This window comes from Myxococcus faecalis, assembly GCF_050039385.1.
Lineage (GTDB): Bacteria > Myxococcota > Myxococcia > Myxococcales > Myxococcaceae > Myxococcus > Myxococcus fulvus.
Map to the genome: position 1 here is coordinate 2,757,152 of NZ_CP144336.1, position 57,230 is coordinate 2,814,381.

General features: G+C 70.1%; 45 protein-coding genes (1 of these 45 cut by a window edge). 24 read left to right on the plus strand and 21 right to left on the minus strand.

Translation table 11 applies throughout. From position 1 onward, the window contains the following. Window positions 1–96: 96 nt before the first annotated feature. The 8 genes from VZQ01_RS10785 to VZQ01_RS10820 all read left to right on the plus strand — a co-directional run bounded on the left by VZQ01_RS10785 (window position 97) and on the right by VZQ01_RS10820 (window position 10,093). Complete coding sequence (locus tag VZQ01_RS10785; protein WP_426747781.1) at window positions 97–1,464, plus strand: TolC family protein; 1,368 nt, start codon at window positions 97–99, stop codon at window positions 1,462–1,464. Between the two features lie 28 nt (window positions 1,465–1,492). Continuing rightward, the gene (locus VZQ01_RS10790; RefSeq protein WP_426747782.1) at window positions 1,493–2,584 is read left to right on the plus strand and encodes an efflux RND transporter periplasmic adaptor subunit; all 1,092 of its coding nucleotides are present in this window, start codon (window positions 1,493–1,495) and stop codon (window positions 2,582–2,584) included. Between the two features lies 1 nt (window position 2,585). Next, on the plus strand, window positions 2,586–5,726 hold the full coding sequence (locus tag VZQ01_RS10795; RefSeq protein WP_426747783.1) for an efflux RND transporter permease subunit: 3,141 nt from the start codon (window positions 2,586–2,588) through the stop codon (window positions 5,724–5,726). A 379-nt stretch (window positions 5,727–6,105) separates the two neighbouring features. Continuing rightward, window positions 6,106–6,660, plus strand: coding sequence for a peroxiredoxin (locus VZQ01_RS10800; RefSeq protein ID WP_141324803.1), 555 nt, complete (start codon window positions 6,106–6,108; stop codon window positions 6,658–6,660). A 6-nt stretch (window positions 6,661–6,666) separates the two neighbouring features. After that, entirely contained in the window at window positions 6,667–7,191 is a 525-nt protein-coding gene (locus tag VZQ01_RS10805) for a carboxymuconolactone decarboxylase family protein (protein ID WP_223747840.1), read from the plus strand. A 129-nt stretch (window positions 7,192–7,320) separates the two neighbouring features. Further along, window positions 7,321–7,797 (plus strand): DNA starvation/stationary phase protection protein Dps, encoded by a 477-nt coding sequence (gene dps / locus VZQ01_RS10810; RefSeq protein ID WP_046711706.1) that lies wholly within the window; start codon window positions 7,321–7,323, stop codon window positions 7,795–7,797. A gap of 179 nt (window positions 7,798–7,976) precedes the next feature. Beyond that, complete coding sequence (locus tag VZQ01_RS10815) at window positions 7,977–8,783, plus strand: hypothetical protein (protein WP_223747839.1); 807 nt, start codon at window positions 7,977–7,979, stop codon at window positions 8,781–8,783. A gap of 47 nt (window positions 8,784–8,830) precedes the next feature. Continuing rightward, on the plus strand, window positions 8,831–10,093 hold the full coding sequence (locus tag VZQ01_RS10820) for a pyridoxal phosphate-dependent aminotransferase (protein ID WP_223747838.1): 1,263 nt from the start codon (window positions 8,831–8,833) through the stop codon (window positions 10,091–10,093). Between the two features lie 71 nt (window positions 10,094–10,164). On the opposite strand, the gene VZQ01_RS10825 is transcribed toward VZQ01_RS10820, so the two are convergent. Then, complete coding sequence (locus VZQ01_RS10825) at window positions 10,165–10,569, minus strand: hypothetical protein (RefSeq protein WP_223784495.1); 405 nt, start codon at window positions 10,567–10,569, stop codon at window positions 10,165–10,167. 295 nt (window positions 10,570–10,864) lie between these two features. Between VZQ01_RS10825 and VZQ01_RS10830 the strand changes: the two genes are divergently transcribed. The 3 genes from VZQ01_RS10830 (at window position 10,865) to VZQ01_RS10840 (ending at window position 13,986) form a co-directional block, all read left to right on the plus strand. Continuing rightward, window positions 10,865–12,181, plus strand: coding sequence for an MFS transporter (locus tag VZQ01_RS10830; RefSeq protein WP_426747784.1), 1,317 nt, complete (start codon window positions 10,865–10,867; stop codon window positions 12,179–12,181). 93 nt (window positions 12,182–12,274) lie between these two features. Further along, window positions 12,275–13,051 (plus strand): hypothetical protein, encoded by a 777-nt coding sequence (locus VZQ01_RS10835; RefSeq protein WP_267697558.1) that lies wholly within the window; start codon window positions 12,275–12,277, stop codon window positions 13,049–13,051. A gap of 155 nt (window positions 13,052–13,206) precedes the next feature. Next, window positions 13,207–13,986, plus strand: coding sequence for a hypothetical protein (locus tag VZQ01_RS10840; protein WP_426747785.1), 780 nt, complete (start codon window positions 13,207–13,209; stop codon window positions 13,984–13,986). 3 nt (window positions 13,987–13,989) lie between these two features. Here VZQ01_RS10840 and VZQ01_RS10845 read toward each other — a convergent pair whose 3' ends face one another. The 6 genes from VZQ01_RS10845 to VZQ01_RS10870 all read right to left on the minus strand — a co-directional run bounded on the left by VZQ01_RS10845 (window position 13,990) and on the right by VZQ01_RS10870 (window position 20,740). Then, complete coding sequence (locus VZQ01_RS10845; RefSeq protein ID WP_426747786.1) at window positions 13,990–16,182, minus strand: hypothetical protein; 2,193 nt, start codon at window positions 16,180–16,182, stop codon at window positions 13,990–13,992. 94 nt (window positions 16,183–16,276) lie between these two features. Further along, entirely contained in the window at window positions 16,277–16,669 is a 393-nt protein-coding gene (locus tag VZQ01_RS10850; protein ID WP_141329323.1) for a hypothetical protein, read from the minus strand. A gap of 17 nt (window positions 16,670–16,686) precedes the next feature. Then, a complete protein-coding gene (locus VZQ01_RS10855) occupies window positions 16,687–17,835 on the minus strand; it encodes a zinc-dependent alcohol dehydrogenase (protein ID WP_223747831.1) in 1,149 nt (382 codons plus the stop codon). 112 nt (window positions 17,836–17,947) lie between these two features. Next, window positions 17,948–18,619, minus strand: coding sequence for a DNA-3-methyladenine glycosylase family protein (locus tag VZQ01_RS10860; RefSeq protein WP_223747830.1), 672 nt, complete (start codon window positions 18,617–18,619; stop codon window positions 17,948–17,950). Between the two features lie 54 nt (window positions 18,620–18,673). Next, window positions 18,674–19,162, minus strand: coding sequence for a hemerythrin domain-containing protein (locus tag VZQ01_RS10865; RefSeq protein WP_223747829.1), 489 nt, complete (start codon window positions 19,160–19,162; stop codon window positions 18,674–18,676). A gap of 66 nt (window positions 19,163–19,228) precedes the next feature. Next, on the minus strand, window positions 19,229–20,740 hold the full coding sequence (locus VZQ01_RS10870; protein ID WP_426747787.1) for an FAD-dependent oxidoreductase: 1,512 nt from the start codon (window positions 20,738–20,740) through the stop codon (window positions 19,229–19,231). Between the two features lie 443 nt (window positions 20,741–21,183). Between VZQ01_RS10870 and VZQ01_RS10875 the strand changes: the two genes are divergently transcribed. The 3 genes from VZQ01_RS10875 to VZQ01_RS10885 all read left to right on the plus strand — a co-directional run bounded on the left by VZQ01_RS10875 (window position 21,184) and on the right by VZQ01_RS10885 (window position 25,129). Continuing rightward, window positions 21,184–23,298 carry a PAS domain-containing sensor histidine kinase gene (locus VZQ01_RS10875; protein WP_370640353.1) on the plus strand — a complete coding sequence of 705 codons (2,115 nt, stop codon included), beginning with the start codon at window positions 21,184–21,186 and terminating at the stop codon, window positions 23,296–23,298. After that, on the plus strand, window positions 23,295–23,705 hold the full coding sequence (locus VZQ01_RS10880; RefSeq protein ID WP_046711692.1) for a response regulator: 411 nt from the start codon (window positions 23,295–23,297) through the stop codon (window positions 23,703–23,705). Before VZQ01_RS10875 ends, VZQ01_RS10880 begins: the two co-directional genes overlap by 4 nt. 611 nt (window positions 23,706–24,316) lie before the next feature. Then, window positions 24,317–25,129 carry a GvpL/GvpF family gas vesicle protein gene (locus VZQ01_RS10885; protein WP_426747788.1) on the plus strand — a complete coding sequence of 271 codons (813 nt, stop codon included), beginning with the start codon at window positions 24,317–24,319 and terminating at the stop codon, window positions 25,127–25,129. On the opposite strand, the gene VZQ01_RS10890 is transcribed toward VZQ01_RS10885, so the two are convergent. Genes VZQ01_RS10890 through VZQ01_RS10910 form a run of 5 tightly spaced genes read right to left on the minus strand, consistent with a single transcriptional unit; the run spans window position 25,112 to window position 31,190 of the window. Next, window positions 25,112–26,206 (minus strand): hypothetical protein, encoded by a 1,095-nt coding sequence (locus VZQ01_RS10890; RefSeq protein WP_426747790.1) that lies wholly within the window; start codon window positions 26,204–26,206, stop codon window positions 25,112–25,114. The two genes, VZQ01_RS10885 and VZQ01_RS10890, sit on opposite strands and share 18 nt — an antisense overlap. Further along, a complete protein-coding gene (locus VZQ01_RS10895; protein WP_223747825.1) occupies window positions 26,203–28,074 on the minus strand; it encodes a motility-associated ABC transporter substrate-binding family protein in 1,872 nt (623 codons plus the stop codon). The genes VZQ01_RS10890 and VZQ01_RS10895 overlap by 4 nt, the downstream gene beginning before the upstream one ends. Beyond that, on the minus strand, window positions 28,071–28,793 hold the full coding sequence (locus VZQ01_RS10900; protein WP_141329342.1) for an ABC transporter permease: 723 nt from the start codon (window positions 28,791–28,793) through the stop codon (window positions 28,071–28,073). Before VZQ01_RS10900 ends, VZQ01_RS10895 begins: the two co-directional genes overlap by 4 nt. Beyond that, window positions 28,790–29,719: an ABC transporter ATP-binding protein gene (locus VZQ01_RS10905; protein WP_141329344.1), complete on the minus strand. Its 930-nt coding sequence runs from the start codon at window positions 29,717–29,719 to the stop codon at window positions 28,790–28,792. Before VZQ01_RS10905 ends, VZQ01_RS10900 begins: the two co-directional genes overlap by 4 nt. A gap of 52 nt (window positions 29,720–29,771) precedes the next feature. Beyond that, window positions 29,772–31,190, minus strand: coding sequence for a TIGR01777 family oxidoreductase (locus VZQ01_RS10910; RefSeq protein WP_267697569.1), 1,419 nt, complete (start codon window positions 31,188–31,190; stop codon window positions 29,772–29,774). Window positions 31,191–31,221: 31 nt separating this feature from the next. Here VZQ01_RS10910 and VZQ01_RS10915 point away from each other — a divergent pair, with 31 nt between their 5' ends. The 3 genes from VZQ01_RS10915 to VZQ01_RS10925 all read left to right on the plus strand — a co-directional run bounded on the left by VZQ01_RS10915 (window position 31,222) and on the right by VZQ01_RS10925 (window position 34,621). Next, window positions 31,222–32,193, plus strand: coding sequence for an L-threonylcarbamoyladenylate synthase (locus VZQ01_RS10915; RefSeq protein ID WP_426747791.1), 972 nt, complete (start codon window positions 31,222–31,224; stop codon window positions 32,191–32,193). 635 nt (window positions 32,194–32,828) lie between these two features. Further along, window positions 32,829–33,416, plus strand: coding sequence for a hypothetical protein (locus tag VZQ01_RS10920; RefSeq protein ID WP_223784488.1), 588 nt, complete (start codon window positions 32,829–32,831; stop codon window positions 33,414–33,416). 182 nt (window positions 33,417–33,598) lie between these two features. Further along, window positions 33,599–34,621 carry a hypothetical protein gene (locus VZQ01_RS10925; RefSeq protein WP_426747792.1) on the plus strand — a complete coding sequence of 341 codons (1,023 nt, stop codon included), beginning with the start codon at window positions 33,599–33,601 and terminating at the stop codon, window positions 34,619–34,621. Here VZQ01_RS10925 and hemH read toward each other — a convergent pair. The 6 genes from hemH to VZQ01_RS10955 all read right to left on the minus strand — a co-directional run bounded on the left by hemH (window position 34,569) and on the right by VZQ01_RS10955 (window position 42,920). Then, the gene (gene hemH / locus VZQ01_RS10930; RefSeq protein ID WP_223747820.1) at window positions 34,569–35,660 is read right to left on the minus strand and encodes a ferrochelatase; all 1,092 of its coding nucleotides are present in this window, start codon (window positions 35,658–35,660) and stop codon (window positions 34,569–34,571) included. The two genes, VZQ01_RS10925 and hemH, sit on opposite strands and share 53 nt — an antisense overlap. Beyond that, window positions 35,660–36,046 carry a Co2+/Mg2+ efflux facilitator ApaG/CorD gene (gene apaG, locus VZQ01_RS10935; RefSeq protein ID WP_223747819.1) on the minus strand — a complete coding sequence of 129 codons (387 nt, stop codon included), beginning with the start codon at window positions 36,044–36,046 and terminating at the stop codon, window positions 35,660–35,662. Before apaG ends, hemH begins: the two co-directional genes overlap by 1 nt. Window positions 36,047–36,113: 67 nt before the next feature. Beyond that, window positions 36,114–37,064, minus strand: a complete 951-nt coding sequence (locus tag VZQ01_RS10940) for a TerC family protein (RefSeq protein ID WP_223747818.1) — start codon at window positions 37,062–37,064, stop codon at window positions 36,114–36,116. A gap of 123 nt (window positions 37,065–37,187) precedes the next feature. After that, complete coding sequence (glgX, locus tag VZQ01_RS10945) at window positions 37,188–39,326, minus strand: glycogen debranching protein GlgX (protein WP_223747817.1); 2,139 nt, start codon at window positions 39,324–39,326, stop codon at window positions 37,188–37,190. Next, window positions 39,323–42,424, minus strand: a complete 3,102-nt coding sequence (gene treY, locus VZQ01_RS10950; protein WP_426747793.1) for a malto-oligosyltrehalose synthase — start codon at window positions 42,422–42,424, stop codon at window positions 39,323–39,325. Before treY ends, glgX begins: the two co-directional genes overlap by 4 nt. A gap of 178 nt (window positions 42,425–42,602) precedes the next feature. Further along, window positions 42,603–42,920: an SWIB/MDM2 domain-containing protein gene (locus VZQ01_RS10955; protein WP_223747815.1), complete on the minus strand. Its 318-nt coding sequence runs from the start codon at window positions 42,918–42,920 to the stop codon at window positions 42,603–42,605. 398 nt (window positions 42,921–43,318) lie between these two features. On the opposite strand from VZQ01_RS10955, the gene VZQ01_RS10960 reads away from it, so the two are divergent. The 5 genes from VZQ01_RS10960 (at window position 43,319) to VZQ01_RS10980 (ending at window position 52,129) form a co-directional block, all read left to right on the plus strand. Beyond that, complete coding sequence (locus tag VZQ01_RS10960; protein WP_223748024.1) at window positions 43,319–44,299, plus strand: NAD-dependent epimerase/dehydratase family protein; 981 nt, start codon at window positions 43,319–43,321, stop codon at window positions 44,297–44,299. 91 nt (window positions 44,300–44,390) lie between these two features. Then, entirely contained in the window at window positions 44,391–45,056 is a 666-nt protein-coding gene (locus VZQ01_RS10965) for an HAD family hydrolase (RefSeq protein WP_046711679.1), read from the plus strand. 13 nt (window positions 45,057–45,069) lie between these two features. Beyond that, entirely contained in the window at window positions 45,070–46,680 is a 1,611-nt protein-coding gene (gene larAH / locus VZQ01_RS10970) for an NPN-dependent hydroxyacid isomerase, LarAH14/15/16 family (protein WP_223747814.1), read from the plus strand. A gap of 8 nt (window positions 46,681–46,688) precedes the next feature. Then, window positions 46,689–51,104 (plus strand): AMP-binding protein, encoded by a 4,416-nt coding sequence (locus tag VZQ01_RS10975; RefSeq protein ID WP_267697574.1) that lies wholly within the window; start codon window positions 46,689–46,691, stop codon window positions 51,102–51,104. After that, entirely contained in the window at window positions 51,101–52,129 is a 1,029-nt protein-coding gene (locus VZQ01_RS10980; protein ID WP_223747812.1) for an NAD-dependent epimerase/dehydratase family protein, read from the plus strand. The genes VZQ01_RS10975 and VZQ01_RS10980 overlap by 4 nt, the downstream gene beginning before the upstream one ends. A gap of 357 nt (window positions 52,130–52,486) precedes the next feature. Here VZQ01_RS10980 and VZQ01_RS10985 read toward each other — a convergent pair whose 3' ends face one another. From VZQ01_RS10985 to VZQ01_RS10995, 3 genes are all read right to left on the minus strand, one after another. Further along, a complete protein-coding gene (locus tag VZQ01_RS10985; RefSeq protein ID WP_223784484.1) occupies window positions 52,487–54,031 on the minus strand; it encodes an MFS transporter in 1,545 nt (514 codons plus the stop codon). Between the two features lie 206 nt (window positions 54,032–54,237). Continuing rightward, the gene (locus VZQ01_RS10990) at window positions 54,238–54,393 is read right to left on the minus strand and encodes a hypothetical protein (protein ID WP_194869235.1); all 156 of its coding nucleotides are present in this window, start codon (window positions 54,391–54,393) and stop codon (window positions 54,238–54,240) included. Window positions 54,394–54,395: 2 nt separating this feature from the next. Further along, the gene (locus VZQ01_RS10995; RefSeq protein WP_046711675.1) at window positions 54,396–55,277 is read right to left on the minus strand and encodes a GGDEF domain-containing protein; all 882 of its coding nucleotides are present in this window, start codon (window positions 55,275–55,277) and stop codon (window positions 54,396–54,398) included. 226 nt (window positions 55,278–55,503) lie between these two features. On the opposite strand from VZQ01_RS10995, the gene glgC reads away from it, so the two are divergent. Next, window positions 55,504–56,733, plus strand: coding sequence for a glucose-1-phosphate adenylyltransferase (gene glgC, locus VZQ01_RS11000; protein ID WP_223747810.1), 1,230 nt, complete (start codon window positions 55,504–55,506; stop codon window positions 56,731–56,733). A 7-nt stretch (window positions 56,734–56,740) separates the two neighbouring features. Then, a protein-coding gene (locus VZQ01_RS11005; RefSeq protein WP_223747809.1) for a GNAT family N-acetyltransferase crosses the window boundary here: on the plus strand, window positions 56,741–57,230 show its 5' portion. Its footprint extends 44 nt past the window's final position; only the first 490 of its 534 coding nucleotides appear in the window; it begins with the start codon at window positions 56,741–56,743; its stop codon lies off the right edge, out of view.

Genomic DNA, 57,230 nt, shown 5'->3' on the forward strand with positions numbered 1-57,230 from the left:
CAAGCGGCGCGCTGTCCTTCTCCTCGCCGTCGGTCTGGCGTCATGTGCGACCGAGGATGACGGCGCCCCCCAGACGGCCGTGGGCGGCACGCCATCGTGAGTCACCACTCACGGGGCGTTCGTCGACTGGCGCTCGCCCTCGTCCTCGTCGCCGTTCCGACACACGCCGAGCCGCTGCCTCCGCTCAAGGTCGAGGACGCGATGCTCAGCCCCGTCCCTCCCGCACCCCGGCTCGTGAGGAGCTGGGGTGAGGCGCTCGCGCTCGTCCGGGAACGGTCCACGGATTTGCGCGGCGCCGAAGCGGGCGTGGAGCGCGCGAGCGGCCGCTGGCGACAGGCGCTCTCGGCGCTGCTGCCCCAGGCACGCACCCAGGTGGCGGTGGCCCAGGACCTCCTCAATCCCTCCCTGGCCCCAGGTGTTCTTCCCGGGGCGGCAGGGGACGACCGCACCGCCACCCAGCCCGCGCTCACGCTCACGACCACGCTGACCCAGTCGCTCGTCGACCCGGGCGCGTGGCGAGGCCTGTCCTCCGCGCGAGAAGCCGAGGCCGGCGCGGTGGCCACGCTCCAGGACCTCCGCCGTCGCCTCGTCCTCGGGCTCGCGCAGGCCCTCGTGGCCACGGTCGCCGCCGAACGCGCGGCCGAGATGAACCGTGTCGGCCTGCTGCGCGCCCTGGAGCGCGCCGCCCTCACGCAGCGCGCCTTCGAGCTGGGCGCGGGCAACCAACTGGACGTGGTGCGCGTCCAGCAGGACGTGGCGGTGGCGCGCGGCGCGCTCGTCGCGGGGGACGAGCAACTGCGACGGACTCGCGAGGCGCTGGGACTCGCGCTCGGCTTCGGAGAGTCGATAGGCGTCGACCCATCCTTCGACCTGCACGGGCTGGTGGATGACACCCGGCGGGACTGCGTCGCGCTGGAGAACCTGGACGCGCGGGCGGACCTCGTGGCGGCGCGGACGCAGGTGGCCGCGGCTCGTGACAGTCGGAGACAAGCGGTCGCGGGATATCTCCCCACCCTCGGTGTCAGCAGCACGCTCCTCGGCCTCACCACGGAGCCGGGCTTCGGCCGCTTCGCGACGTGGAGCGTCTCCGCCGTGCTCTCCCTGCCACTCTGGGAGGGTGGCCTGCGAGAAGGACTCGTGCGCGAGCGCGCGGGCCTGGAGAAACAGGCGGAGGCCCAACTGGAGGACACCCGCCGCGACGTCGCGGTGGAGATGGCACGCGCACGTCGGAGCGTGGAGGTGGCCGAGTCCCTGGTGAAGACGGCGGTGGCGTCACGTGACCTCGCCGAGCGCACCGACCAGCTCACCCGCCGCGCGTTCGAGGTGGGCCGAGGCAGCAGCCTGGAGCTGGTGCAGAGCGGCACGGCCCTGCGAGAGGCCGAGCTGAACCTGGTGCTGCGTGAGTTCCAGCGCGTCCAGGCCCACCTGGATGCCTTCCTCACGGAGGCCCGATGCAACGGATGAAGCCCCTGGTGCACCCCTGGAGACTCGGATGAAGCGGCTGTGGAGTGTGGCGTTGTGGGTGGTGTTGGGGTGCTCGGGGAAGAAGGCGGCTCCAGCCGCGCCCGAGCCTCGGGAAATCGACGTGGTCACCGTGGCCCCTCGCGAAGTGCGCGACACAGGGGAGTACCTGGGCAGCCTGCTGTCGCGACAGAGCGTCACGGTGCTCCCCCGGGTGGACGGCTACGTGCGCCGCATCCACGTGCGCCCGGGCCAGCACGTGGAGTCAGGTGCACCGCTCCTCGAGGTCGACTCCCGCGTGGAGACCGCCGCGCTCGACGGTGCGCAGGCGCAGCTCAGCTCCGCGCGGGTCGACCTGGAGCTGGCTCGCCGCACGCTGACCCGCACCCAGGCGCTGCGTCAGGAGGGGCTCGCCAGCGCGCAGGAACTGGAGAGCACCCAGGCCCGCGTCGAGGCCGCCCAGGCCACCGAGCGCGCGGCCTCGGCCCAGGTCGCCCAGCGCCAGGTGCAGCTCCAGTTCCACGTCATCCGCGCGCCCTTCGCCGGCACCGTCGACGACGTGCTCGCCCGTGAAGGCGACTTCGTCACCGCCTCCACCCCGCTCACCCGCGTCGCCCAGGCCGAAATCCTCGAGGTGAGCGTGTCCGTGCCATCTCATCGCGCCCGCTCGCTGAAGCCCGACACGGTGATGGAGGTGCTCGACGCGAAAGGCGAGGTGCTGCTCACCAGCCCCCTCTTCTTCGTCGCGCCCCAGGCCGACCCTCGCACCCAGCTGGTCGAGGTGAAGGCCGCGTTCCAGAACACCCAGGGCCTGCGCCCCAGTGAGCTGGTGCGAGCGCGCCTCGTCTATTCCGTGCGCGACGCGCTCCAGATTCCCGCGCTCGCGGTAGTGCGTCAGAGCGGCCAGCCCTTCGCCCTCGTGGTGCGCGAGAAGGACGGCGCCACCGTGGTGGAGCGCCGGCCCATCACCCTCGGCGCGCTCGGCGAGCGCAGCTACGTCGTGGAGCAGGGCCTGGAGACAGGCGAGCGCGTGGCCGTCTCGTTCCTGCAGGCCCTGCGCGACGGCGCGCCCGTGAAGGTGAAGGCCTCGCTGCACACCGCCACGCGGATGAACGGACGCTGACATGTTCATCGACTTCTTCATCCGCCGGCCCGTCTTCGCCATCGTCTGCTCCATCCTGCTGACGCTGGTGGGCCTCATCGCCATCCCCACCCTGCCCGTCGCGCAGTACCCGGACCTGGCGCCGCCCCAGGTCACCGTGTCCGCCACCTACGTGGGCGCCAGCGCGGAGGTCGTCGAGAGCGCCGTCACCATCCCCCTGGAGCAGGAGCTCAACGGGGTGGAGGGAATGCGCTACATCTCCTCCACCAGCGGCAACGACGGCACCAGCAACGTCACCATCACCTTCGAGGCCACGCGCGACATCGAGGTCGCCGCCGTGGACGTGCAGAACCGCGTCAGCCGCGCCGCCGCGCGACTGCCCGCCCAGGTGAACCAGACGGGCATCGTGGTCAACAAGGCCTCCAGCCAGATCCTCCTCTCCGTCGCGCTCTACAGCCCGGATGACCGCTACGACGCGAAGTTCCTCTCCAACTACGCGGATGTGAATCTCAAGGACGCCATCAAGCGCGTGCGCGGCGTGGGCGACGTGCGCATCTTCGGCGAGCGCAAGTTCTCCATGCGCGTGTGGCTGGACCCCACCGAGCTCGCCCGCCGCAAGCTCACGCCCCTGGACGTGACGCGCGCCCTCCAGGAGCAGAACCTCCAGGTGGCCGCGGGACAGGTGGGCCAACCCCCGTCCGAGGAGGACCAGCCCTACCAGCTCGCGGTGCGCGCCCGCGGCCGCCTCATCGAGCCGGAGGAGTTCGGCGACATCGTCCTCATGCGGGACGAAAGCGGCAGGGCCGTGCGCATGAAGGACGTGGCCCGCGTGGAGCTGGGCGCGGAGAACTACGGCACCCTCTTGCGCTTCAGCGGCAAGCAGGCCGTGGGCATCGCCACCTTCCAGCTCCCCACCGCCAACGCGCTCGAGGTGCGTGACGCCGTCCTCGCCGAGCTGCAACGCCTGTCCGCCCAGTTCCCTCCGGGCATGGAGTACCAGACGGGCACCGACACCACGCTCGCGGTGCGCGCCACCCTGCGCGAGGTGGTCCGCACGCTGGTGGAGGCCATCGTCCTGGTCGTCCTGGTCATCTTCCTGTTCCTCCACGGCTGGCGCAGCGTCCTCATCACCGCGCTCACCCTCCCCGTCTCCCTCGTCGGCACCTTCGCCTTCGTGAAGCTGCTCGACTTCTCCATCAACACGCTCACCCTCTTCGGCCTCACCCTGGCCACGGGCCTCGTCGTGGACGACGCCATCGTCGTCATCGAGAACATCGAGCGGCTGATGCTGGAGCGGAAGCTGACCGCCGCCGAGGCCGCGCGCGAGGGCATGAAGGAGGTGTCCGGCGCCGTCATCGCCATCTCCATCGTGCTGGTGGCGGTGTTCCTCCCGGTGGCCCTCTTCCCCGGCACCACCGGCGCCATCTACCGCCAGTTCGCGCTCACCATCGCCGCGTCCGTGGCCCTCTCCACCTTCTGCGCCCTCACCCTCACCCCCGCGCTCGCCGCGCGCATGCTGTCCCACCACACCGGGGACAAGTGGGTCTTCTTCCGTCAGGTGGACCGCGTGCTCGACCAGACGCGCCTCCTGTACGGCCGAGGACTGCGCCGGCTCCTCGCGCACCCGGCCCTCATCCTCGGCGCCTTCCTCCTGTGCGTCGTCGCCACGGCCGCGCTGGTCGTCGTCACGCCCACGGGCTTCATCCCCGACGAGGACCAGGGCTACCTGCTGGTCACCGTGCAGGGCCCCGAGGGCACGTCCCTCTCCCAGACGCAGAAGGTCATGGCCGAGGTGGAGCAGGTGCTGCTCGCCCAGCCGGAGGTGCGCGCCATCTTCGCCAACGGCGGCATGTCCCCGCAGGGCACCGGCTCCAACCTGGCCAACATCTTCGTCCCCCTGAAGCCCTGGGACGAGCGGACCGGAAAGGACCAGAGCGTGGCCGCGCTCGTCGAGCGGCTGCGCGCCCCCTTGAGCCGCATCGGCGGCGCGCGCGTGGTGCCCTTCCAGCCGCCCGCCATCCGGGGCGTCGGTGCCGTGGGCGGCTTCCAGTTCGTCGTCGAGGACACCGCGGGCGTAAGCTCCCTGGACCAGCTCGCCTCCGCCGCGCGGCAGCTCATGGCCCAGGGCAACGAGGACGGCCGGCTGCGCGGCGTCTTCACCGGCTTCAACGCGGACACGCCGCTGCTCGACGTGGAGGTGGACCGCCAGCTCGCCAAGGCCGTGGGCGTGCCCATCGACCAGATCTTCAGCACGCTCCAGGTCTACATGGGCAGCCAGTACATCAACGACTTCAACTACGCGAACCGCGCGTACCGCGTCTACGTGCAGGCCGAGCAGCAGTTCCGCGACAGCCCCGCGGACATCGCCGCCTTCTACGTGCGCAGCGACACCGGCGACATGATTCCGCTCGAGTCCCTGGTGAAGGTCCAGCCCACCATCTCCGCGCAGCTCATCCGCCACCACAACCTGTTCCGCGCCGTGGAGCTGAGCGGCCAGGCCGCGCCCGGCGTCTCCTCGGGCCAGGCCATGGAGGCCATGGAGGAGCTCGCCGCCCGGCACCTGCCCCAGGGCATGAGCGCCGAATGGACAGGCATCAGCCTGGAGCAGAAAGAGAGCGGCGGCCAATCCCTGCTCATCTTCGGCCTGGGCCTGCTCTTCGTCTTCCTGGTCCTCGCCGCCCAGTACGAGAGCTTCAGCCTGCCCCTCGTCATCATCCTCTCGGTGCCGCTCGCCATCCTCGGCGCGCTCGGCCTGCAGCTCTTGCGCGGCCAGGCCAACGACGTGTTCTGCCAGCTGGGGCTGGTGATGCTCGTGGGGCTCGCCAGCAAGAACGCCATCCTCATCGTCGAGTTCGCCGAGCAGCTGCGCGCCCAGGGCCGGAGCATCACCGACGCCGTGGTGGAGGCCGCCGAGGTCCGCCTGCGCCCCATCCTCATGACGTCCACCGCCTTCCTGCTCGGCGTGGTGCCCATGATGACCGCGTCGGGCGCGGGCGCGGGCTCACGCAACTCGCTGGGGACGGCCGTGTTCGGCGGCATGCTCGTCTCCACGGTGGTGAACCTCGTGTTCATCCCCGGCCTCTACGTGCTGGTGCAGAAGCTGCGCGGCGAGGCCAAGCTGGCCGCCCCCGACGCACGCGTTGTCGCCACGCCCTCGCACTGAGGAACGAAGGCCCTGTCACCGGCCCGGGCACCCACATGTCGGGGCCCGGGCCTTTTCAGTTGGCGGCCCATCAATCGGGCGTCTGCCCGCCTGTACCGCGTGCAACCTCGCGAGAGTTCTCGTATTTTCCGCCGGCTCTCCAGCCGTGATGGAGGGCACTCCACCGGCCCGGCTGTTCATCCACCGAAATTGCAGTGGCGAGTGCCACCGACATTTCGTTATTCACCGCCCCGGCGGCAGTGACTCGCAGGGGATGGAAGCCAAGTCCCCGGAATCATTGCAGTGGATGGGCTGGCACGAAGACTGCTGTAGCAGTGCGCAAGAAGACACCTTCCCAGGGGCCATCCCCGGCCCCCCAAACCCAAGGAGCAGTAACGACATGCTGACCGTTGGCGACAAGATCCCGAGCTTCAAGGTCAAGGCCACCGTGAGCCTGGAGAAGGGCAAGGAGTTCCAGGAGATCACGAACGAGACGTACAAGGGCAAGTGGCTGGTGCTGTTTGCCTGGCCGAAGGACTTCACGTTCATCTGCCCCACGGAGATCGCGGAGTTCGGCAAGAAGAACAAGGACTTCCAGGACCGTGACGCGCAGGTGCTGGGCCTGAGCACCGACAGCGAGTTCGTGCACCACGCGTGGCGCACGCACCACCCGGACCTGAAGAACCTGCCCTTCCCGATGCTGGCAGACCTGAAGCACGAGCTGTGCAACGCGCTGGGCATCCTCCACAAGGAGGAGGGCGTGGCGCTGCGCGCGACGTTCATCGCGGACCCCGAGGGCATCATCCGCCACGTGACGGTGAACGACCTGTCCGTGGGCCGCAACGTCTCCGAGACCGTGCGCACGCTGGACGCGCTCCAGACGGACGAGCTGTGCCCCTGCAACTGGAGCAAGGGCGAGGAGACCCTCACCCAGAAGCTGGCGAAGGCGGGGTAAAGCATCATGGCCTCACTCGAAGTCGTCCGCGCGGAACTCACGGACGCCCACAAGGACACCCGCCTCAACCTCCAGGCCGTCCTGGAAGGCGGCAGCCTCACCCCGGAGCAGCGCTGGGGCGTGGCCGTCGCGTGCGCCTTCGCCGCTCGGAATGAGCGGCTGAAGGAGGCGATGTTGAACGAGGCGCGGAAGGCACTCACGAACGCCGAGCCCGTCATCGAGGATGCGCGCGCCGCCGCCTCGCTGATGGCGATGAACAACGTCTACTACCGCTTCCGGCACATGATCGGGAAGGAGTCCTACTCGACCAAGCGGGCCGGTTTGCGGATGAACAGGCTGGCGCAGGTGCTGACCAACAAGGTGGACTTCGAGCTGGTCTGCCTCGCGGTGAGCGCCATCAACGGCTGCGAGATGTGCATGCAGTCCCACGAGAAGGTCGTCCTCGAGGGCGGCCTGTCGGAGGACCAGGTGCACGACGCGGTCCGCGTCGCGTCGGTCATCCACGCCGCGGCGGTGGGTCTGGAGTCGTAAGGCTTCCAGCCGCGAGTCACTGACGTGATGAGAGGCGCCCTCCGGTGGAGACACCGGGGGGCGCTTCCTTTTCCGGCGCCGCGCATCCAACGGGCGTCCAGAACGAACGAGCACGAAAGGAAAGCCATCATGTACCGCAGCCCCAGCCCCCTTCCCGAGAAGACCCGCGCCTCCGTCGTCGAATCCCTCAACGCCCGACTGGCGGACGGCCTGGACCTGCATTCGCAGATCAAGGTGGCCCACTGGAACATCAAGGGCCCGCAGTTCGCGGCGCTGCACCCGCTGTTCGAGACCTTCGCGGTGAGCCTGGCCAATCACAACGACTCCATCGCGGAGCGCGCGGTGACGCTGGGTGGCAAGGCCTACGGCACCACCCGCCACGTGGGCAAGGCGAGCCGCCTGCCGGAGTACCCGCAGGAGACCACCAAGGATTTGGAGCACGTGAAGCTCCTGGCCGAGCGCATCGAGGTGTACCTGGACGGCCTGCGTGAGAGCCGCAAGCTGTTCGTCGAGGTGGACGACGCGGACTCCGAGGACCTGGCCACCGGCATCATCGTGGAGTTCGAGAAGCACGCCTGGTTCCTGCGCGCGTCGCTGGAGAGCTGAGACAGCCCTGTCACGTGCGGCGCGTGTGCCCGGAGTGTGCACCGCGCTTCACGCCCCTCGCGGGGGGAGGATTCGGCCTTCCCCTGTCCTTCCGCGAGGTTGCCTCCAGGCACAGCGGTTGCTCTCCCAGGGTGCACCCCGCCCGCGAAGGCGCGGATGGGATACCTTGGAGCAGCGCCATGCGAAGCCTCCTCTCTTTGTCCGTCGTCGTCGCCCTGCTGTCCGGCTGTGGTGGTGAGCCTCCGGAGGAGCTGGTCCAATCCGCGAAGGCGAAGGTGGAGCGCGCCGCCGCGGTGGGGCACCTGACGCGCGGGGCGCTCGAGGTGCTGGGGCTGATGCCGGTGTATACGTGCGGCGAGCCGCGCCGCGGCTTCCTCGACGTCGCCACGGTGGACCTGTCCCAGCGGCTCGCGTGCGCCACCACCACGGTGGAGTCGCTCGACGCGGTGACGGACGGCGTGGTGGTGACGTTCAGCGGCCCCGACTGTCAGGTCCACGGCCTGGGCCTCTCCGGGCGCGTGTTCTTCAAGTACCGCGGCGGCGAGGACCGGATGGAGGTGGAGGCGGACCTGCGCCAGCTGCGCGTGGAGGGCGTGGTGCTGCCCGCCGAGGTGGGCTACGGCACCTGTGGCGATTTGACGAGCGTCTGGGTGAAGGCCGAGGGCGACATCCCCGGGCGCGAGGGCCACACCCTGCGGATGGACGCGAAGGTGACGAAGCGTCCGGGCATGCCGCTTCTGGGCGGCTCGTCGCTGCTGCTCGACGGCACGGGCGAGCTGAGCGGCCCCGACGGCGTGGACAAGCTCACCCTCACCACCCTGCATTACGAGGTGGGTGAGTATCTGCCCAAGGAAGGCATGGCTGTCCTGGAGACGGCGGATGGCCACCACGTGGAGGCGAGCTTCAAGCCGGTGCTGTGGCGGGTGGGCAAGGTGGAGCTGACGGTGGATGACCACTCGCCGGTGACGGTGCCCATCGTCCGGTAGCGCCGGGCCACGCGCGCGGCGCCGGTTTTCCGCTAGGGTGTGGCGCCGTGAGCGACGACGTCACGATTCCCGCCTTCCGCTCCGTGCCGCGCACGGGCGTCATCTACGTCACCGCCGAGGCCACGCGCCGAGGCTACCGTTCCAGCGACCCGGACTGGTGCAACCTGGGCCAGGGGCAGCCGGAGACGGGGGATTTGCCCGGGGCCCCCGCGCGGCTGGGCTCGGTGAACATCGACGTGGCGGACATGGAGTACGCGCCCGTCGCGGGGCTGTGGGACGTGAGGGAGGCCATCGCCGGCCTCTACAACCGCCTCTACCGCAAGGGCATGCCCGGCCAGTACAGCGCGGAGAACGTCTGTCTTTCGGGCGGCGGGCGCGCGGCGCTGACGCGGGCGGCGGCGAGCCTGGGTTCCATCAACCTGGGCCACTTCCTGCCGGACTACACGGCGTACGAAGAGCTGCTGGACGTCTTCAAGGCCTTCACCGCCATCCCCATCCTGCTGGAGGGCGAGCGCGGCTACGCCTTCACGCACGAGGACCTGCGGCGAGAGGTGCAGGGGCGCGGCCTGTCCGCCCTGCTCTTCTCCAACCCGTGCAACCCCACCGGCAAGCTGGTGCAGGGGGACGAGCTGGCCCGGTGGGTGGGCGTGGCGCGCGAGCTGGAGTGCACGCTGCTCATCGACGAGTTCTACTCGCACTACGTCTGGACGGGCCGCCCCGGGCACCTGCCGGTGGAGAGCGCCGCGCGCTACGTGGAGGACGTGAACCGGGACCCCATCGTCCTGTTCGACGGCTTCACCAAGAACTGGCGCTACCCGGGCTGGCGCATGACGTGGACGGTGGGGCCCAAGCAGGTGATTGAAGCCGTCTCCAGCGCGGGCAGCTTCCTGGACGGCGGTGGCAGCCGGCCCCTGCAGCGCGCCGCGATTCCGCTCCTCCAGGAGGAGCCGGTCGTCGCGGAGACGATGGCCATCCACAACACGTTCCGGGAGAAGCGGGACAGGTTCCACTCGCGCCTGGAGCGGCTGGGCATCCGCACGGACCGCGCGCCGGACGGGACGTTCTATGTCTGGGGCAACGTGTCCGGCCTGCCCGCGCCGCTCAACGACGGCATGGGCTTCTTCCGCGCCGCGCTGGAGGAGAAGATCATCACCGTGCCCGGTGAGTTCTTCGACGTGAACCCCGGCAAGCGCCGCGCGCGCCCCTCGCGCTTCCGCAGCTACGTGCGCCTGTCCTTCGGCCCGTCGATGGAGGTCCTGGAGAAGGCCCTCACGCGGCTGGAGGCGATGGTGCTCAAGCACAGCCGCTGAAGACAGACGGCCACCTTCCGGAGCGCGCTTTTCCGCGGCGACTCCGGAAGGCAATCCCAGACGAAGACGGCCTAGAGGGCCTTCTCCAGCAGGTTCACGATGCGCTGACGGCGCTCGTGCGTGTAGTTCTCGATGTTGCTGAAGTTGTGCCGGTACGACAGCGTCTTGTTCTCGAAGCGGTAGAAGATGCGGTCGTCCGGCTCGATGCCGCTGATGAAGTACTTCTTGAAGCCGTCCCGGATGGCCTGCTTGGAGAAGTCATCCACGCCGATGTCCTGGAGCGCCAGCACCAGCGGCTCGAAGTAGATGGCGTCGATGCCCTTCTCGAAGAGGTGCGCCAGGCCCTCGGCGCCGAGCGTGTCCCACTCGACCTCGATTTCGACGGGCGCGCCAACGAGTTCGTTCAGCGTCTGCTGCCACTTCGGGAAGACGTTCTGCTTGTACTGCGCGATGGCTCTTCTCTCGGGCAAACCCATGACTGCCCCCTCTGAGGTGGAATCCCAGTGTGCTGATGGGAGGCGCGTCACGATTCTATGGAGGCCCTAACCTGTCAAACACCCCGGGTCCCGAGAAAACGAGACACGTGGTTGTTGGCACTCAGCGCGAGGCGGGCGGCTCGGCGCCGGGTTCCGGGACGACCCGGCGAGCCGGGGCGGGTGCCGGGTTTCCAGGAGACCGTCCAGCGATTGAGGCGGGGCCCCCGCGCGCACGCCAGGCGCCCAAGCGAGCCCGCGCGGCGCGTTTCAGGAGGCCCTATGCTCGGCGGTGTCCATGAGACTCCCCGCCTCCCGGCTCGCACTGCTCGGCGTCCTCTACTTCGTGCAGGGACTGCCCTTCGGCTTCCAGGCCACCGCGCTGCCCGTCTATCTGCGCGGGCAGGGGGTGTCGCTCACCGCGCTGGGCTTCGCGGGGGTGCTCGCGCTGCCCTGGGGACTCAAGGTGCTCTGGGCGCCGCTGGTGGACCGCTACTCCTCGGCGCGCATCGGACGACGCAAGTCGTGGATCCTCCCCATGCAGGCGGGCCTGACGCTCACGTGCGTGGCGGCGGGGATGCTGGTGTCGGAAGGCGGCTCGCTGAAGGTGCTGCTCGGGCTCATCCTGGTGATGAACCTCTTCGCCGCGACCCAGGACATCGCCGTGGACGGGCTCGCGGTGGACCTGCTGCGCCCCGAGGAGCTGGGCCTGGGCAACACCGTACAGGTCGTGGGCTACAAGCTGGGGATGCTCACCGGCGGCGGGCTGCTCGTCTGGGCCAGCAAGTACCTGGGCTGGCCGGGCCTGTTCCACGGCATGGCCCTGCTGTGCGCCATCGCGCTCGGGGTGACGCTCCTGTCTCGCGAGGCGCCTCCGCGTGAGCGCGACGCCGAGCCCACCGCGCCGAAGACCGAGAGCTGGCGACAGTGGTTCGCGGTGTTCCTCACGACGGTGCGTCAGCCGGGCATCGGCTGGGTGCTGCTCTTCATCGGCACGTACAAGTTCGGCGAGACGATGGCGGACGTGCTCTACAAGCCCTTCCTCGTCGACGCGGGCATCCCCGCCTGGCAGATAGGCCAGTGGGTGGGGACGTGGGGCAACGCCGCGTCCATCCTCGGCTCCGTGACAGGTGGCGTGCTCGCCACGCGCATGCCCATCCTCGGAGCCCTGTCGCTCACCGCGTCGCTGCGCGTGCTCCCGCTCATGGGGCGCTGGTGGCTGGCCACCCACGGCGTCAGCGACGCGGGCGTCATCGGCGTGACGCTCGCGGAGGAGCTCGTCGGCGGCGCGCTCACCACCGTGATGTTCGCGTTCATGATGTCGCGCGTGGACCGGCGCATCGGCGCGTCGCACTACACGCTGATGGCCAGCATCGAGGTCTGGGGCAAGGCCCCCGCCGCGCCTCTCGCGGGCTGGTTGGCGGACCCCCTGCACGGGCTCGCGTTGGGCTATGGCCCCGTGTTCCTGCTCGGCGCCGGACTGTCCGTCGCGTTCCTCGCGCTGCTGATTCCCATCCGTCATCTCCAGGCGCGTTTCGTCACGGATGTGTCACACGAAAACAGCGCCCCACAGCCTCGAGACGAGAGCCCTCCCGTGGAAACAGGCACACGCTGAGCACATCGCGAGACGTGTCAGTCGCGGGTGCTAAGTGCGTACGCGCTGTCCCCCATTCATCGTGGGCGCGCTCGCTCACGAGAGGTGCAACGTATGCTCTCTTCTTCGATGAAGTCCCTGTTGGGTGGTGTCGTCCTGGCCGCCACCCCTGCCCTCGCTGACAGCACCACGACGATTCCCGCGTTCGCGGCCGACATCGCCGCCGCCCGCCTCGCCACGAGCCCGGGTGGCACCACCGTCATCCGCTCCGAGATGCGCGGTGCCGTCGACCGTTTCCTCCACGACGACAGCAAGGTCGACGCCGTCGAGCGTGCGTACCTGGCCGACCGCATCGCCGACCTGACGTTCAAGCAGGGCGTGACGGCCACCGCGATGAAGTACCTCATCGACACCCACGAGCTGAATGACGGCCTGACCTGGTACTCGCCGCTGTGGCTCGACGTCCTCCCGCAGACGCCGGCCGACTACTTCGGCGCCACCGGGCCCCTCACCACCTCCACGGACATCAAGGAGGGCAACATCCCCGCCGGGATGGGCGTCGCCAACCAGCGGACGCTCACCTACAAGGCCAACGCGGCCTGGGGGCTCCAGGGCGTGTCATACTTCAAGCCCATCACCGTGCAGGAGCTGCTCGCCATGCTGAAGGAGCAGGTCATCAACGGCACGCCCAACTCCGATGAGGTGGACGGCGCGCTGGCGTTCATCACGCAGGTCTCCCGCAACAGCAACCGGCTCTACACCACGGGCTGGTCCTGCCAGACGTACTGCGGCGGTGGCGGCCCCGGCGACGCGGGCGGCTTCTTCATCGCCGCGGTGAGCACGGAGCGCAACTTCGTGCGCATGGTGCGCGTGACGACCTGGTCCGACTAGTTCTCCATCGGCGCACCTGCGCCACGGAGAGACACGCGGGAGGGACGCTGCCTCCCGCGTGGGTCCATCGGAGTCACACTCCTCGTGTGCGTGTTGAATACGCGCGCGTCGTCCCCTTGCATCGTGGACGTGAGAGTCCGCGAGAGGAGCAACGCGTGTTCTCTTCGTCACTGAAGTCGCTGCTGGGTGGTGCCGCGCTGCTGGCCGCCGCTCCCGCGTTCGCGGACAGCACCACCACGATTCCCCTCTTCGAGGCGGACATCGCCGCCGCCCGTCTCGCCACGAGCCCGGGAGGTGTCACCGTCATCCGCACCGAGATGCGCGGCGCCGTCAGCCGCTTCTTCCAGGATGACAGCAAGATTGACGCGGCCGAGCGCACCTACCTGGCCGACCGCATCGCCGACCCGCCCTTCAACGTGGGCGTGACGGCCACCGCGATGAAGTACCTCATCGACACCCACGAGCTGAACGACGGCGCGACCACGCATGCGCCGCTGTGGCTCGACGTCCTCCCGCAGACCCCGGCGGACTACTTCGGCGCCACCGGGCCGCTGACGGTCTCCACGGAGATCATGGAGGGCTACATCCCCAACGGCCAGGGCGTCGCCAACCAGGCCACGCTCAACTACAAGGCCGGCGCGGCCTTCCGCCATGGGTATCCGCGCAACTTCCACCCCATCACCGTCCAGGAGCTGCTCGCCGAGCTGACGTCGCAGACGGACAACGGCCAGCCCAACTCCGACGAGGTGGATGGCGCGCTGGCGTTCATCACGCAGATCTCCCGCAACAGCAACCGGCGCTACTCCGCGAGCTGGTACTGCCGGACGTACTGCGGCGGTGGTGGTCCTGGCGACACGGCGGGCGACTACATCGCCGCGGTGAGCACGGACCGCCGCTTCGTGCGCATGGTGCGAGTGACGACCTGGTCGGAGTAGTCCTCAGCCGGCGCGCATGCGCCACTCGAGGCCCGCGGGAGGAAAGGTGCCTCCCGCGTGGGTCCACTCGAGTCGGACTTCACGCCGGCCCTCGGGCGGCAGCTCGAAGCACGCGAGCACCCGCCCCTCGCCCCGCTGGTTGACGCGAACGTCCAGGCGCTCACCGTCGACGTTCATGGCGAGGGTGAGCACGCCGGCCTGCGGGAAGAACTGTTCCGAGGGATGACGGCGCGGGGAGGTGAGCAGCAGCTCCACCTCGCGCGGCTCGGCGTCGGTGTTCTCCAGGGTGTACGTCAGCGCGTACGAGACGCCTCGGGCTCCCTCGTGGGTCCGGGGTGTTCTCGGCTCGGGCTCGCGCGCGGTCGGCATCAGGGGCCCGGCATCGGGCCAGACACCACCGTGTCTGCCGGGCATGGACATGACGAGGTCTCCGGCGCGCTGGCCCGCGGACAGGCGCACCGTGCGACCGCCGACGAAGACACTGCCGGCCTCGAGCACACCTTGATGAGGAGGAAACGCTGGGGCGCTCGTCTCGGGCGCGTCCGTTCCCGCGCTGGCCATGGGGTGCTCTCCACGGGAGATGGCGGCGAGTTCGTCCGGAGTGAGGGGCAGCGGGCTGGACACGGTGGCCAGCCGGAACCTCGCGCCCACGTCGAGCTGTCCCTTCGCATCCACGGCCGTGAAGTCCAGGAGCGCCTGGAGCGTGCCGCCCTTCTCATGGCGCGCGGCGAGGACGAGCACGGCGTCACCGGGCTGCACGGTGAGGGCGGCCTCGATGCGTCCGCGTGTGCCCAGACGCACGTCGTCGAGGTGAGCCAGGTCGAGGTCCTCGCGGAGCAGCGGCTTGGCTTCGCGCTCGTCCTGGGGGCGCGGGTCGACGCGCGCATCGAGGAAGCCCGAGGCGAGCACGGCGTGAGGACCACGGAAGAAGAGCCCCTCCGGGTCGGGGACCATTCCTGACGCCGAGTCGACGAGTCCGGTGAGGTCCTCGGCGAGCGCGTCCTGCTCATCTGGATTGAAGGGCTCGCCGCGCACGTTCGCGGGGAACTGGGGCGTGAGGTACTTGGAGAAGACGACGCCCGCGAGCCGCAGGTGGATGGGGCGGCCCGAGGTGTTTCGCAGCACGATGGAGCAGCGCTGCGTGCCCGTCGGAGGCAGGGTCTGCGTCACCTGTCCCTGTTCAGCTCGCGCGAAGGTCTCGCCGATGCGATTGACGGCGCGAAGGAACAGGCGGGCCTGGCCGGCGAACGTGAAGCCGCCCTCGCTCTTGCCGGGCACGATGCGCCCCATCGTCGTGCCGAGGACTCCGGAGGTCCGAATCGGCTCGGGGCTCGCGTGGAGGAGCAGCGGCGCGCCCGTGAACGCGCCCTCGAGGGGGTCGAGCGCCGCGATGGGGAGCACGTCCGCATCGAGCGCTCCGACGGGCAGCGGGGGCCGCTCATGCGGATGCGCGGAGACACGAGGCGCGGGGACATCCTCCTCGCGGGTGGCGTCGACTTCGAGGGCCCTCGCCAGCTCACGCACGTCATGCGCGGCCTCTGTCTTCTCGCCCGAGGCAGGCAGCACGTTGTCTGCGTCGCCGCTCTCTTCCGAAGACTCCGCCGCGCGCCGCGGGACACCCGCCTTCGCCCCATCCGCCGTCGCGCCGGCGCCCTCTTCCGCGGACACCACGACGAGTCGCGGGACAACCTTCACCGCATCCGTCGTCTTCTCAGCGACGTTCTCGTCTGGAGGCGCCGCGACGAGCCGCGGCGCCCCCTTCATGGCGGCCTCCTCCGACAACAGCCCCCCGGGCTCCGCCGTCTTCGTGGCGGCCTTCCCGTCGGAAGGGACCAAGACGGGCGCCGCAAGCGTCTCAGCGACCTGCGCTCCGGCAATCGCTGTCTTCTTGACGCCCCTCCCTTCCGCGGGCGTCACGGCGGCCTTCGCCCCCACCGTCTTCGCGACCGCCTTCCCCTCGGAAGGAGACACGCCAGCCTTCGCGACAGTCTTCTGACCCGAGGCATTCGGCGCCGTCTTCGCGGCCTTCGCCGTCTTCGCGACGGGCTTCGCCTGTCCTCGCTGGGTCGCCACGCCCGACGTCGCGGCCCCACCCGCCTCGGGCTTCCGCGCGGTCTTCTTCGCGGCCTCCGCAGGGGGCTTCGCCCCCGAGGGTTTCGCGGCGGGACGTCGAGGGGGCGGCTTCGAGGGAGGCATTCCCGGGAATCCTCACAGAGAACAGGGCTGGATGTCGCCTCCCCATGGCGCCGGGTCTCCCCCACCCCGGCGCCACACCGGGCCCCACCTCACCTCACGCGCGCGCCCACTTCCGCCACACGGTGTGGGTGAGCGCCAGCACCCCGGCGGTGGGCAGTGCCCACGGCAGCACCCGCGCCAGACGGTGCTCCCAGACATCCACCCGGTCCGCCAGCAACAACACCATCCAGTGGCGGGCCTTGTGGTCCGGGACCCCATAGGCCACGCGGCGCAACAGGCCGCTCAGCCCCTTCGGCGGCTGCGCCGTTCCATACACCGGCGGCAGCTGCGCGCGGCCCGGGTGCTTGAACACACGCACCGGCGAGTGCTGGAACCGGATGGGCATCCGAGCCCCCGGCAAGGGATGCGGCAAGGTCTCCATCGGGACGCCGGGGCGGCTGGAGAACTCCAGGTCCGCGGCGGCGCCAGGTACAGGTCTATCCGGCATGGCTTGGCTCCTTTCGGTCACGCATGGCCCGGCGTGAGGACGCACTTGACGCAGCCGTCACGCTTCTGGGCGAACAGGTGGTAGGCCTCCGGCGCATCCTCCAGCCCGAACCGATGGGTGATGATGGCCTTCGCGTCGATGCGCCCCTCGCGGATGTGCTTCAGGAGGTGCGGCATGTAGCGGCGCACGTTGCACTGGTTCATCCGCAGCGTGAGCCCCTTGTTCATCGCGGTGCCGATCGGCATCACGTTCCACGGCGGGCCATACACACCGACGATGGAGACATTGCCGCCCTTGCGCACGGCATCGATGCACCACGACAGCACCGTGGGAGCCCCCGCCTCCAGCTTCAGTCCCAATCCCATCACCCGATGCGACGTGGAGCCCTCGGCCTCCATGCCCACCGCGTCGATGCACACGTCCGGGCCCCGGCCCTCGAACATCTCCTTGAGGTAGGCGACGACGTCCCCCACCTCCTGGAAGTTCACCGTCTCCACCTTCGCGAACCGCTCCGCGAAGTCGAGCCGGTACTGCACGCAGTCCACCGCCACCACGCGGCCCGCGCCCATCAGCCACGCCGAGCGCATGGCGAACAACCCCACCGGGCCAGCGCCGAAGACGACCACCGTCTCGCCGCCCTTGATTTCGCCCATCTCCGCGCCCATGTAGCCCGTCGGCAGGATGTCACCGAGGAACAGCACCTCCTCGTCCTCCATGTCGTCCGGAATCTTCAGGGGCCCCACGTCCGCGTACGGCACGCGCACGTACTCGGCCTGGCCACCGTCGTAGCCGCCCGTCGTGTGCGAATAGCCATACACGCCGCACGCCACGTCGCTGGAGGGGTTGCTGTTCTCACACAGCGCCGTGAGCCCCCGCTCACAATAGAAACAGCCGCCGCACGAGATGTTGAAGGGCACCACCACGCGGTCGCCCTTGCGCAGCTGGGAGACCTCCGTGCCCGTCTCCTCCACCACGCCGGTGAACTCGTGCCCGAAGGTGTGGCCCACCCGGGTGTCCGGGACCAGCCCGTGCAGCAGGTGCAGGTCCGAGCCACAGATGGCGCTCTTGGTCACCCGCAGGATGACGTCTTGGGGGTGCTCCAGCCGGGGGTCCGGCTTGTTCTCCACTCGGACCCTGAAGGGTCCCTGGTAGGTCAATGCTCGCATGAGGGCGTCTCTCCCGTTTCATCTACGGGTGAGGACGCCAGCGCCGTGCGGCAAGGCGCGCCATCGACGAGCCCCCGCTCGCCCACTCGCCATGAGGCGCGAGGCACGCCGCTCAGCCCTCGGACGGCTCCCAGCTCAGCTCCGTGGCGCGCCACATGTACCAGCTCGCCACCGAGCGCCAGGGCCGCCAGCGCTCGCCGTATTCCAGGAGCGCCTTCGGCCTGGGCATCTCCTCCAGGCCGTACGCGAGCATGAAGCCCTTGCGCACGCCGAAGTCGTCCACCGGCAGCACGTCCGGGCGGCCGAGCCGGAACATCAGCAGCATCTCCACCGTCCACTGGCCGATGCCCCGCACCTGGGTGAAGTGCTCGATGAGGGCCTCGTCGCTCATCCGGCGCACCCGCGCGAGCGGCGGCACCGTGCCATCCAGCGTCTTGCGCGCCAGGTCCTGGAGCGCGGCCATCTTGTTGGCGGACAGCCCCGCCTCGCGCAGCGCCTTCTCCGGCGTCGCGAGCAGGGCCTCCGGTGTGAAGTCGCGGCCCGTGCCCACCTGAGCGCTGACGCGCTCGAAGATGGTCGCCGCGGCCTTGCCGTGCAGCTGTTGGAAGACGATGGAGCGCGCCAGCGCCGCGAATGGGCTGTGCAGCGGGCTCAGCTCCATGCGGAAGGCGCCCACGCGCTTCATCAGGGCGCCCAGCGTCGGGTCGGCGCGCGCGAGGGCACGGCGGGCGCTCGGGGTGAAGGCTTCGGGCAGGCGCGGAGCGGAGGAGGCGGGGCGGGGCATGGAGAAACCCCATGCTGCCGCTCCGGCCGCTCCGCGCAACCCGAATCTTGCGGCCTACAGCGGCGCCGCGTGGTCCGTCTCGGCGGGGACGTTGTTGCGGGGCTCGTCCTCCATCAGCTCCTCGAACTGCTGCTCCATCAGGATGCCCAGGTCCTCGAGCTGCTCCTTGGACAGGAGCTTGCGGACCTTCTTGAAGAGCTCGCCCTCCTCCTCCTCGACGTGGTGTTCGATCTGCTCCTGGAGCACCTTCATCTTCGGGTCGAACTCCTCGTCGTCCGGAGACATCTCCAGCAGGTCCGCGATGATGCGCTTGGCGGACAGGTGCTCCTCCACCGCCTCACGCAGCTCGTCCTCGGTCCGCTCCGACCTGGTGGCCGGATAGAAGTACAGCTCCTCGATGGTGGCGTGCGCGGCGAGCCGGTCGGCGATCATCTTGAACAGCTCGCCCCTGCGCACGTCCGCGTGGTCCGGGAGCTTGCCGTACTGGGCAAAGAGCTTCTTCACCTCGTCATGCTGCTGCTTCAGCAACTCAATCGCGTTCATGTCATGTCTCCATGTCGGCGGGGTTCAAGGCTCGTCTGACTTCGGGAGACGCGCGGGTGGCGGGCGTCAGGTGGGCAGCTTGCGGGAGGGCAGGTCCTTCACCGCGGGTCCGTTGAGCACCTTGCCCGTGGGGCTGAAGCGCGCGCCGTGACAGGGGCAGTCCCACGAGCGCTCCGCGCCGTTCCAGTGCACATGGCAGCCCAGGTGCGTGCACACCGGCGAGACGGCGTGCGAGGTGCCGTCCAGCTCTCGGTAGACGGCCACCTTCTGCCCGTCCACCTCCAGGACCTTGGCCTCACCAGGAGCCACCTCGGACAGGTGCTTGCCATCGGGCTTCGCCAGCCGGTCCGCGACGAAGCGGAAGGCCACCTCCGCGTTCTCCTGGATGAAGTCCTTCACGCCCGCCATCGGCTTGACGCGCGTGGCGTCGTACAGCGCGGCGAAGGGGTTCTCCCGCCCGAGGATGAGGTCGGTGAGGAGCATCCCCGCCAGCGTGCCGAACGTCATCCCCGTGCCGGAGAAGCCGGTGGCCACGTAGACGTGCTTGCGGGCGCTGTCGCGGCCGATGTAGGCCAGCCCGTCGGCCGGCTCGATGACCTGACCGGACCAGCGGTGGGTGATGGACTCCACCGGGAAGCGCTCGCGCGCGAACGCCTCCAGCGCCTCGTAGCAGCGCGCCGTGTCCTCCTCGGCGCCCACCTTGTGGTCCTCGCCGCCGACGATGACGTAGGTGCGCCCGTCCACCGGCTGCGTGCGGATGTAGTGATAGGGCTCCTTGCAGTCGTAGTACTGCGCGGGCTCCAACGCTCCGTCCAGCGGACCGGCCACCGCGTAGGTGCGGTACGGGAAGAGCTTGGTGTGCATGAAGACGCGGTTGAGCGGCGTCGTGGTCGCCTCCACCACGTCGGTGGCGGTGACGACGCCCCGGTCCGTGACGACGCGGCAGGGCTTGCCGTCCCGCACCTCCAGCACCCGCGTGTTCTCGAACAGGTGACAGCCCTCGCCGGGGATGCGGTCCGCCAGCCCGAGCAGGTACTTGCGCGGATGGAACAGGGCCTGGTCCTCCACGCGCAGCGCGCCCTTCACCGCGAAGGGCAGCGGCACGCGCTGCGTGAGCGTGGCGAGCAGCCCCGCGTCGCGCGCGGCGGACACCTCCTCCTCCAGCGATTGCAGCTCGCGCGCCGTCTCCGCGTACTGGAACATGGGCACGCGCTGGAAATCGCAGTCCAGGCGCAGCTCCTCCACCAGCGACGCAATCTGCTCCATCGCGGCGCGGCTGGAGGACGCCGCCAGCCGGGCGCCCTTCTCCCCGAAGTCGCGGCGCAGCGTGGCGTAGGGCGTGTCGAGCAGCTCCGTGAGGTGCGCCGTCGTCTGCCCCGTCTGCCCGGACAGGATGCGGTTCATCTCCAGCACCGCCACCCGCTTGCCGGCGCACTTGAGCAGCCACGCCGTGGTGAGGCCCGCCATCCCCCCGCCGATGACGGCCACGTCCACCGTCAGGTCCCCGGGCAGCGTGGGGAAGTCTCGCGTGGGCGTGGTCAGCGTCCAGAGCGAGCGATGCGTCCGCGTCTCATCCATGTCCCAAGACTAGGGATGCGCCTCAGGTGCGATAACCCGACGCGGCCGGCGCCCATGCCTGGCCGCCTGCTCGGCGTCGGGGCCACCCGGGATGTGAACGGGCAAACAGAGCGGGCCGCCGGGTGTTGGCAAGTCACGCGGGATTCCAAGCGGTTCTGGGGTGGTGGAGCGGCCCGCGATACATAGAGGGCAGGGACGGCCCCCCGACCCCTGCCTCGTACCCAGGGAGCCACGAAGGATGCCGGTGGAAAGATTGGCTGGGAGCACCAGCCTCGTCGATGTGATGGACCGGGTCCTGGACCGCGGCCTGCGCTGGGACGGCACCGTCCCACCGGACGCCCCCGAGCCCTGCGCGCCCGTCGTGGTGACCTCCCTGGAGCTTCGCGTCGAAGACACCCCTCCTGCTGACGACACACCTCGACTTCCTCCTGGAGCCTGACGCATTGGTCTCGTACGCCCCGCTCGCCCCAGCCCCCGCCTCCTCCGTCGACGCGCGCCTCGCCCTGGCCGAGCAGCTGCTCGCCTGCGAGTCCGCGAGAGGGTGTGCCCGGGCCGTGGTGGAGTGGCTGCCCGCGCATGCCCAGGCGCTCGCCGCGGCCTGCGTGGCCCGCGAGGAGCCCGGAGCCCGGATGACCTGCCTGGCCGCGCAGGGGCTCTGCGAGGCCCAGCAGGCGGCGCTCGCCGCGTGGTCCGACGCCGACTCCACGCACCCGCTGGCGGACGTGCTCACCCAGGCCGTGCCGCGCTTCTTCCCGAAGGAGCGCGCGCCCCTGCCCTCCCCTGGCGCGCAGGGCCTGTTCGCCGTGCCGCTGGGACGCGCGGGCGCATCCCCCGTGGGCCTGCTGCTGGTCTGGGCGAGCACCCCCGAGCTGCCCGCCGAGGTCGCCTGGGTCGCCGGGCACGCGGGGCCCTTCCTCGCGCGCCAGGCCACGTCCGGTCCGCTCGCCGCGGGGGGCTCGGAGCTGTTCCGCCGCATCATCGACGCGGTGACGGACCCGGTGCTGCTGACGGACCTGGAGGGACGCGCGCGCCTGGCCAACGCGCGCGCGGAGGCGCTGCTGATGGCGGGCCCCGACGCGAGCCACGGCCGCCGCCGCGCCGTGCACCTCAACCAGCGCGTGTTCTCCGCCGCGGTGGCGAGCAGCGCCAGCGGCGGCCAGCCCGGGGTGAGCTGGCGCGAGGTGCCGCTGGTGGACCCCGTGGAGGGGCTGGACCTGCTCTTCGAGATGGTCAGCACGCGGGTGTACGAGCCGGACGGCCGCGAGGCCATGGTCAGCGTGCTGCGCAACGTGACGGACCTGGGCCGCGCGACGCAGGCGTTGGGTGAGAGCTACCGGCGCCTTCGCGCCACCGAGCGCGAGGCGCGCAGCGAGCGCCACCGGCTGGACCGGGTGCTGGACTCCGTGGCGGACCCCATCATCCTGTCGGACCCGTCCGGCGTCACGGTGATGATGAACGAGCCGGCCGAGCGGCTCTTCTCGCTGCCGCCCGAGGGAGGCCGCGCAGCGCAGCGCCGCGTGCGCTCCAACCACGCGACGTTCGTGTCGTTCCTCGCCAACGTGCTGGACACGGGCGGCAGTCCCCGCTGGCGCGGGCACCTGAGCCTGGTGGACCCGACGAGCGGCGCCACCCTGCCGGTGGAGGCGGTGGCGAGCAAGGTGCTGGGCGAAGGCGGGGAGCTGACGGGCATCGTCACGCTCTTCCAGGACCGGGGCGAGGCGCTGGAGAAGGCGCGGCTGCTCGAGCGGCTCAAGGAGGTCTCCACGCTGCTGGAGGCGCGCGTGCAGGTGGCCACCGCGGAGCTGGCGGAGCAGAACGAGAAGCTGCGCCGTCAGGCCATCCAGCTGGAGCAGGCCAGCGCGGCCAAGTCCCAGTTCCTGGCCAACATGTCCCACGAGTTCAGGACGCCGCTCAACGCCATCCTCGGCTACACGAACATGCTGCTGCAGGGCGTGTCCGGGGAGCTGACCGCGCCGCAGAAGCGCAACCTCACGCGCATCGACTCCAATGGCCGGCACCTGCTGGAGGTCATCAACGAAATCCTGGACATCACCCGCATCGAGGCGGGGCGGATGCCGCTGCACCTGTCGGACTTCGTCATCCCGGAGCTGCTCCAGGAGGTGATGGCGGAGATGGACCCCATCATCGCGCGCAGCAAGCTGACGGTGACGACGCACCTGGGGGCGCGGCTGCCGCCGGTGCACAGCGACCGTCAGAAGGTGAAGCAGGTGGTGCTCAACCTGCTGTCCAATGCCCTGAAGTTCACGCACGAGGGCACGGTGAAGGTGGTGGCGGAGTACCAGCCGTCATCTTCCATGCTCACCATCTGCGTGGAGGACACGGGGATTGGCATCGCCCCGGCGGACCAGGAGAAGATCTTCGAGGACTTCCAACAGGTGGACAGCTCGCCCACCCGCGCCTATGGAGGCACGGGCCTGGGGTTGTCCATCTGCAGACGTCTGGCCGACATGCTGGGGGGGCGCGTCACCCTCCAGAGCACCCAGGGGCAGGGGTCGGCCTTCACGCTGCACTTCCCACGACGCCCGAGGCGGACATGACGAATCCCTCCCCGAATCTCAAGCCGCTCGTGCTCGTCGTGGACGACTACGATGACGCGCGTGAGATGTACGCGGAGTACCTGGAGTTCTCCGGGTTCCGCGTGGCGCAGGCGAGGAACGGGCAGGAGGCGCTGGACCAGGCCTTCGCGCTCACGCCGGACATCATCCTGATGGATTTGTCGTTGCCCATCATCGATGGGTGGGAGGCGACGCGGCGGCTGAAGAACGACGCGCGCACGCGCACCATCCCCGTGGTCGCGCTCACGGGGCATGCGATGACGGGCCAGTCCGATGAAGCGAAGGGCGCGGGGTGCGACTCCTTCGTCACCAAGCCGTGCCTGCCCGACGAGCTCGTGGCGGAGGTGCGGACCATCCTCGCCCGGCGCGGAGGCGCCGCGATTCGCTGAGGCGTGCCGTGTCCCGCTCCCCCCGTCCTCCCAGCAAGGCCTCTTCCCGACGAGGCGCCGCCTCGCCCAAGCCCTCTCGCGTCCGACGCGCGGCGCCCACCGCCGAGGCGAAGCGCCCGGGGGTCTCCGCGTCCCGCGCCGCGCCTCCGCGGACCTCCGTTGCTCCCGACACACCCGCGCGTGGCGGCAAGGCGGAGCGGTCCGAGCCGCGAGCGGCGACGCTGTCTCGTGGGAGCAAGGCCGCTGTCACGCGAGAGGCGACGCCCACGTCCGATGTCTCTCCGGAGCTGGTGCCCTCACGCGGGAGCAAGGCTGCGTCCACACGGAGGCTGACACCCGCGAGTCGCGGCGCGGATGACAGTACGGCCTTGGGGGAGGCAGCGCTCGCTCGCGGGAGCAGGACTGCCCACACCAGCTCGGACACGCTGACGCCCGACGTCCCGCCCCAGGTGATGCCCGAGAGCCACATCGTCGGTGTGACACCCGACGGTTCGCGGGACGTAGCGCTGCTCGAGAGCACCGGGGGGGCCGTCATCCTGAGTGAGGCCGCTCCCGCGCGAGGCGGCGACAGCCCTCGCCCCATGCGGTCCGCAGCCCCAAGCACTCGGGCGGTGCCGGCCGACCCTCAGGGCAAGAGCGCTCGCCCCCAGCCGGACGCGCCCACGGCCGAGGAGCTCGCGGGGCCCCAGTATCTCTACGGCGTGGTGCGCGCCGACGGCCCGCTGGACTTCGGTCCCATCGGCCTGGGCATGCCGCCCTGCCACGTGCGCGCCGTGCGCGAGGGGGGGCTGGCCGCGCTGGTGTCCTCCACGCCTTCGCGCAGGGTGGACCCGACGCGGGCCCATCTGCTGGCGCACCAGCGCGCCGCCGAGGTGGTGCTGCGCGAGCACACGCTGCTGCCCGTGGCCTTCGGCACCGTGCTGGGCTCGGAGGCCGACGTGCGCGCCATGCTGCGCGCCACGCAGGAGGCGCTCACCTCCGTGCTCACCGCGCTGGAGGGCAAGGTGGAGCTGGGGCTCAAGGTGCTCTACCACCGCGAGCACCTGAACCGACGCATGGAGCTGGAGGACGAGGCGCTGCGTCGGCGCGGGGACGAGTCGGAGGCCGAGCACGAGCAGCGACTGGGGCGCGCGGTGGAGCTGCGCGCCGCGCTGGACATGGCGGCCATGCTGGAGGGCCTGCGCCCGCTGGCGGCGGCGTCTCGCACCGACGCGCCCGTGGGCGAGCGCATGCTGCTCAACGCGGCCTTCCTCGTCGCCCGGCGCGACGGCCCCGCTTTCGAGGCGAAGGTCCGGATGCTCGCGGCGCGCTCGGACCTCTACACCTTCCGCTTCACCGGCCCCTGGGCGCCGTACAGCTTCGTCGACGTGCGACTGGGCCGCGCCGACGCCCCGGAGCCCCGGGGGTCACGGACCGCCGGCTGAGGACACCGGCGTCGTCACCCGCGCGGCCTCGGCGGCCAGCGGGTCCACGCCCGCGTGCAGCCGGACCCACCCTGGCGTGTGCTCGGTGCGCGCGTAGAAGCCATCCGTCGCGCGCGCCACCGTCAGCTTGCCCACCGGCTTGCCGCCGCGCCGGTACTCCACGCGGAAGGACTCCTTCGGCTCGCCCCCCGGAGGCTGCTCGTCGCGGCCCAGCAGGTCCAACGGCACCAGCCGCCACACGCGGTCATGCCAGTTGCGGGTGAACTCGTCGGGCTTGTCCGGCGACTCCTCCGGCGAAAGCGTCACCGGGTTGGGCGCCTTGCCGCTCGCCACGAACGCGCGCGACGAGCCGCCCGACGAGATGACCACCGAGTCGAACTCGCCCAGGTCGAAGACATGCAGCCGCCGGTCGACCAGGCGCGTCGTCGCGTTCTCCAGGTCCGGCAGCAACGCGGGGCCGAGCAGGAACACCTGTCCGTCCGAGTCACGGCGCAGGTACGGCGTCCCCCACCCGCCCGTCATCGACGCGAGCGTGAACGACTCCGTCCTGCCACCCAACGTCAGCGTCAGCTTGCGCTGCGAGCCCGTCAGCCCCACCTCCGCCAGCTTCTTCTCATCGAGCACGCCCAACGAGCGCGTGGCACGCAGCGGAGCGAAGCGCGGATAGAGCTTCTGGGCGACCTCGTTGGCCCGCATGTCGCGAGGAGGCGGAGGCGGCTGCGCCGAGGGCTGCGTCCCCGCGTCGGCCGCCCCCTGTGCCAGCGCCGCGCCGGCGCCGCCATCCACGGACGTGCCACCGTCGGCGGACGCGTCGGCGACACCCTCCACCGGGGGCAGCGGCTTCGCGGGCTTGAAGCCCAGGCGGACCCAGAGCGCGTCCCGGTCCCGCGCGTCGCGGTACAGCTCCACGTAGCGCGCCTCGTCCTCGTAGCGCACCTTGTCCAGCGCGCGCGCCGGCAGCTCCACCACCGTCACGTCACCAGGGGCGCCCGCCGGAGCGCGCTGCCACACCAGGTAGGCGGCCACCAGCGCCACCACCGCGAGGGCGCCCTGCAGGGCCAGGTCCCGGGCCTTCATTGCTCACCTCCCGCCGCCACGCTGGCGCGCGGAGCACGACGGCCCCGCCGCCGCGTCGTCACGAAGCCCACGGCCAGCACCAGCGCCGGCGCCAGGAACACGGTGGCGTAGAACCACGCCACGTCCTGCTCGCGGGTGTGCTGGATGGGCACGTCCTCCTCCGACGACACCGCGCCGGCGACGGCCTCTTCGCCCGTCAGCCACCGCAGGGTGTCCACCGCGAGGTACGCGTTGCCCATGTTGGGCAGCACCACGTCGCTCACCACGTCCGCGTCCGCCATCACCACCGCGCGCATCGGCTCCTTGCCCTTGGCGGCGGGCTCCTCCACCGCCACCACCAGCGGCCAGGTGCGGCGCATCTCGCCCGGGTCCGGGCTGAAGTTGCCGTTGGCGTCCGCGAAGGTGGCCCCGTGCGCGCGCACGGAGATGTCGTGCATGACGCCGTTGGGCAGCGGCTGGAGCTGGTCCAGCGCGCCCGCGCCCAGGAAGGCCACGGGGGACTGGCCCGCCATCGCGGACAGCGACGTGACGGACGGGTGCGAGCTGAAGCTCGCCGTGCCCAGGTTGCCACGGTCGCTCTGCTGACGGGCGGTACGGAAGTACACCTGGTCGTTCGCCAGCGGCGTGCCGAGGTACTTCAGCCCCATGGGCGCGAGCAGCGCCTCGAAGCTGGGGCCCTCCGGCTCCAGCGCCATCCACAGCCGACCGCCCCGTGACAGGTACTCGCGCACCGCGGTGAGCTCCTCCGGGAGGAAGTCGCGCGTGGCGCCCATCACCACCAGCGCCGCCGCGTCCCCAGGCACCTCGCGGCCCAGTCCCTCCGCGACGCCCAGCGGACGCACGTCCACGTTCTGCGCGCGCAGCAACTCCTTGAGCTGCGCCACGGACGGCTTCGGCATCTCCCCGGGCACCGGCCGCGTCTCCGCGCGCTCGCCATGGCCCGCGGTGAAGTAGACGACGCGGCGGGGCCTGGCCACCGTCAAGAGGCGCCGCTGCACCTCCTGGTCCAGCCGCTGCAACTGTCCCCGCGCGCGGTCCAGCTCCAGGCCCACCGTGAAGGGCTCCTTGCGCTCACCGCGCGCCAGGACGATGGTGCCGTTGTTGTGCACGCCGAGCGTCTTCGCGCGCGCGGGCTCCACCGCCTGGTCCAGCCGCTCCACGCTGAGCAGCCCCGGGCTCTCCACCGACAGGTCGCGGAAGTACTGCCCCACCGCCTCGCCCACCTCGTTCGCGGGCGGGAAGAAGAGCATGACCTGGAGCGGCTCGTTGAGCCCGCGCACCACCTTGCGCGTGGAGTCCCCGGGCTTCGCCGTGCGGAAGTACGACAGGTCCCAGGTCGTGTTCGCCTGCGTGACGACGTACATGGTGGCGAACGCGAACACGAGCACGAAGGACAGCCCCAGCCCCGAGTACAGCGCGCTGCGGGCCCGGCCCGTCTCCATCACCGGCGCGCGCGCCATGGCCTGCGTCGCGACCTCCACCAGCGCCAGCGGCACCAGGCAGCACGCGAGCAGCGCGGGGAACAGCGCCGCCAGCATCACCGCCAGCTTCGGCGCCTTCTGCGACAGGGGGGCGTCGAACAGGGACAGGCCCAGGTCCGACTGGAGGAAGTAGAGCCCCAGCGCCAGAAGCCCCAGCCCGTACAGGCCCAGCACCCAGCCATCCACGCGGCGACGGTCGAGGCTCGCGCCGCGCGAGCCCACGAACCGCCACGCCGTCGCGCCCACCGCCAGCGCCACGCCGAGCCCGGAGAAGAGCCCGCGGCCCGTCCCCACGCCCAGGATGCGCTCGCCGATGAAGACGGCCAGCAGGCCCGCCACGAAGGCCAGCGTCGCCATGAGCCCGCTCCCCGAAGTGCGCGCGCTCATCGCCACCTCCGCGCCTCGAGCACCCGCGTGGCCGCGAACAGCGCCACGTAGGTGACCACCAGGTAGTAGACGACGTCACGCACGTGCACGAGCCCCGATTGGAACGGCGGGAAGTGCTGGTTCCACAGCGACATCGCGCTGAACACGTCCGCCAGCGGCTGCTCCGTGATTCGCGCGAGCAACCAGCAGAGGATGAGCGCCACCAGCATCACCGCGGACGTAATCGCCGCGAGCAGCTGGTTCTTCGCCAGCGCCGAGCCGAACGTGCCCACCGCCAGGGACGCGCTGCCCAGCAGCAACAGCCCCAGGTAGCCGGCGCCCACGTGGCCCCAGGACACCTTGCCGTTCACCAGCACCAGCACCGGCATGTACAGCGTGCACAGCACGTACAGCGCCAGGAACGCGAAGCCCGCCAGGAACTTGCCCAGCACGATGTCCCTGTCGCGCAGCGGCGAGGAGTACAGCAGGGGCAGCGTGCCCGTCTGTCGCTCCTCGGCGAGCAGGCGCATGGAGATGAACACCGAGGCGACGATGGTGAAGCCGCTCGAGTAGTAGAAGAACTGCGAGAGCACCTCGGCGGAGCGCTTGCTCGCGCCGCCCAGGGCGTACGCGTTGAAGAACAGGCCGTTCAACGCGAGGATGACCGCGATGACGACGTAGCCGCTGAGCGTGCGCAGGTAGCCGGACAGCTCGCGGCGGGCGATGAGCAGCGCCTTCACGCGCGCACCTCCTGACCATGCGTCAGCTTGAGGAAGATGGACTCCAGGTGTCCCGCGCCCACGTCCAGTCGCAGCAGCTCCAACCCCGCCCCCACCACCGCCTGCGCCACGCGCGGCCGCACGTCCGGCGACGCGCGCAGCGTCAGCGCCACCAGCCCGTCGCGGGCGCTGCCCACCTCCACCTCGCCGAAGGGCCGCAGCACCTCGACGGCGCGCGCGGAGTCGCCCCGCACCTCCACCTCGACGGAGCCTCCGCCGCCCATCTTCCGGCCCAGCTCCTCCTCCGTCCCCTGCGCCACCAGCGTGCCCTTGTGGATGATGAGCAGCCGGTCACACGTCTGGGAGATCTCCGGGAGGATGTGGCTGGAGACCAGCACCGTGTGCGTGCCCTTGAGGCCGCGGATGACGTCGCGCATCTCCACGATCTGCCGCGGGTCCAGGCCGCTCGTCGGCTCGTCGAGGATGAGCAGCGCGGGCTTGTGCACCAGCGCCTGTGCCACGCCCACGCGCTGACGGTAGCCGTGGCTGAGCGTGGAGATGAGCTCGCCGTCCACCTCGCGAAGCCCCGTCTTCTCCTCGGCCTCGCCCACGCGCGCGGGGGTGTCCCTGGCCGTCACGCCGCGCAGCTGCGCGACGTAGGCCAGGTACTCGCCCACCGTCATCTCCTCGTAGAGCGGCGGCACGTCCGGGAGGTAGCCGATGCGCTGGCGCACCTCGTGGGCGTTGCTCACCACGTCATGGCCGTCGATGACGACGCGGCCGGCGGTTGGCAACAGCACGCACCCCAGGACCTTCAGCGTCGTCGACTTGCCCGCGCCATTGAGGCCGAGGAAGCCGATGACCTCTCCCTGGCCGATGGTGAAGGCCAGGTCCCGGATGGCCGCGTGCTCACCGTAGTACTTGGTCAGCCCTTCGACCTGAATCATAGGGGGCCATTCCATCAGTCCCCCCAGGGGGGATTGTCAAGCCTCGAACCGCTCAGCCATGGCGGAACTCCGGGCCCGCCGTGGTGCGGCCGAGCGTGAAGCGCAGCGCCCCCTCCAGCTCCGGGAAGAGGAACGCGTAGCCGAGCCGCTCGGCGGCGTTGGGGAGCACCCGGGCACCCGACAGCAGGGCCTCCTGCCCCATCTGTCCGAAGAGCGTCCTGATGACGGCCGCGGGCATGGGCAGGAAGGCGGGCCGCCGCAGCACCCGGCCGAGCGTCCGGGCGAAGTCCGCCTGCCGCACCGCGCCCGGCGCCACGGCGTTGATGGGCCCCCGGGCCGCCGGGGTGAAGAGGCTGAAGTGGATGAGCCCCAGGATGTCCTCCATCGACACCCAGCCCATCCACTGGCGCCCCGAGCCGATGGGCCCACCGCCGCCCGCGAGGAACGCGGGCAGCATCTTCGCCAGCGCGCCATCCCGCGCGTCCAGCACCGGGCCGATGCGCAGGTGCACCACGCGGATGCCCGCGGCCTCGGCGGGCGCGGTGGCGGCCTCCCAGACGCGGCACACGTCCGCGAGGAAGCCCGTGCCCGGCGCGCTCTCCTCGGTGAGCGGCTCGTCACCCCGGTCGCCGTAGATGCCGCTGCCGGCCGCGCACACCAGCACGCGGGGCTTCTTCTTCATCTTCGCCAGCGCCTCGGCCAGCGTGAGCGTGCCCTCGGAGCGGCTCTTGAGGATGGCGTCCTTGTACTCGGGGGACCAGCGCTTGCCGGCGACATTGGCTCCCGCCAGGTGCACCACCGCGTCCACGCCCTCCAGCGCGTCGGTGTCCACCTGTCCCTTGTCCGGCGCCCACGCCACCTCGTGCCGCGAGGCGTCCGCCCGCCCTCGCACCAGTCGCTGGACCTGGTGGCCTCCGGTGGTGAGCAGCGGCAGGAGCGCCGAGCCGATGAGCCCCGACGCGCCGGTGACGGCCACGCGCAGCGGGCCCTGGTCCGCGAACGCGGCGTGGCGTCGCGCGTCCGTGAGCGTCACCCGGTGGCGATAGGCGAACATCCGCTCCAGGGTGTGGCGCGCGAAGCCGCCTCCGAGGAGCCGGCCTGGCGGGCCCATGGGCAGGACGTACTCGATTTCGTCCTCGAGGATGGAGGAGTGGGTGGCGGGCTCGGGCCACATGCGATGGGTGTGGACCCACTTCGAGAAGGGGCCGGACACCTGCGTGTCCTGGAAGAGGGAGCCCTCGACGTACGCGGTGTGCTCGGCCACCCAGCGTCGGGGGATGGGGCCCATGCGCATCCGCATGACGACGCGGGCGCCGGTGTGGATGCCGTCGCCGGTGCGCTCGAGCAGCTCCATCCGCTCCCATGGGGGCGTCAGCCGTGCGAGCGCCCCTTCCCGGGCATGCCAGGCGAACAGCTCCGTCGCGGGGATGGGCGCCCGACTGCGCGCCTCGAAGACGAGTGACTTGCTCATGACGCCTCCTGGCGCGACAGTGCGGCATCGCATGGTAAAGCCGGAGCTCGTCGAACGCGCGGTGGAAGTGCTGCGCAGTGGTGGTGTCATCGCCCTGCCAACGGAGACGGTGTATGGCCTGGCGGCCAACGCCGAGGACGAGCTGGCCGTGCGTCGTGTCTTCGCCATCAAGGGTCGCCCCGCCACCCATCCGCTCATCGTCCACCTGGCGGGTGTCGAGCACCTGACCTCGTGGGCCCGGGAGGCCCCCGAGGCCGCGCGTCGCCTCGCGGACGCCTTCTGGCCGGGGCCCCTCACGCTGGTGCTCCCGCGCACGCCGCGCGCCACGGACGCCATCACCGGAGGCCAGGACACGGTGGCCCTGCGCGTGCCCGGACACCCCGTGGCGCTCGCGGTGCTCAAGGCCCTGGGCGGCGGCGTGGCGGCGCCGAGCGCGAACCGCTTCGGACGGGTGAGCCCCACCACCGCGGAGCACGTGCGCGTGGACCTGGGGAGCGACGTGGACCTCGTGTTGGATGGCGGACCGTGCGACGTGGGCGTCGAGTCCACCATCGTCGATTTGAGCTCCGGCTCGCCCGCCATCCTCCGGCCGGGCGGACTGTCGGCCGAGGCCATCGAGCGGGTGTTGGGGCATCCGGTGCCGGTGCGCGTGGCCTCGAAGGTCCGCGTGTCGGGCTCGCTGGAGTCGCACTACGCGCCCCGCGCGGGCGTGGTGCTCGCGGAGCCCACAGAGGCCGCGGCCCGCGTGCGTGCATTGAGGGAGCAGGGGTTGAGCGTCGGCGTGCTCGGGCCGCGAGGGCTGGAGCTGCCAGGGGATGTGCCGCGCTTCGACGTGCCGGAGGACCCGGCGGGCGCGGCGCGCGTGTTGTACGCGAGGCTGCGCGAGGCGGACGAGAAGGGACACGACGTGCTCGTAGCCTGTCTGCCCTCGGCCAGCGGCCTGGGCATCGCGGTGCGCGACAGGCTCGCGCGCGCCGCCGCGCCTCGCACGCCCCATCACTGAGCGCTTCGGCCACCTCGGCCGGCACGCGCGTCCGGCACATGAGCGTGGCACAGACCTGCGGGCCCTCGAGCATGCCGGCGCAAGTGCATGCACTGACGTCACTCACGAGGCAGGGCGCACGCTCGAACCGTGGCACCACCCGAGCCGTGCGGTCCCTGGCACATCCGAGGCTTGGCGCACGCTCGAACCGTGGCACCACCCGAGCCGTGCGGTCCCTGGCACATCCGAGGCTTGGCGCACGCTCGAATCGTGGCACCACCCGAGCCGTGCGGTCCCTGACACATCCGAGGCAGGGCGTCTGAATCGACCTCGCGCCACCTGCGCCGCGCCTGGCACATCCGAGGCTTGGCGCCTGACGACCTCGCGCCGCCTGCGCCGCGCCTGGCACATCCGAGGCTTGGCGCCTGACGACCTCGCGCCACCTGCGCCGCGCCTGGCACATCCGAGGATTGGCCCCTGACAACCTCGCGCCGCCTGCGCCGCGCAGCCCCTGGCACATCCGAGGATTGGCGCCTGACGACCTCGCACCGCCTGCGCCGCGCGATATGCCGCGCGCGCGTCCGCGTTGTTCAGGACGTCCCGCGTGTGAGGCGAGTCACCCTCCGCACGCGGCCACACCCGGGAACGAGGCGACGATGACGATGACGAGACGGTGGCTCGCCGTATGCGCGGGCCTGGCGGCGGTCGTGTGCGCATCCGGCTGCGCCAGCAGTCCTCAGAAGGCGCTGCTCGGTCGGACCAGCGGGCTCGTCGTCTACGACCTGCCCGCCATGCAGGTGATGAAGGCCGCGGAGGCGGAGCTCGGTGAGCGCGGCTACGCGCTGCTGCCCAGCACCGACCCCTACTTCCTCCAGACGCCGTGGAAGGTGAGCGGCAACTACGACATGGGCTCCAGCTGGTCGCGCCTCTACGTCGAGGGCCGCGTCCGCGCGGACGGGCGCTTCGTCGTGCGCGCCTACGAGATGGCCGCCACCACCTTCGCCAGGACACAGGCACTGCCCTTCGGCCTGCGCCAGACGACGAGCGCCACCATCGACGACAAACCCAACGCCACCCCCGCCGAACTCATCGCCTCCGAACCCGAACTCCAGACGCGCTCCGCCCGCGCCAACATCCGCCGCAACCTGGACCTGGAGTGGGCCATCCTCGAGCGCCTCAACCCCGACTTTGCCAACAAGGTGAAGGAGCAGGTCGACCTCTACGTCGCCCACGAGCCTCGATGACGCACTCGGACAACCCTCGCGGCCCCCAGCAGCGTCGCGAGGGCACGTCCCCAGGGCCAGAGGCCCGCTCGGACCGTGACTCCACCCGGGCGCGCCGGGGGACACGCGGCCGGGTGACGGACTTGAATGAGGGGTGGGGCTCCGATATCCCGCGTGTACTCCCAGAGGAGCGTCCCCGCGTGATGCGAAGCCTGTTCGGACTGGTCGTCGCCCTGTCGTTGTCCGCCTGCAAGGAAGAACCCCGAGGCCAGCTCGAGCCCATTCCTCGTCCTCCGGGCCTGAAGGACGCCCCCGCCCCGGGAGCCGCGCCCACCGCCGCCGCCCAGCCTCCGGTGGACCCGTCCAAGGTCACCCTCCGCTGGAAGCTCGCCGCGAGCGCCCCCGTCACCTACCACCTGGACCTGGAGCGCTCCGGCGCCGCCCCCGCGCCGCAGGAGGCCGCCGAGGAGACGCCCGCCAAGGGCAAGAAGGGCAAGGGCAAGGAGGAGCCTGCTCCCCCGCGCGCCGCCGCCCCCGCCGCGTCCTTCCCCACCGACTTCACCTACGTGCTGGAGCGCACCAACTCCGGCGACTACCGCCTGCGCGTGCTCCCCGAGGGCAAGGACACCACCGAGGACACGGGCGCGCTGAGCGAGCGCGGCTTCGTGCTCGACGGCCTCCAGGGCATCAACCGCAACATCGCCGCGCTGGTGCTGGAGCTGCCGCTCGCGCCCGTGGGCCCCAACGACACCTGGGCGCTGGGCACGGAGCTGCTCACGCACGACGCGCTGGGTCCCCTGTTCACCACCACCAAGACGGAGCGCCGCAACCGCGTGAAGCTCACCGCGCTCACCCAGGAGGGCGACGACCAGGTGGCCACGCTGGAGTACGACCTGCTCGAGCAGCTCTCCGGCAAGGTGACCAGCCGCCGCGCCCCGCCCGCGGTGCCCGCGCGCGCGGACGACCCGGCCGAGGAGGACGCCGAGCCCGCCGACGAGTCCGCCGGCCCGCCCACCACGGACGCCAGCGCCGAGGTGCGCATCACCGGCAAGGGTGAGTTCCTGGTGAAGGCCGGCCGGTGGCGCACGTGGGAGGGCACCATCGCGTCGTCCTCGCGCGGGCCCTTCCCCACCAACGCCCTGCAGGTGCCGCCCGGCACGGTGAAGCTCAAGCTCACCGCGCGGGAGTCGGTGCCCCCCGCGGCCACGGCGAAGCCCCAGCAGTAGCCGCGCCGTCGGACTCGCGCACCATCCGCACCACCGCGTCCACCCACGTCGGGTGGGCGTTGAGCGAGGGGACGAGCGTCAACGACTCGCCCCCCGCCTCGACGAACTGCTCGCGGGCGCGCATGCCCACCTCCTCCAGCGTCTCCAGGCAGTCGGCGACGAAGGACGGGCACATCACCGCCAGCCGCTTCACGCCCTGCTTCGCCAGCTCCGGCAGCACCAGGTCCGTGTAGGGCTTCACCCACGGCGTGCGCCCCAGCCGCGACTGGAAGGACACGCTGAAGCCGCCCTGGGGAAGTCCCAGCCGCTCGACGATGCCCCGCGTGGTGGCGAAGCACTGGGCGCGGTAGCAGTGCCGGTTGGCGTCCGTGAGCGCGTCACAGCACCCCGCGGACGCGAAGCAGTGCTGGCCTGACGTGTCCGTCTTGCGCACGTGCCGCTCCGGCACGCCGTGGTAGCTGAAGAGCACGTGGTCCGCGCGGGCCTCGGCAATCACCGGCCGCGCCACCTCCGCGAAGGCGTCCAGGAACGACGGGTGCCCGTGGAAGGCCGGAACCGCGCGCACGTTGGGCACGTCCCAGCCGCTGGAGAGCACCTCGTACACGCGCGCCAGCGAGGACGCCGACGAGGACGTGGCCTCCTGCGGGTACAGCGGCAGCACCGTGAAGTCCGACACGCCGCGCGCGCGCATGGCCGCCACCGTGTCGGGGATGGACGGGCTGCCGTAGCGCATGGCCAGCGCCACGTCGTACTCGTGGCCCAGCTTCTCGCGCACCGCCACCTCCAGCGCCCGGCTGTACACGAGCAGCGGCGAGCCCTCCGGCATCCACACCTTGCGGTACGCCTCCGCGCTCTTGGCGGGCCGCGTGGGCAGGATGATGAGGTTGAGCAGCATCCAGCGCCCCACCGGGTGGATGTCCACCACGCGCGGGTCGCTCAGGAACTCGCGCAGGTAGCGCCGCACCGGCCCGCTGTGGGGCGCGTCCGGCGTGCCCAGGTTGACGAGCAGCAACCCTCGCTTGTTCGCGGGCGTGTTCATCAGTGCAGGGCGTTGGGCAGCGTGAGGGCGAACTCGGCGATGCGCGCATCGAAGTGCGAGCCGTCCGGGCGCTCCATGTCGTAGCTGCCGCGCATCGTCCCGAAGGGCGTGCGCAGCATCGCCCAGCTCGTGTACTCGAAGCGCTCGCCCGGGGCCACGCGGGGCTGGCGGCCCACCACGCCCTCCCCCTTCACCTCCTCCACCTTCCCGGAGGCATCCGTGATGACCCAGTGCCGCGCCTTGAGCTGCGCGGGCGCCTCCCCCTCGTTGACGATTTCCACCGTGTACATGAACGCGTACTGCCCCGACTCGGGCGAGCTGCGCTCGGGCCAGTAGGCCGGCTTCACGGTGATTTTGATGCCATCAGTGGTGGCGCTGGAAGACATGCCTCCACATTTGAAGGCAAGGCCCCCGGGTTGCAAGCAAAACCCCGGCGCCCCCCCGCCCCCGGGCTCAGGTCTTGGCGCTCTCCCGGTCCTGACCGGGCTCCGGGCTCTTGGGCCAGATGAGCGAGGCGATGATGGCCAGCAGGAGGATGCCGCCAATCACGCCCAGCGACAGGCCGATGTGGATGTGGATGTCGAAGAACGTGATGAGCATCTTCACGCCCACGAAGGCCAGGATGGCGCTCAGCCCCAGCTTCAGCAGGTGGAACTTCTCCATCAGGCTGGCCACGACGAAGAACAGCGAGCGCAGGCCGAGAATCGCGCACACGTTGGACGTGTAGACGATGAACGCGTCCTGGCTGATGCCCAGCACCGCGGGGATGGAGTCCAGGGCGAAGAGCAAGTCCGTGGCCTCCACCACCAGCAGCACGATGAACAGCGGCGTCACCTTGCGCCGGCCGTCCTCGGTGACGAAGAAGCGGCTGCCTTCGCCCATGCGGGCCACCGGCAGCACCCGGCGCGCGAGCTTGACGATGCCCTGCTGTTCCGGGTCGATCTCCTCGTCCTTGGAGAAGAGCATCTTCAGCGCGGTGAAGACCAGGAAGGCGCCGAACAGGTAGATGAGCCAGTGGAAGCGCGACACCAGCGCCGTGCCGGCGATGATGAGCACCGCGCGCATGACGAACGCGCCCAGGATTCCCCAGAACAGCACCCGGTGCTGGTGCTCGGGCGCCACCCGGAAGTAGCTGAACACCAGCAGGAAGACGAACAGGTTGTCGACGGAGAGCGAGTACTCCACGACATACGCCGTCACCCACTGGAGCGCGGGCGTGCTGCCGGAGAAGTACCAGATGCCTCCGCAGAACGTCAGGCTGATGGTGATCCACACCAGCGTCCAGATGCCCGCTTCCTTGGGCGTCACCGCGTGGTCCTTGCGGTGGAACAGCCCGAGGTCCACGGCGAGCATCGCCAGGACGAAGAGGTTGAAGCCCACCCAGAGCGCGACTTGCGTATTCACGTATGAATCCTGTTTCAGGAACGGCGGGCGCACCCTAGCGGCGGCGCGTCCGGGCGTCGACACTTCCGTGTAACCGCCCAGGCCCCCACCTGGAGGCCCGGCCCACCGTCCCCGCCCGCGGCGCTACTCCGTCGACGGCCGGCGCAGCACCATCAACGAACGCCCCGCGACCTGCACCTTTCCACCCGCCGGTGTGTGGGCGTGCTGGGACTCCTCCGACGTGGACGTGTCCACCACCTGCTCCCAGTCCGCGCCCCACTCGAGCGCCGGCAGCAGGAAGCTGATGGGCTCGTGGTGGGCGTTCATCAGCACCAACAGCGTGTCACCGACAATCCGGTTGCCCTCGTCGTCCGGCGCGGCGATGGCGTCCCCGCCCAGGAGGATGGCGAGCGAGCGCACATAGGGCTTCTCCCAGTCGTCCTTGCGCATCTCCTTGCCGTCAGGCCGGAACCACGCCAGGTCCTTCAGCTCGCTGTCCCACATGTGGGCGCCGCGGAAGAAGCGGCGCTTGCGCAGCACGGGCTGCTCGCGGCGCAGGCGCGTCAGCCGGCAGGTGAAGTCCAGCAGCGCGCGCTGGGTGTCGTCGAGCTCCCAGTTCACCCAGGACAGGGCGTTGTCCTGGCAGTAGGCGTTGTTGTTGCCCTTCTGGGTGCGGCCCATCTCGTCGCCGGCCACCAGCATGGGCACGCCCTGGGACAGGAAGAGCGTGGCCAGGAAGTTGCGCTTCTGCTGCTCGCGCAGGGCGTTGATTTTGACGTCGCCCGTCTCGCCCTCCACGCCGCAGTTCCAGGAGTGGTTGTCGTTGCCGCCGTCGCGGTTGTCCTCGCCGTTGGCCTCGTTGTGCTTGTCGTTGTAGGTGACCAGGTCGTGCAGCGTGAAGCCGTCGTGCGCGGTGACGAAGTTGACGCTCGCGGAGGGCTTGCGGCCCGACAGCGCGTACAGGTCCGAGCTGCCCGTGAGCCGGTAGCCGATCTCCGCCGCCTGCCGGTCATCGCCCTTCCAGTACCGTCGGATGGTGTCGCGGTACTTGCCGTTCCACTCGCTCCACAAGACGGGGAAGTTGCCCACCTGGTAGCCGAAGTCGCCCACGTCCCACGGCTCGGAGATGAGCTTCACCCGGCTGAGCACCGGGTCCTGGTGGACGATCTGGAAGAAGGCCGCGCGGGTGTCGTAGCCGTGCCGGTCGCGCCCCAGCGTGGTGGCCAGGTCGAAGCGGAACCCGTCCACGTGCATCTCTTCCACCCAGTAGCGCAGGCTGTCGGCGACCAGCTTCAGCGCGTACGGATGCGTGGCGTTCCACGAGTTGCCCGTGCCGGTGACGTCCAGGTAGTAGCGCGGGTCCTTCTCCGTCAGCCGGTAGTACGCGCCGTTGTCCAGGCCCTTGAAGGACAGCGTGGGCCCCAGCTGGTTGCCCTCGCAGGTGTGGTTGTAGACGACGTCGAGGATGACCTCGATGCCCGCCTTGTGCAGCGCCTTCACCATCCCCTTGAACTCGTCCACCTGGGAGCCCGGGCCTCCCGGGGCGCTGTAGCGCGCGTCCGGCGCGAAGTAGCCCAGCGTGCTGTAGCCCCAGTAGTTGGTGAGTCCGCGCTCGACGAGGAACGGCTCGTCGACGATGTGGTGGATGGGCAGGAGCTCCACCGCGGTGACGCCCACCTTCTTCAGGTGCTCGAGGGTGGCCGGGTGTCCCAGGCCCGCGTAGGTGCCGCGCAGGGCCTCCGGCACGCGGGGGTTGAGCTTCGTGAAGCCCTTGACGTGCAGCTCGTACAGGACGGTCTGGTGCCACGGCACGCGCGGGTGGGTGTCCCCCTCCCAGTCGAACGTGTCCTCGAGCACCACGGCCTTGGGCACGCCCGCGGCGTCGTCCTGCTTGTCCTGGACCAGGTCCTCGTCCTTGCCGCCCTGGACGTGGCCATAGATGGGCGCGCGGTAGTCCACCTGCCCGTGGATGGCGCGGGCATAGGGGTCCACCAGCAGCTTGTGCGGATTGAAGCGGAAGCCCTTCTTGGGCTCGAACGGCCCGTGCACGCGCAGGCCGTACAGCGTGCCCGGCTTCAGGTCGGGCACGTACCCGTGGAACACCTGGTGCGTGGTCTCCAGGAGCGGGAAGCGGCGCGTCTCGCGCGTGGGCTCCTGTGCGTCGTAGAGGCAGACCTCCACCTTCTTCGCGTGCTCGCTGAACACCGCGAAGTTGACCCCGTGCCCGTCATACGTGGCGCCCAGGGGGAACGGCTTCCCTGGAAGCACCTCGGCCCTCCTCATCCCGTGCTCCTCTCCAGCAGCACCACCGGGAACCGCTCCAGGAGCGGCGCGAGGGGCAGCACCACGCCACCCGCACCACGCTCGGGCCGCACCTGTCGCCCGGTGAAGACATCGCGGAACATCATGCCCGCATATGCCTCGGGAAGGTCCAGGAACGTGTCGGCATAGGCGCCGGAGAGCCCCTGGGGCGACTCCAGGGCCTCCAGCACGTAACGCGGCGCGCACACCACCACGCCCGCGTCGTCCAGCTCGCGCGCGAAGGCCACCGCCGCCTGGGCGCGGGGCCCGGACAGCTCCAGCGCCCGGAAGCCGCCCCGCCGGAACAGGTCCTGCTGACGCTGGCGCAGCCGCAGCCCGTGGGCCAGGAGGAAGAGCTTGGCCCGCCCGTCATCCAGGCCCGCCACCAGCCGCGAGCACAGCCCGGGCGCGTCCTCTCGCGCCTGCGCGTCCAGCTCCTCCAGGAGCCGTGAGCGCAAGGTGAAGTCCACCGGCCGCCGGTTGTCCGGGTCCACCAGGGACAAATCCCACAGCTCGCAGCCCTGGTACGTGTCCACCACGCCGGGCGACGCGAGCTTGAGGACCAGCTGCCCCAGGGCGTTGTGCTGCCCGGCGCGCTCGATGCGGCGCTTGAAGACGCGCACCTCCTCCAGGAAGCCCCCGCCCTTCTCCTCGTCGAAGCACGCGTCCACGAAGGCCGCCACCGCGTCGTCATAGGCGCCGTCCGGGTTGGTCCACGAGGTGCGGACCTTGGCCTCCTTGATGGCCTTGGACATGTACTCGCGCATCCGGCGGTGGAAGTCGGCCCGGGCCTCGGGCGACAGCGCCTCCCCCATGGGCCAGGCGCCCACGAGCGTCTGCAGGAACAGGTACACGTCGTTGGCGCTGGGGGCCGCGCCGGACGGCAGGGCCTGCGCGAACTTCTCCGTCAGCCGCAGCCAGCGGCGCGCGAGCTTGCGCCACTCCTCGGGCAGCTCCGTCAGCACGTTGATGCGCGCGCGCACGTCCTCGCTGCGCTTGGTGTCGTGGGTGCTGGTGGTGAGCTGGCTCGCGGGCCAGTGCTCGGCGCGCTCCTGGTTGCGCAGGTGGAAGGTGGTGGTGCGCGTGCCGAAGCGCTCGGGCTCCCCGCCCACCTCGTTGAGGCTCACCAGCCGGTTGTAGATGTAGAAGACGGTGTCCTCCAGGCCCTTGGCCATGACGGGGCCCGTCACCTGCTGCAGCTTCATGGCGAAGCGCAGCATGACGGCGCGCTCGCGCTCGTCGGACTGGGGCGGGTACTGGCGCAGAAGGATGTCGCGCAGGAAGTCGAAGATGGACGCGTTGGTGGTGGCGTTGCGCTCCTTGGCGCGCTGGATGGTCCACTCCACGTACTGCACGTCGCGCGCGTCCAGCCCCGGCCGCCAGCCGTCCACGTACGTGCGGTACACGGGGAACAGCGCGATGAACTCCACCAGCGCGCGCCTGAGCGAGTTGAGCGTGAAGTCGCGCGTCCTGCGGCTCATCTCCGAGATGCGGTTGAGCTCGTGCGCCAGCACGTTGATCTCACTCGCCATGGACACGCGCATGATGAGCAGCTTCTTCTGGTAGACCAGCTCGGCGAAGTCGCCCTTCTCCCCGGTGAGCCGCTCGTACGTCTCCGTCAGGTGCGGCTCGGCCGCGGGGTGCACGAACACGCCGCTCACCGCGTTGGCGAAGCGGTAGCCGGTGGTGCCGTGCACCGCCCACGCCTCCGGAATGCGCTCGCGGCCGCCCTGAATCTTCTCCACCACCACGTACAGCGCCTTGCGCAGGACGCTGTCCGGAGACTGCGTCACCTCCGCGCGCCAGCGCTCCCTGAGCGCCGCCTCCACGCCCGGCCAGCGCGTGTCGTCCCCGGCCAGGTCCTGGAGGAACAGCGCGTGCGCGCGCTCCACGAAGTAGCGCTCCTGCAGGTCCAGGAAGTACGCCGTCGGGTCGAACAGGCCGTCCGGATGGTCGATGCGCAGCCCGGTGACGCAGCCGTCGCGCAGCCAGCGGAACACCAGCGCGTGCGCCTCCTGGAACACCTCCGGGTCCTCCACGCGGATGGCCGCCAGCCCGTTGATGTCGAAGAAGCGCCGGTAGTTGATCTCCTCCCCCGCCACCCGCCAGTGCGCCAGCCGGTAGCTGCACGAGGCCAGCACCCGGTCCAACAGGTCGAACGAGCGCGGGTTGCCCGGCTCGCCGTTGAAGACGCGGATGTTGTCCTCGATGTACGCGGCGACCTCCGGGCTCTTCTCCACCACCGCGGCGAGCCGGCGCTTGATGACCTCCTTCTCGCGGTGGCGCTCCACGACGCGGGGGCGCTCCACCTCCGTGCGCAGCGGCAGGTGCTCGATGGCGGTGAGGATGGAGAGCAGCTCCACCATGGGCTCGGACTCCGCGCCCAGCTTCGCCTCCAGCCGCTCCAGCCCGTGGCGCAGCACGCGCCCGTATTGCCGGGGCGCCAGCGGCAGCAGGTGGTCGTAGTAGTTCACGAAGAAGGCGCCGTCGCGGAAGGACAGCTTCAGCTCGCCCTTCTCCAGCACCACGCCGTACTGGTCGCCGAGTATCGGCAGCAGCACCTTGTCGCGCAGCTCCTCCTTCACCGGCGACCAGTCGATGTCGAAGTACTTGGCGTAGACGGAGGACGGGCCGTTCTCCAGCACGTCGAACCAGAGCGGGTTGCCGCGCTCGATGCCCATGTGGTTGGGCACCACGTCCAGCACCTGCCCCAGGCCGTGCTCCTGCAGCGTGGCGCACAGGGCCTGGTGGTCCTCGGTGGAGCCCACCTCCGGGTTGAGGTGCTGGTGGTCCACGCAGTCGTAGCCGTGGGTGCTGCCCGGCGTCGCCTTGAGGTAGGGGGACGCGTACAAGTCACTGATGCCCAGGCGGCGCAGGAACGGCACCACGTCGCGCGCCTGCTGGAAGGTGAAGCCCTGATGCAGCTGCACCCGGTAGGTGGACAGCGGCGTCCGGGGGCGCTCGACCAGCGCGTCCTTCACCCGCTTGAACAGGCCCTCGGCCAGGGCCTCGGCGCTCAAGGTGGCACCCGACGAGCCCGTGGGAGCCGTCCCCTCTTCTTCCAATCCGTCGCGGAGCATGGGGCCCAGAGGTAGGGCGCCGTCGCGCGCCGCGCCAGCACCCAGAGCGGCTTCCGACCTCCAGCCAACGCTCCAAGGGCCCGGATTCCCACGAGCCTCGCGCCACAAAAGCAGAGGGCTCACCGGAATCCACCGGAGAGCCCTCGAGATGCAGCCGCCGGGCGGGCCGGCGTCGGGTTCAGCTCAGCTGCTTGTTCACCAGCGAGGTCATCTCGAACATGGTGACGTTCTTCTTGCCGCCGAAGATGGGCTTGAGCTTGTCGTCGGCGTTGATCTGCCGCTTGTTCTTCGCGTCCTGGAGGTTGTTCTTCTTGATGTACGCCCAGAGCTTCTTGACGACCTCGGTGCGCGGCAGCGGCTTGTTGCCGACGATCTCGGCCAGGGCGGCGGAAGGAGTCATCTCCTTCATGAACGACGCGTTCGGCTTACGCTTCGGGGCAGCAGCAGCCTTCTTGGCGGCGGGAGCCTTCTTCGCAGCAGCTTTCTTGGCAGCCATTCGTCTTGAGTCTCCTCCCCTCCGAAGGGGACGTTGTGCGGCCTCGCTTGATTTTAAGCCAGTGCCGGTGGGGCGTAGGTAGCACGCCCAAGCCCGAAAAACAGCCCTCTCCTGCGTTTTTCCCTCGGGAAACGCCCTACGCAACGCGTTTCATGCCCGAGAAACCGGCTCCGCAGCACGTTTTCCCTCGGGGGCGAACCTCACGGACGCGAAAAATGCGCCCGGACGGCCACCGCGCCAGGGTGCATTCCTGCTCGGGAGCGGCCCCCCTTCGTCGCCGCCAGGGCCCGACCATCCGGCCTCCGCGCGATTCGTCGTCCCCCGGGCGCTCGAACGGGCCCGGATGGGAAAACCCCTTGCGGACGAGGTGTACTTTTTCGGATGAAACGCCCATGCCCATGCGTGCCCTCATCACCGGAGCTGGTGGCTTCCTCGGAATCTGGCTGACCCGCGCCCTCGCCGCGCGGGGTGACAAGGTGACGTGCCTCCTCAGGCGGGGCTCGGATGCCTCGGGCCTGGAGGGCATCCCCCACACCCGCGTGGAGGGGGACGTGACACAGGGGGCCTCGCTCGGCCCGGCGGTGGAGGGACAGGACGTCGTCTTCCATCTGGCCGGTGTCCGCCGCGGCGCGACCCGCGAGGACTTCATGCGCGTCAACGCCGAGGGCACCCGCCTGTTGTGCGAGGCCATGGTGGCCTCCGGGAGCCGCCCCCGGCTGGTGCTCGTGGGCTCGCTGGCCGCCATGGGCCCCTCCTCCCCCACCCGTCCCCATGTGGAGGAGGACCCCTTCCGGCCCTACGAGTGGTACGGCGAGAGCAAGGCGGAGGCGGAGCGCATCGCCTTCTCCTATGGAGACCGGCTGCCGGTGACGGTGTCCCGGCCGCCGCGCATCCTGGGGCCGTGGGACCGCGAGAACCTGGCCTTCTTCCGGCTGGCGACGAAGGGCATCCGGCTGGAGCTGGCCGGAGGGCCCCGCCCCCTCACCATGGTGGACGTGGAGGACGTGGTCGACGCGCTCATCCTCCAGGCCGAGCACCCGCGCGCGGTGGGCGAGGCCTTCTTCTGCGCGGGTCCCGGCGAACCCCTCTCCCTGGAGTCGGTGCAGGACCTGGGGGCCCGGGCGCTGGGGCTGTCACCCCGCACGGTGCGCGTGAGCCCCTGGCTGCTCACCACCCTCGCGTCGGCGGCGGACGGCGTGTCGCGCGTGACGGGCCGCAAGCTGCCCCTGAGCCGGAAGATGGCGCGGCAGCTGCTCGCCCCGGCCTGGACCTGCTCGGGCGCGAAGGCCGAGCGGCTGCTGGGCTTCCGTCCCCGAAGGGGGGTGGAGGACGCGGTGCGCCGCAGCGCCGAGTGGTACCGCGAGCATGGCTGGCTCTAGCCGTGCTAGCAGGGTCGGGGCTTGCCGCCCCCCGGCCCCCTCGTTTCGTTGACCTACCCCCCCTTGGAGTGTCAGGAAGCTGCGCTGCCACATGCCCTCGAAAGCCGCATTTTTCGATGTCGACGGGACGCTCGTGAAGACGAACGTCGTCCACGTCTACGCGTACTACGCGATGAACCGGGGCTCCGTGCTCGGCATCGCCGGCAGGACGCTGAGCACCGCGATGAGCGTGCCGCTCTTCGGCGTCATGGACGCGCTGGACCGCAAGACGTTCAACGAGTTCTTCTACCGGTACTACGCGGGGTTGAGCGAGGACCGGCTCGTCACCATCGCGGAGGACATGTTCGAGGACGTGCTCAAGCCGGCGCTCTTCGAGCAGACCCAGGACCTCATCGACCAGGCGCGCCGCAGCGGCTGCAAGGTCGTGCTCGTCACCGGGGCGCTGGACTTCACCATGCGTCCGCTCGCCCGGCACCTGGGCGCCGATGACCTGATCGCCAACAAGATGCAGTTCGTGGGCGGCAAGGCCACCGGCAAGGTGATTCCGCCCATCATCGAGGGCGCCAACAAGGCGAACTCCATCCGCGCCTACTGCACCAAGGAGGGCCTGACCCTGGACAAGTGCCACGGCTACTCCGACAGCGCCTCTGACTACGCGATGCTCGCGGTGGTGGGACGTCCCACCGCGGTGAACCCGGACCTGCGGCTGCGCTCCATCGCGCGCGCCTACAACTGGCCCATCCTCGACCTCAAGTAGCCCCCTGCCCGCCATGCGCCCGTTCAAGACGCTCCAGAAGCTGTACGACGAGGAAAGCCAGGTCGTCATCACCGAGAAGGGCAGCCCCCCGCGCGCCCTGTTCTACGGTGAGGGTTTCCTCCAGGAAGACCTGCCCGTGGGCACCCGGGTCATCTTCCCCCGTCCGCCCATGGCGGGCGTGCCCAACGTGAAGGCCGCCATCCGCTGGGCCATCAACCACCCGGAGGGCATGGAGCCGCTGCACGCGCTGCTCAAGCCGGGCATGCGCCTGACGTGCGTCATCGACGACATCAGCGTGCCCCTGCCGCCCATGGTGACCCCGGACGTGCGCCAGTCCATCCTGGAGATCGTCCTGGAATTGGCCGCGGACAGCGGCGTGGACGACGTGCACCTGGTCATCGCCAACGCGCTCCACCGCCGCATGACGGAGGGGGAGATGAAGCGGATGGTGGGCGAGAAGATCTTCGACGCCTACTACCCGGACCGCTACTACAACCACGACGCGGAGGACCCGGACGGCATCGTGGCGCTCGAGCGCACGGCGCACGGCGAGGAGGTCTCCGTCAACCGCCGCGTCGCGGAGAGCGACCTCATCGTCTACGTGAACGTGAACTTCGTGCCCATGAACGGCGGGCACAAGTCCATGGGCACCGGCGTGTCCAACTACGCGTCGCTCAGGCACCACCACAACCCGAAGACCATCCGGGCGTCGGACAGCTACATGGAGCCGAAGACCAGCGCGCTCTATCGCAGCAACGAGCGCATCGGGCGCAACATCGACAAGCACCTGAAGGTCTTCCACATCGAGACCACGCTGAACAACCGCATGTTCGGCGCGCCCGTGGACTTCCTGGCCAAGCGCGAGGAGGACTACACCGAGGGCGACCGGCTGAAGTTCCAGGCCATGCGCTACGCGCTGTCCAAGATGCCGCGCGCGGCGGCGCGCAAGGTGCTCAACGCCATCCCCGCGCCCTATGACGTCACGGGTGTGTACGCCGGGGCGACGGAGCCCGCGCACCAGAAGACGCTGGAGACCAGCTGGAAGCAGTACTCGGTGCCGGTGGAGGGGCAGAGCGACATCGTCATCTTCCCCATCCCGTTCATCTCCCCGTACAGCGTCAACTCCATCCTCAACCCGCTGCTCGTGCAGGTGATGGGGCTGGGCTACTTCTTCAACCTCAACCGCGGCGTGCCGCTGGTGAAGAAGGGCGGCGTGCTCATCCTGTTGCACCCGGCCTACGACGAGTTCGACCCCGAGCACCACCCCAGCTACATCGAGTTCTTCCACCGGCTTTTGCCGGAGACGCGCGACTCGATGAAGCTGGAGCACAAGTACGAGAAGGAGTTCGCGGAGAACCCCAGCTACGTGCACCTGTACCGCAAGAACAACGCCTACCACGGCGTGCACCCGTTCTACATGTGGTACTGGGGCGAGAACGGCCGCCAGCACGTGGGCAAGGTCATCGTCGCGGGCGCGGAGAACAACCACGTCCCGGCGCTGCTCGGCTGGGACCGCACCGACACGCTCACCGAGGCCATTGAAGAGGCGCGCGGCTTCATGGGCCGCTCGGCCACCATCAGCCTGCTTCGCATCGCCCCCACGGTGATGGTGGACGTGAAGTGAGGACGGACATGTCACCGCTTCCCGAGCTGAACGTCTCCCAGGTCTTCACCGGCAAGCGCCTGCTCTTCGCCGGTGCCACGGGCTTCGTGGGCAAGGTGACGCTGTCCATGCTGCTGCACCGCTACGGGCAGGAGCTGGAGCGGGTGTACGTGCTCGTCCGCAAGGGCAGCGCGGCCTCCGCCGAGCGGCGCTTCTTCGACAAGGTGGCGACCAGCGAGCCCTTCCAGCCGCTGCGCGACACCTACGGCGAGGAGGGCGCGCTCGAGTTCCTGCGCAAGAAGTGCGAGGTCATCGACGGCGACATCACCGACCCCTGGGTGGGGATGGAGGAGTCGCGGGTGGCGGAGCTGACGGGCCAGGTGCACGCCTTCGTCAACTGCGCGGGTCTGGTGTCCTTCAACCCGTCGCTGGAGGTGGGCCTCAACGTCAACACCCACGGCGTGAAGTACGCGGTGGAGCTGGCGCTGCGCTGGGGCGTGCCGCTCATCCACATGTCCACCTCCTTCGTGGCGGGCAACCGCAACGGGCTCGTCTTCGAGGACGAGGAGGTGCGCGGCTACTTCCCGAAGAAGGACGAGCTGGACGGGCGCGACTTCAGCCTGGAGCAGGAGCTGAAGGACGCGGAGCGCATCGTCGCGCGGCTGCGCGAGCAGGCCGATGACCGCGCGCTGACGTCCACCTTCCGCAAGAAGGCGCTGGACCGGCTCGCCGAGGAGGGCCGCGACGTCAACGACGAGAAGACGCTGCGCCTGGCCGTGGGCCGTGAGCGCAAGCTGTGGCTGAGCGGCGAGCTGGTGCGCGCGGGCATGGAGCGCGCGGCGCACTGGGGCTGGCCCAACACGTACACGTACACGAAGTCCCTGGGCGAGCAGGTCATCGCCGCCACGCCGGGCCTGCGCTACGCGATTGTCCGGCCCTCCATCGTGGAGAGCGCGCGGCACTTCCCCTTCCCCGGCTGGAACGAGGGCTTCACCACGTCCGCGCCGCTGGCCTTCGCCGGCATCAAGGGCCCGGGCGGCATCCCCGCCGGTGAGAACACCATCCTGGACATCATCCCGGTGGACCAGGTGGCGGGGGCGACGCTCGGCATCACCGCGCACTCCATCCAGGTGGAGGAGCGGCGCGTGTACCAGCTCGCGTCCGGCGACGTGAATCCGTTCTACGCCAGCCGCTCGGTGGAGCTGGTGGGCCTGTACCGCCGGCGCTACTACCGCAACCGCGAGTCGGGCAACGCGGTGCTCAACTCGCTGCGCTCGCGGCTGGAGCCGCAGCCGGTGAGCAAGCTGGAGTTCGAGCTGTTCAGCGCGCCCATGCTGGTGCGCGGCGCGAAGTTCCTGAAGAAGGCCATCGACGAGGTGCGGCCCGCATGGGGCGCGCCCGCCGTGCAGGCCATGCTGGACAAGGCGAAGGTGTCGCTCGACGGGGTGGTGGACGGCAACGCGAGCCTCATCGCGATGACGGAGCTGTTCCTCCCCTTCCTCTACGAGAACCGCTACGTCTTCCGCTGCGACAACACGCGCTCCGTCTATGAGCGCATGGCGCACGCGGACCGGCTGAAGATTCCGTGGGACCCGGAGCACATCGACTGGCGCGCGTACTTCATGGAGACGCACCTGCCGGGCCTGGAGAAGTGGGTGTTCCCGGGCCTGGAGGAGGAGCGCGAGAAGCGCACCGTCATCCCCGCGCACAGGGATTTGCTGGAGATGTTCGAGGCGACGGTGCACGCGTACCGTCACCGGGTGGCCTTCCGCATGGTGTCGGGCGAGAAGGAGGAGCGCTTCACCTTCGGGGAGGTGCACCGCTACGCGGCGCGCGTGGGCAGCTTCCTGCTCAGCTCGGGCGTGAAGGCGGGAGACCGGGTGCTGCTGGTGTCGGAGAACCGGCCCGAGTGGGGCACGTGCTTCTTCGGCATCCTGCGCGCGGGCGCCACCATGGTGCCGGTGGACCCGGGCCTGAGCGAGGCGGAGGTCATCAACATCGCGAAGCGGGCGGAGGCGAAGGTGTGCCTCATGTCCGAGGACGCGGCGCGAGACTTCCCCGGCCTGTTCGGCGCGCTGGGGGACTCGGTCCTCATCGCGAGCCTCGCGCAGGCGATGACGGGCGACCCGGCGGCCAAGGACGACCGCATCGGCACGGTGCGCAAGTCGGCCTCGGCGGATGACCTGGCGAGCCTCATCTTCACGTCCGGCACGACGGGCACGCCCAAGGGCGTGATGCTCACGCACCGCAACTTCGCCTCGCTGGTGGCGAAGCTCGCGGGCGTGTTCGACGTGGGCGTGGGCGACGGCGTGCTGTCGGTGCTGCCCCTGCACCACACCTTCGAGTTCTCCGCGGGCTTCCTCACCCCGTTCTCGCGCGGCGCGGAAATCACGTACATCGACGAGCTGACGTCGGACCGGCTGGGCGAGGTCTTCGAGACGGGCCGCATCAGCGCGATGATTGGCGTGCCGGCCCTGTGGCAGCTCCTGCACCGCAAGATGACGCAGGAGTTCGCCAGCCGCCCGCCCATCGTCGAGCAGGCCATCAAGGCGATGATGGCCACGCACGGCGAGCTGCGGAACCGGGCGGACATCAACCTGGGCAAGCTCCTGTTCTGGCCGGTGCACCGCAAGTTCGGCGGGCGCATCAAGGTGCTGGTGTCCGGCGGCTCGGCGCTGCCCGAGGAGGTCCACAAGGCCTTCCACGAGCTGGGCTTCAACATCACGGAGGGCTACGGCCTGACGGAGGCGGCGCCGGTGCTCGCGGTGGCGAACCCGGGCAACAAGCGCACGCCGGGCTCGGTGGGCAAGCCGCTCACGGGCGTCGAGGTGCGAATCCTCAACCCGGACAACGACGGCATCGGCGAGGTGCTGGCCAAGGGCCCCAACGTGATGGCGGGCTACTTCGGGGACCGCGAGGCGACGGAGGCCGTCCTCAAGGAGGGCTGGCTGCACACCGGAGACCTGGGCCGGCTGGACGCCGAGGGGCGGCTGTACCTGGTGGGCCGCGCCAAGGACGTCATCATCGACCACAACGGGAAGAACATCTACCCGGACGAGCTCGAGGAGCTGTACCAGGAGCACCCGCACATCAAGGAGCTGTCCGTCGTCGGCCTGCCCGACGAGGCGGGCGGCGAGAAGGTGGCGTGTCTGTGCGTGCCGGACTACGGCGAGCGTCCCCGCGAGGAGGTGCGCCGCGAGCTGGAGGAGCACTTCCGCAAGACGGGCGCGGGCATGCCCTTCTACCGTCGCGCGAAGGTGCTGCGCTTCTGGGATGGCGAGCTGCCGCGCACCTCCACGCGCAAGGTGAAGCGCAAGCTGGTGGTGGAGGAGCTGCAGCGGCTGGAGCGCATGGCGGCCTCGGCCACCAAGGCGCGCGAGAAGGTATCCGCCGCGACGACGACGACGGGCGGCGTGGCCGACTGGCTCTTCCCGCTCATCGCCGAGGTGAGCCACAAGCCGGTGGCGAGCGTGCGGCCGGAGACGCAGCTGACGGGCGAGCTGGGCTTCGACTCGCTGATGCTCACGGAGCTGTCCAGCGCGCTGGAGGCCGCGGGTGTGCCGCTGCCGGCCATCGATGACCTGACGCAGGTGCAGACGGTGGAGGACCTGCGCAAGCTGGTGGTGGCCTCCGGGAAGCGCCCTTCGGCGGAGACGCGGGCGAAGGACATCTCCAAGCAGAACGCGAAGGCGGAGGAGGTGGAGATTCCGGTGCCGGACGTCGTCGCGGACGTGGGCCGGCAGCTGCTCTCCTTCGGGCAGAAGGTGCTCTACGGCGGCGTGTTCGACGTGAAGGTGACGGGCCGTCCCTTCATCCCGATGAACCGCAACTTCCTGGTCATCGCCAACCACGCCAGCCACCTGGACGCGGGCCTGGTGCGGGTGGTGCTGGAGGAGCAGGGAGACCGGCTGGTGTCGCTGGCCGCGCGCGACTACTTCTTCGACACGCCGCTCAAGCGCGCCTGGTTCGAGAACTTCACCAACCTGGTGCCGATTGAACGCCATGGCTCGCTGCGCGAGTCGCTGCGTCAGGCCGGCGAGGCGCTGCGCCAGGGCTTCAACGTCCTCATCTTCCCGGAGGGCACGCGCTCGCCCACCGGCGAGCTGCAGGAGTTCAAGTCCACGCTGGGCTACCTGGCGCTGACGTACCGGGTGGACGTGCTGCCGCTGTACATCCACGGGGCGTTCGACGCGCTGCCCAAGGGCAGCGTGTTCCCCAAGTCGAAGGACCTGAAGGTGAGCATCGGTCCCGCGCTGGGCCACGAGGCGCTGCGCGCGCGCACGCAGGGCATGGCGCGCTCGGAGAGCTACCGCTACGCCACGCGCATCGCCGAGGACGCGGTGCGGGAGCTGCGCGACGGACGGGTGCTGCACCTGGACGCGCCTCCTTCGGTGGACGTGCAGGTCATGCCCGCGCATGACGCGCCGGGAGGGAAGAACTCGTGAAGCTGCTGGTGACGGGAGGCACGGGGTTTCTCGGCGCGCATCTGGTGCCGAAGCTGGTGGCGGCCGGGCACACGGTGCGCCTCATCGGGCGCTCGCGTCCGACGGGGCCCGCCTACGAGGGCACCGAGTACGTCGCGGGGGACCTGAAGGACCGGGACGCGGTGCGCCGCGCGCTCGACGGCGTGGAGGGCCTGTACCACCTGGCCGGGCTCGTCTCCTTCCAGCCGAAGGACGCGCGCAAGATGTTCGAACTGCACGTGGACAGCACGCGGGAGCTCCTGCGTGACGTGCGCGAGGCGGGCGTGAAGCGCGTGGTGCTCGCGTCCACCTCCGGCACCACGGCGGTGTCGAAGGAGGAGGCGGTGCTCGACGAGTCCGCCGACTACCCGCTCACGGTGGTGGCGCGCTGGCCGTACTACCTGTCCAAGATTTACGAGGAGAAGCTGTCGCTGGAGTACTGCCGCAAGCACGCGATTCCGCTCGTGGTGCTCAACCCCAGCCTGCTGATGGGGCCCGGGGATGACCGGCTGTCGTCCACGTGGACGGTGGTGAAGTTCCTCAACCGGGAGATTCCGGCGATGCCGGGTGGCGGCATGTCCTTCGTGGACGTGCGCGACGCGGCGGACGCGTTCCTCCAGGCGCTCACGCGGGGTGAGGTGTACGGCCGCCACCTGATGGGCGTGAACATGACGATGACGGAGTTCTTCCACCGTCTCGAGCGCCTCACGGGTGTCGCGGCGCCCCGGCTCAAGCTGCCCAAGCAGGTGAACATCCTGGGTGGCCACCTGCTGGAGCGCTGGGCGAAGGTGCGCGGCACGCCCGCGCCGCTGGACCCGCAGGAAGTGGAGATTGGCGAGCACTACTTCTGGCTGGACGCCGCCAAGGCGGAGGCCGAGCTGGGCTTCCGCGCGCGGGATGCGCAGGAGACGCTCGCGGACACGGTGAAGCACATCTACGCGAAGCTGCCTCCTGGAAGCCTGCCCGGCACCAAGGGTCGCCTCGGCGAGCTGCGCGACGGGACCTGAGCAACACTCGATATGGGCCGGGACACGGGGCCCGTATCGAGACCCGGGGCCGTGCACGGCTCAAGCACCGTCCCCCAGGGTGAGCCGCACCGACGCGCGCGAGTGATGCCGCCCCGAGAGCGCACCTCGTGGGTACGCCCGCCTCGCGCATCCATCCGGGTCCTTGCGCGAGCCTCTCGCACCATCGGGATGAGCGCGCCCCACCTCACGCATCCATCCGGGTCCTTGCGCGAGCAGCTCGCGCCATCGAGATGAGCGCGCCCCACCTCGCGCATCCATCCGGGTCCTTGCGCGAGCAGCTCGCGCCATCGAGATGAGACGCGCTCCCCTGGAATGGTCCCGGAGCCCCCTGCCCTCTCAGTGCTGTCCCGCGCGCACGTGCTTGAGCGTCACCGCCGCGAGCACCGCGAGCGACGCGAAGACGACCACACCCAGCCCCGCCGCGATGTTGATGCCTTGCGTGAAGGACTCCCGCGCGGGTGCGAGCACCGCGTCGCGCAGCCCCGCGGGTAGCGCGGAGGTCGACGTCACGGCACCGATGATGCTCTCTCGCACGCTGTCGGCCACGCCGTCCGGAACTCCCGCCGGCACCGCGTCCGCCATGTTCCGCCGGTAGATGGCGGTGGCGAAGCTGCCCAGGATGGCCACGCCCAGCGCCACACCGAGCTCGTTCGCCGTCTCCGACGTGGACGCGGCCGAGCCCGCCTTCTCTGGTGGCACCGAGCCCACCACCAGGTCCGTCCCCAGCACCGCCATGGGCGCGAGTCCCATCGTCACGATGACCGAGCCGATGACCAGCACGACGGGCCCACCCACGCTGTCCACCTGGGACATCACCAGGTAGCCCACGCTGGAGAGCGCCAGTCCCGCCGCCATGACGTAGCCCGGCCGCATGCGGCGCACGACGAAGGGCCCCAGCGACGAGCCCACCATCATCCCCAGCATCTGCGGCACCATCCACATCCCCGCCTCCAGCGGCGTGCGCCCCGCCACCATCTGGAGATAGAGCGGCACCAGCAACCCCATGCCGCCGGTGACGATGGCCACCAGCAGCAGGATGAGCAGCGTGGCGCTGAACGCGCGATTGGCGAACAGCCTCGGGTCCAGCAGCGGGTGCTCCAGCGTCAGCTGCCGCCGCACGAACACCACGCCCATCCCCAGCCCCACCACCAACGCGACGAAGGCCTCCACCTGCCAGCCGTGCCGCGCCAGCTCCTTGATGCCGTAGATGGTCGGCAGGATGGCCGCGAGCGACAGCACCACGCTCGTCAGCTCCAGCCTCCCCGCCGAGGCATCCCGGTACTCGGGCAGCAGCACGGGCGCCGTCAGGAGCAGCACCCCCATCACCGGCACGCCCAACAGCAGCGCCGCGCCCCACCAGAAGTGCTCCAGCATCCAGCCCCCGAGCAACGGCGCGATGACCATGCCGATGAGGAAGCAGTTGAGCCATACGGCGATGGCCACCGAGCGCTGGCCCGGCGCCTGGAACATGTTGCTGATGAGCGCCAGCGTGGAGGGCATCAGCGTGGCCCCCGCGATGCCCAGCGCCGCGCGCGCCGCGATGAGCATCTCCGGGCTTCGCGAGTACGCCGCCACCACCGACGCCACGCAGAACCCCGCGGCGCCCACCAAGAGCAGCTTGCGCCGGCCGATGCGGTCCCCCAGCGTGCCCATCGTCACGAGCAGCCCGGAGAGCATGAAGCCGTAGATGTCCATGATCCACAGCTGCTGCGTGCTGCTCGCGCCCAATTGGGAGCTGAGCTGCGGCAGGGCCAGGTACAGCACCGTCACATCCACCGAGATGAGCAGCGTGGGCAGCACGAGCACCGCCAGCCCCGTCCACTCCCGCCGTCCCGCCCGCGCGGGCACCGGGCTCGCCAGGTCCTGCTCCGTCGTCAGCATCGTGGGTCTCCCCGCTCTCGCGGCGAAGCGCTGCCTCGGGATGCCCCAGGTCGGCGCCGAGCCCGCCGACGGCCACGTCGCCCACTCCTGACAACACACCCCTGGCGGCCCGCACACGAGCGCGCCTCTTCCATGTCCTGTCGATTCAGTCGGGACCGCGCCGTCACGGAGGGGGCCTCGGGAGAGGAGGCCGTCCGCTCCGGAGGCTAGCGGCCCACCGTCTGGCGGGCGCGCTCCACCATCCGCCCCGCCCAGGGCTCCGAGCGGTGGCTCCACACCCAGGCCGCACCGAGGAAGCTCAAGCCGAGCAGCACGAGCACCAGCCGCGCGAGCACCGAGGGCCCCGCCTCAGCCTGCGCCATGCTCAGCCCACCACCTTGTTACGGCCGGTCTTCTTCGCCTTGTAGAGGTTGGCGTCCGCGACCTTGATGAAGTGCGTGGGCTCCGTCATGTCGCCGGTCATCTCCGCCACGCCGATGGAGATGGTCACCGGAATCTCCTTCTCGTCGTAGACGAACGCCTTCTCCGCGATGAGCTTGCGAATCTTCTCCGCGAACAGGCGCGCCTTGTCCGGCCCGTCCTCGGGGATGACCACGGCGAACTCCTCGCCGCCGTAGCGCGCGAAGCACTGCTCGCGGCGCACCAGCCGCTTGACGGACTGGGCCAGCTCCCGCAGCACGTAGTCCCCGGCCAGGTGCCCGTGGACATCGTTGATCTGCTTGAAGTGGTCGATGTCGAACATCATCAGCGACAACGTGCCCTTGTACCGGCTGGAGCGCCCCATCTCCCGCTCGAGGTACTCGAGGAAGAAGCGCTTGTTGTTCACGCCGGTGAGGCCGTCCGCGATGGTCAGCGTGTAGATGGTCTCGTGGTACTGGGTCTCGATGTTGTCGCCATCGAGGAACTTGAAGATGGAGCCGCCGACCTTGATGAGGTCGCCGCTGCGCAAGGGCTGCGCCTGGAGCACTTCCTGGTCGTTCAGGTAGGTGCCGTTGGTGGAGCCCAGATCCTCCACCAGCATCTTCCCGCCCCGCCCCAGCACGCGGGCGTGCCGGCGGGAGACGTTGTCCAGGTCCACCACGATGTGGTTGTGCTGGTCCCGGCCAATGGTCAGCTCGGAGTCGTCGACAAGGTACTTCTTGCCGAGCTCCGGGCCGTGGATCTGCACGAGGCAGCACTCGGTGCTGCGCTCCGGGCGCAGATCCAGGGAGGAAATCTTGGTGACGCGCGTTTCGTCGCCTGACATCGCCGCCAAGGCTAGCACGACCCCGTTTTCGGAAGCCAAGCAACCCAGGTGGGAACCGTGCTTCCCGGCGTCCTGCCGGAGCCCCGGGGGCGCCGATGTCCCACATCTGGCGAGTCCGGCCCGGTGAAGAGGACGTGGGCGGGCGGTTGGGCACTCAACGAAGGCAGCCGAGCAGGCCTCGGCGCCCTTGTCGCCCGAGGGGGGCGGACTAACGTCCGGCCCACCTATGTCCAAAGTCCTGGCGATGATTCTTGCGGGCGGCGCTGGCACGCGCCTGGAGCCCCTCACCCGTGAGCGGGCCAAGCCCGCCGTCCCCTTCGGGGGGCGCTACCGCATCATCGATTTCGCCCTGTCGAACTTCACCAACTCCGGCGTCTACCGCGTCAAGGTCCTGACCCAGTACAAGAGCGACTCGCTCAACAACCACCTGTCCCGCGCCTGGCGGATGTCGGCCTTCCTGGGCCACTACGTGGAAGCCGTGCCCGCGCAGATGCGGACCGGCGTGGACTGGTACAAGGGCAGCGCTGACGCCATCTACCAGAACCTCAACATCATCACCGACGAGGAGCCCGACTTCATCTTCGTCTTCGGCGCGGACCACGTGTACCGGATGGACACGCGGCAGATGCTCGACTTCCACGTGTCCAAGCGCGCCGCGTGCACGGTGGCCGCCATCCCCGTGCCCATCGAGCAGGGCCGCGAGTTCGGCATCATCGACGTGGGCCCCGACGGGCGCATGCGCCAGTTCCTGGAGAAGCCCAAGGACCCGCCGCCCATGCCGGGCAACCCGAAGATGTGCCTGGCCTCCATGGGCAACTACCTCTTCACCACGGAGGTCCTGGTGCAGGAGGTGGTGCGTGACGCCGCCAACGAGGCGAGCGCGCACGACTTCGGCAAGTCCATCATCAGCGAGCTCTACAAGTACGCGCCGGTGTACGTGTACGACTTCGCCACCAACGAGATTGCCGGGCAGGAGCCCAAGGAGCGCGGCTACTGGCGGGACGTGGGGAACATCGACGTGTACTACCAGTCCAACATGGAGCTGGTGGAGGTGGACCCCATCTTCAACCTCTACAACGACCGCTGGCCCATCCACACGCAGGCCAACAACTACCCGCCGGCCAAGTTCGTGTTCGCGGACCAGGACAACCAGCGGGTCGGCCACGCCACGGACTCGCTCATCGCCGAGGGCTGCATCATCTCCGGCGGCAAGGTGAACCGCTCCGTGCTGTCCCCGAAGGTGCGCGTCAACTCCTACTCGGAGGTGGAGGCGTCCATCCTCTTCGAGAACGTCACCATCGGCCGCAGAAGCCGCATCCGCAAGGCCATCATCGACAAGAACGTGGAGATTCCGCCGGGCACGACGATTGGCTACGACCCGGTGGAGGACAAGCGGCGCTTCCACGTCACGCCGGATGGCGTGGTGGTGATTCCCAAGGGCATGAAGGTGACGTGAGGCGGCCATGGGCGCGTCGGGCGGGCTCCACCTTCGGCCAGCACGGGACTCGGACCGGCGCGCCCTGTGGCGCGTCCACACCGAGGCGGTGGGGACGTTGTGTCAGGGCGTCTATGCGCCCGACGAGCTGAGCACCTGGGTGCGGCTGTTGCGGCCGGAGGGCTATCTGCGCCCGGACCGGCCGCGCACCGTGCTGGTGGCGGAGCGCGACCGGCGGCTGGTGGGCTTCGGCCAGTTGGACTCGCTCAACGGGGAGCTGGAAGCGCTGTATGTGCTTCCGGACCAGGTGGGCCACGGCGTGGGCACCCACCTGCTCGCCGCGCTGGAGTCGGTGGCCTGGGGCGGAGGGAGTCCCCAGGTGGGCCTGGACGCGAGCCTCAACGCGGAGGACTTCTACCGTCACCGGGGCTACGTGTCGCTGCACGAGGCGCGGCGGCCCCTGACGGCGCGGGTGCAGCTGGCCTGCGTGCGGATGCAGAAGCGCAGGCCCGTGCTCC

What these genes read in the sequence shown, in the direction of transcription:
- VZQ01_RS10790 (WP_426747782.1), top strand. Translation starts at nt 1,493, where the DNA reads ATGAAGCGGCTGTGGAGTGTGGCGTTGTGGGTGGTGTTGGGGTGCTCG.
- VZQ01_RS10795 (WP_426747783.1), top strand. Translation starts at nt 2,586, where the DNA reads ATGTTCATCGACTTCTTCATCCGCCGGCCCGTCTTCGCCATCGTCTGC.
- VZQ01_RS10800 (WP_141324803.1), top strand. Translation starts at nt 6,106, where the DNA reads ATGCTGACCGTTGGCGACAAGATCCCGAGCTTCAAGGTCAAGGCCACC.
- VZQ01_RS10805 (WP_223747840.1), top strand. Translation starts at nt 6,667, where the DNA reads ATGGCCTCACTCGAAGTCGTCCGCGCGGAACTCACGGACGCCCACAAG.
- dps (WP_046711706.1), top strand. Translation starts at nt 7,321, where the DNA reads ATGTACCGCAGCCCCAGCCCCCTTCCCGAGAAGACCCGCGCCTCCGTC.
- VZQ01_RS10815 (WP_223747839.1), top strand. Translation starts at nt 7,977, where the DNA reads ATGCGAAGCCTCCTCTCTTTGTCCGTCGTCGTCGCCCTGCTGTCCGGC.
- VZQ01_RS10825 (WP_223784495.1), bottom strand. Translation starts at nt 10,569, where the DNA reads ATGGGTTTGCCCGAGAGAAGAGCCATCGCGCAGTACAAGCAGAACGTC.
- VZQ01_RS10830 (WP_426747784.1), top strand. Translation starts at nt 10,865, where the DNA reads ATGAGACTCCCCGCCTCCCGGCTCGCACTGCTCGGCGTCCTCTACTTC.
- VZQ01_RS10835 (WP_267697558.1), top strand. Translation starts at nt 12,275, where the DNA reads ATGCTCTCTTCTTCGATGAAGTCCCTGTTGGGTGGTGTCGTCCTGGCC.
- VZQ01_RS10845 (WP_426747786.1), bottom strand. Translation starts at nt 16,182, where the DNA reads ATGCCTCCCTCGAAGCCGCCCCCTCGACGTCCCGCCGCGAAACCCTCG.
- VZQ01_RS10850 (WP_141329323.1), bottom strand. Translation starts at nt 16,669, where the DNA reads ATGCCGGATAGACCTGTACCTGGCGCCGCCGCGGACCTGGAGTTCTCC.
- VZQ01_RS10855 (WP_223747831.1), bottom strand. Translation starts at nt 17,835, where the DNA reads ATGCGAGCATTGACCTACCAGGGACCCTTCAGGGTCCGAGTGGAGAAC.
- VZQ01_RS10860 (WP_223747830.1), bottom strand. Translation starts at nt 18,619, where the DNA reads ATGCCCCGCCCCGCCTCCTCCGCTCCGCGCCTGCCCGAAGCCTTCACC.
- VZQ01_RS10865 (WP_223747829.1), bottom strand. Translation starts at nt 19,162, where the DNA reads ATGAACGCGATTGAGTTGCTGAAGCAGCAGCATGACGAGGTGAAGAAG.
- VZQ01_RS10870 (WP_426747787.1), bottom strand. Translation starts at nt 20,740, where the DNA reads ATGGATGAGACGCGGACGCATCGCTCGCTCTGGACGCTGACCACGCCC.
- VZQ01_RS10880 (WP_046711692.1), top strand. Translation starts at nt 23,295, where the DNA reads ATGACGAATCCCTCCCCGAATCTCAAGCCGCTCGTGCTCGTCGTGGAC.
- VZQ01_RS10890 (WP_426747790.1), bottom strand. Translation starts at nt 26,206, where the DNA reads ATGAAGGCCCGGGACCTGGCCCTGCAGGGCGCCCTCGCGGTGGTGGCG.
- VZQ01_RS10895 (WP_223747825.1), bottom strand. Translation starts at nt 28,074, where the DNA reads ATGAGCGCGCGCACTTCGGGGAGCGGGCTCATGGCGACGCTGGCCTTC.
- VZQ01_RS10905 (WP_141329344.1), bottom strand. Translation starts at nt 29,719, where the DNA reads ATGATTCAGGTCGAAGGGCTGACCAAGTACTACGGTGAGCACGCGGCC.
- VZQ01_RS10910 (WP_267697569.1), bottom strand. Translation starts at nt 31,190, where the DNA reads ATGAGCAAGTCACTCGTCTTCGAGGCGCGCAGTCGGGCGCCCATCCCC.
- VZQ01_RS10915 (WP_426747791.1), top strand. Translation starts at nt 31,222, where the DNA reads ATGGTAAAGCCGGAGCTCGTCGAACGCGCGGTGGAAGTGCTGCGCAGT.
- VZQ01_RS10920 (WP_223784488.1), top strand. Translation starts at nt 32,829, where the DNA reads ATGACGATGACGAGACGGTGGCTCGCCGTATGCGCGGGCCTGGCGGCG.
- VZQ01_RS10925 (WP_426747792.1), top strand. Translation starts at nt 33,599, where the DNA reads ATGCGAAGCCTGTTCGGACTGGTCGTCGCCCTGTCGTTGTCCGCCTGC.
- hemH (WP_223747820.1), bottom strand. Translation starts at nt 35,660, where the DNA reads ATGAACACGCCCGCGAACAAGCGAGGGTTGCTGCTCGTCAACCTGGGC.
- apaG (WP_223747819.1), bottom strand. Translation starts at nt 36,046, where the DNA reads ATGTCTTCCAGCGCCACCACTGATGGCATCAAAATCACCGTGAAGCCG.
- glgX (WP_223747817.1), bottom strand. Translation starts at nt 39,326, where the DNA reads ATGAGGAGGGCCGAGGTGCTTCCAGGGAAGCCGTTCCCCCTGGGCGCC.
- treY (WP_426747793.1), bottom strand. Translation starts at nt 42,424, where the DNA reads ATGCTCCGCGACGGATTGGAAGAAGAGGGGACGGCTCCCACGGGCTCG.
- VZQ01_RS10955 (WP_223747815.1), bottom strand. Translation starts at nt 42,920, where the DNA reads ATGGCTGCCAAGAAAGCTGCTGCGAAGAAGGCTCCCGCCGCCAAGAAG.
- VZQ01_RS10960 (WP_223748024.1), top strand. Translation starts at nt 43,319, where the DNA reads ATGCGTGCCCTCATCACCGGAGCTGGTGGCTTCCTCGGAATCTGGCTG.
- VZQ01_RS10965 (WP_046711679.1), top strand. Translation starts at nt 44,391, where the DNA reads ATGCCCTCGAAAGCCGCATTTTTCGATGTCGACGGGACGCTCGTGAAG.
- larAH (WP_223747814.1), top strand. Translation starts at nt 45,070, where the DNA reads ATGCGCCCGTTCAAGACGCTCCAGAAGCTGTACGACGAGGAAAGCCAG.
- VZQ01_RS10975 (WP_267697574.1), top strand. Translation starts at nt 46,689, where the DNA reads ATGTCACCGCTTCCCGAGCTGAACGTCTCCCAGGTCTTCACCGGCAAG.
- VZQ01_RS10985 (WP_223784484.1), bottom strand. Translation starts at nt 54,031, where the DNA reads ATGCTGACGACGGAGCAGGACCTGGCGAGCCCGGTGCCCGCGCGGGCG.
- VZQ01_RS10990 (WP_194869235.1), bottom strand. Translation starts at nt 54,393, where the DNA reads ATGGCGCAGGCTGAGGCGGGGCCCTCGGTGCTCGCGCGGCTGGTGCTC.
- VZQ01_RS10995 (WP_046711675.1), bottom strand. Translation starts at nt 55,277, where the DNA reads ATGTCAGGCGACGAAACGCGCGTCACCAAGATTTCCTCCCTGGATCTG.
- glgC (WP_223747810.1), top strand. Translation starts at nt 55,504, where the DNA reads ATGTCCAAAGTCCTGGCGATGATTCTTGCGGGCGGCGCTGGCACGCGC.